Raw genomic sequence first — 57,671 nt, forward strand, 5'->3', positions numbered from 1 at the left:
TTGCCAGACAACACAGTGAAGGTGCTTGTCGAAGGCGGCGCACGTGCGCAGATCGGTGAGTACACCGACCGCACGGACTATTTCGAAGCGTCGGCTACGGTGCTGCCCGAACGCGATGGCGAGAACATCGAGGTTGAAGCCCTTGCGCGCTCCGTGGTCTCGGAATTCGAGAACTACGTGAAGCTGAACAAGAAGGTTTCGCCGGAGGTTCTGGGCGCCGTCAACCAGATCGACGATTACTCGAAACTCGCCGACACGATTGCCTCGCACCTTGCGATCAAGATTCCCGAGAAGCAGGAAATTCTCGGGGTGGTGTCGGTTGCCGAGCGTCTTGAGCGTGTTCTCGGCATGATGGAGAGCGAGATTTCCGTCCTCCAGGTCGAAAAACGGATCCGTTCGCGCGTCAAGCGCCAGATGGAGAAAACCCAGCGCGAGTACTATCTGAATGAGCAGATGAAGGCCATTCAGAAGGAACTCGGCGACAGCGAGGATGGCCGCGACGAGGTCGCCGAACTCGAAGAAAAGATCAAGAAGACCAAGCTGACCAAGGAAGCGCGCGAGCGTGCGGCTGCGGAAATCAAGAAGCTCAAGCAGATGAGCCCGATGTCTGCGGAAGCAACGGTTGTCCGCAATTATCTGGACTGGCTGATCGGCATTCCGTGGAACAAGAAATCCAAGGTCAAGCACGATCTTGCGCTTGCCGAGAAGGTTCTGGACACCGATCACTACGGTCTGGACAAGGTCAAGGAGCGGATCGTCGAGTATCTCGCGGTTCAAAGCCGGGCCAACAAGCTTCGTGGGCCGATTCTCTGCCTTGTCGGACCTCCCGGCGTCGGTAAAACCTCGCTTGGAAAGTCCATCGCGAAGGCGACCGGCCGCGAGTTCGTGCGCATGTCTCTTGGCGGCGTGCGTGACGAAGCGGAGATCCGGGGACACCGCCGCACCTATATCGGGTCGATGCCCGGCAAGGTCATCCAGTCGATGAAAAAGGCGAAGAAATCCAACCCGCTGTTCCTGCTCGACGAGATCGACAAGATGGGCATGGATTTCCGCGGTGATCCGTCTTCGGCGCTGCTGGAGGTTCTCGATCCGGAACAGAACTCGTCCTTCATGGACCATTACCTGGAGGTCGAGTACGACCTGTCCGACGTGATGTTCGTGACGACGGCGAACACGCTCAACATTCCAGGGCCTCTGATGGACCGGATGGAGATCATCCGGATCGCGGGGTACACCGAGGAAGAGAAAGTCGAAATCTGCCGCCGTCACCTCATTCCGAAGGCCGAAAAGGATCATGGCCTGCGGGACGGCGAATTCGCGATTGAAGACGACGCGCTGCAGTTTGTCGTGCGCCGCTACACCCGCGAAGCCGGTGTTCGTAACCTTGAGCGCGAGATGGCGACCCTGGCCCGTAAGGCGGTCAAGGACATCCTGATGAGCGACAAGGACAGCATCACGGTAACGACGGAGGTGGTCGAGGACTACCTTGGTGTTCCGCGGTACCGCTATGGTGAAGCGGAGCTGGAAGACCAGGTCGGTGTCGTCACCGGTCTTGCCTGGACCGAAGTCGGCGGTGAACTCCTGACGATTGAAGGGGTGATGATGCCCGGCAAGGGCAAGATGACCGTCACCGGGAACCTGAAAGACGTCATGAAGGAGTCCATCTCCGCGGCAGCGTCCTATGTCCGCTCGCGTGCTGTCGACTTCGGCATCGAACCGCCGAATTTCGACAAGAAGGACATCCACGTGCACGTTCCGGAAGGAGCGACGCCGAAGGACGGGCCGTCTGCGGGCATCGCCATGGCTACGGCTGTCATTTCGACCATGACCGGGATTCCCGTGCGCCGCGATGTGGCCATGACCGGTGAGATCACGCTTCGCGGCAGGGTGCTGCCGATCGGCGGGCTGAAGGAGAAACTCCTGGCTGCGCTGCGCGGCGGGATCAAGCTCGTGATGATCCCGGAAGACAATGCGAAAGACCTCGCGGACATTCCGGACTCGGTCAAGAACTCGCTCGAAATCATCCCGGTCTCCGGCATGGAAGAGGTTCTGAAGAACGCGCTCGTGCGTCTTCCGGAGCCTATCGAGTGGGATGAAAGTGCCGCCGAAGCCGCCGCCAAGGCGAGTGAATCGGACAAGGACAAGTCGGGCGTTTTGGCGCACTAAAAGCCGATTTGCACCGCACAAAACGAGGAGCCCCGGAGATTCCGGGGCTTTTCTTTTGAATAATCGGTAGAAATGGCGGTTTTCTGCGAAAAAACCACTTGCGTTTCGTCTCAATTCGCCCGAATTTCGCGCAACGGCGCTGACAGGAATCGTCGGCACTCTGCCGTTTCTTAGAAAGGTATCTGCTATGAATAAGAACGATCTGGTCGCAGCTGTTGCAGAAAAGACCGGCCTCACCAAGGCGCAGGCGGGCGAAGCAGTTGACGCAACTTTTGAAGCTGTCACGGAAACGCTGAAAAGCGGCGACGAAGTACGCATCATCGGTTTCGGCAACTTCACCGTATCCGCACGGGCTGCAACGGAAGGCCGCAATCCGCGGACTGGCGAAACGATCCAGATCCCGGCTTCCAAGACGCCGAAGTTCAAGGCCGGCAAGGGCCTGAAAGACGCCGTGAACGCATAAGTTCATACGCGCAAGACTGTCTTGAAAGCCCCGTTCCCGGTTTTCGGGGGCGGGGCTTTTGCTTTTCCGCGATGCCGTGAGCGTTGTTCCGTGTCGGCTGGCCCGTTTTCGGTGTAGTCTTGAGGACGAAGACCTCACGAGTGAGCGGTGATTCCCATGAGCTTGCAGGCGTTGATCGGGCGGCGGCAAAAAGCATTGTTCGATGCCTGGGTGCGTAACCCGCTGGTGCAGGTGCAGGCCGAGCATCCCGATAGCCTAGGGCGCCTGGTGTTTCTGAATGAGTTCGATGACGCGGTTGCGACGGAACGGGCCGGGCGGCGCAGTCTGAGGAATGTTGCGATCGTCAGCAAACCGGGAAACCCGGACGAGAACACCAGTGTCTGGGTGAGGGCGGGCTATGCGTCCTATCAGAAGGCCTGGCTGGGCTTCGTGGCCCAGGTTTACGGCATCAAGGCAACCAGCAGCGATCTGGCCGGCTACAACATCGATCATCTCCTGAACAAGGCCCGCAGCCCCGACAAGGCAGGGTTCATTCGCATCGAGGCCATCAATGACGCCGTGAACCAGGCTTGGGGCGGATTGTTCGAGCGTGCGGCCAGCAATCCGGAGTTTGCCGCCAACAGGAACCGGTATCGCCGGACCATGTCCTGGATTATCGCGGCCAAGCTCATGGGACAGCCACCGCCGAGAGGTCCGAATGATCGCCTTGGTATTGCAAGGCTGGCTCAGTTTTTCTCCCAGAACGGTCTCGCGCAGGACAATCCGCAGCAGGGTCTGACCGAAATGCTGGAATTCGCCTACCGGTTTCGCTAGGGCACGATCCCGCTCCCCGGTCTGCGAGCGGACGCCTTCGGCACCGTGCCGCCAGTTGACCCGGCCCTACGGCTTATTCACATCCATGATATCGAAGGGTTTTCAGGGTTGGTCCTGGTCCTTGTAGCGTCGCTATCCCGTTGCTCGCAAGTCATCCACAGGCGGAAAAACGACGGAAAAATTCTTTGAATTTGTACTTGCCAAGAGAGGAGGGACCACCTAAAAGGCGTCTCACCTCGTTGAGGGCGATTAGCTCAGTTGGTAGAGCGCTTCGTTTACACCGAAGATGTCGGGAGTTCGAGTCTCTCATCGCCCACCATTCTCTCCCTACATATTCCGCTGCCTGAGCTGCCTGGATTGTGGCACACGAACCTGGTGGCGGTTCAGTTGCGTCAGGATTGCGCAAGATCCACTCTTGCCACACAACTGCGATGCTCACCTCCGGTCCGGAGCGGCCGTTGATCTGCCGTGCCTTCTGTACGCGGACGTCGTCTTCGCGGTGCGCGATAAATCCTGGCGGTGCGCGGGAGCGCGCATGAGCAGGAAATTGTTTTTTCTCAAGGGGTTCCAAGATTCATGCCGAGCGCGGGAATTTGCGTTCGGCCTATCCGAAACAGCGGGTTATCCACACCTCAGCCGAGCGCTGTGGCACTTGCCGGTCACGGTTTTGGTCGGCTTTCGCAAAAACGACATGTTTCGTGCAAGTGGGCGCTTGACTTCGCCCCTCAGCCGCCGTACATCAGCGCCACTTCACGGCAACACGCTGTTGCCGCACGAAGCGGGTGTAGCTCAGTTGGTTAGAGTGCCGGCCTGTCACGCCGGAGGTCGCGGGTTCGAGCCCCGTCACTCGCGCCACTCTCCTCAGGATACAAGGTATCGGTTGGGAGACGTGGCGAGATACCGTGAATGTGCGGGTGTAGCTCAGTTGGTTAGAGTGCCGGCCTGTCACGCCGGAGGTCGCGGGTTCGAGCCCCGTCACTCGCGCCACTCACGGTTCCCTTCCAGTGTCATAAGTTCCCACCGAATTTCGCCGTTGAAAGACGTAAGGCGATCCTCTGCCGCGCACAGGTCGCTCACGTGTTGTTCAGCTGACCCGGTTTTGATCAGAAAACCGCGGGCGGACTGGTAATGCACGCCGTTTTGGGCTTGAATCCGATTCTTGTTTTGGCTGGGATATCAAGGCAGGTGCGGCATAATTGCGCTCCTCCCGAGCAAAGTTTTACCGCCGGGACAAATTGGCTAAACTGCAGGTGAGGACAGGGGTCGTCGGGAATTTGGTTCGAGTATGGCAAGACTTTGACCACACGGGGGTCTTGCGCTGCAACAAGTCGTAAGATAAGCGTGCGCTCGCATGTTGGTTTTATCGACTGGCGGGTCCGTTCCGGTCTGACGGCATTTCAGGCAGAGGGTGGGCCCTGGCTCCGGATCAAGTCCCGATCCACTCCAGATGCAAGGACGCGAAAGATATGGAAGAACTCTTGCGGGAATATGTCCCGATCGTCGTGTTCATCGGCATTGCGCTCGTTATCGGGCTCGCCCTGCTGATCTCTCCCTTCCTTCTGGCTTACAAGAACCCGGATCCTGAAAAACTCTCCGCATATGAGTGCGGTTTCAACGCATTTGATGACGCGCGCATGAAATTCGACGTGCGCTTCTATCTCGTCGCGATCCTGTTCATCATTTTCGATCTCGAGGTGGCCTTCCTGTTTCCGTGGTCAACGGTCTTCGGTGAACTCGGCTGGTACGGTTTCTGGTCGATGATGGTGTTTCTCGGGGTTCTGACCGTCGGCTTCATCTACGAGTGGAAAAAGGGAGCCTTGGAATGGGACTGACCACGACCGAGCCGCTTATCGCGCCGCAGTCGAAGGGCATTATCGATCCCAACACCGGCAAACCGGTCGGTGAAGACGATGCGTTCTTCCTGGAAGTGAACAACGAACTTGCGGACAAGGGCTTTCTTGTCACGTCGACGGACAATCTCATCCAATGGGCGCGCACGGGCTCCCTGATGTGGATGACATTCGGGCTGGCCTGTTGCGCCGTCGAGATGATGCAGATGTCGATGCCGCGTTACGACGCGGAACGGTTCGGTTTTGCACCGCGCGCATCTCCGCGCCAGTCCGACGTGATGATCGTCGCCGGAACGCTGACGAACAAGATGGCGCCGGCTCTGCGCAAGGTCTACGACCAGATGCCCGAACCGCGCTACGTGATTTCGATGGGCTCCTGCGCGAATGGCGGTGGCTACTACCACTATTCCTATTCCGTGGTACGCGGCTGCGACCGCGTGGTGCCGGTCGACATCTATGTCCCCGGATGTCCTCCGACGGCCGAGGCGCTTCTTTACGGCGTCCTGCTGCTGCAGAAGAAGATCCGGCGAACCGGAACGATCGAACGCTAGTGAATTCAGCCGCCGTTCGCGGCTGATTTGTGGTGGGCGGGTGTTGAACGCTCCAGCGGAAAACACCCGATGAATGAGGTTGAACACGATGGACGAGACGCTAACGGAACTCGCTGAGCATATCGAACTCGGCCTGGGCGAGTCGCTGGTGTCCTGGCAGCTGCAATATGGTGAGCTGACACTGACCGTGAATGCCACGGACATACTCGACGTCGTGCGGTTCCTTCGCGACAACAGTTCATGCAAGTTCGTGAACCTGACCGACATTTGCGGCGTCGATTATCCCGCGCGCGAAAAGCGGTTCGATGTCGTCTATCACTTCCTCTCGCCCGTGCAGAACCAGCGTATCCGCGTCAAGCTGGAGACGGATGAAAACTCCCAGGTGGCGTCGCTGACGCCGCTTTTTCCCGGGGCCGAGTGGTTCGAACGCGAAGCCTACGACATGTACGGCATTCTCTTCACGGGGCATCCCGATCTTCGCCGGATTCTGACCGACTACGGGTTTGACGGCCATCCGCTGCGCAAGGACTTTCCGGTCACGGGTTTTGTCGAAGTCCGGTACGACGACGAGAAGAAGCGCGTCGTCTACGAGCCGGTCCGCCTCAACCAGGAAATGCGCACATTCGACTTTCTTTCTCCCTGGGAGGGCACCGAATACGTGCTTCCGGGTGATGAAAAAGCAACGACGAACTAAGGCTGGTCCAGATGGCTGAGGCTCAGGTCAGAAATTTCAATATCAACTTCGGTCCGCAGCATCCGGCCGCGCACGGCGTTCTTCGCCTTGTTCTGGAGCTTGACGGCGAAGTGGTGACCCGCGTCGATCCGCATATCGGACTTCTGCATCGCGGCACCGAAAAGCTGATCGAACAGAAGACCTATCTTCAGGCGGTGCCCTATTTCGACCGGCTGGACTATGTTGCGCCTATGAACCAGGAGCACGCCTTCGCGATGGCGGTGGAGCGTCTTCTGGATATCGAGGTTCCCAAACGCGGCCAGCTTGTGCGCGTTCTCTATTCCGAAATCGGGCGCATCCTGTCGCATCTTCTCAACGTCACGACCCAGGCCATGGATGTCGGCGCGCTCACGCCGCCGCTTTGGGGCTTCGAGCCGCGCGAAGAACTGATGGTGTTTTACGAGCGTGCCTGCGGCGCGCGCATGCATGCGGCCTATGTGCGTCCGGGCGGGGTGCACCAAGACCTGCCGCGTGATCTTCTGGACGATATCTGGGATTTCTGCGATCCGTTTCTGCAGACACTTGATGATATCGAAGGGCTTCTGACCGACAACCGGATCTTCAAGCAGCGCAACGTCGATATTGGCGTCGTCGATCTGGATGACGCCTGGGCCTGGGGCTTTTCCGGCGTCATGGTTCGCGGTTCCGGTGCCGCCTGGGACCTGCGCAAGTCGCAGCCCTATGAGTGTTATTCGGACCTGGAGTTCGATATCCCGATCGGCAAGAACGGCGACTGCTATGACCGCTACCTGATCCGCATGGAAGAAATGCGCCAGTCGATCCGGATCATGAAGCAGTGCCTGGAAAAACTGACGGTCGAGACAGGTCCTGTCTCCTCGGTCGACGGCAAGATCGTGCCACCGAAGCGCGGTGAAATGAAACGCTCCATGGAAGCGCTGATTCACCACTTCAAGCTCTATACCGAAGGCTATCACGTGCCTGCCGGAGAGGTTTATGCCGCCGTGGAAGCGCCGAAGGGCGAGTTCGGCGTCTATCTCGTTTCCGACGGCACCAACAAGCCTTACCGGTGCAAGATCAAGGCACCGGGATATGCGCACCTTCAGGCCATGGATTTCCTGTGCCGCGGCCACATGCTGGCCGATGTTTCGGCCGTTCTGGGTTCCATGGACATCGTTTTTGGCGAGGTGGACCGCTGATGCGGCCAATTTGCCGGCAGATTGTGACAACGGCGGCCGTTTCAACGGCTGCGGTCAGTTTTTAGAACGGGGATGACACCATGGCAGTTCGCCGACTTGCCGCGGAACAACCAGACAGCTTCGAGTTCACGGAAAAGAACCTTTCGTGGGCAAAGAAGCTGATCGACCGCTATCCGGCCGGCCGTCAGGCGTCGGCGGTCATTCCGCTTTTGTGGCGCGCCCAGGAACAGAATGACGGCTGGGTGAGTGAGCCCGCAATCCGCTACGTTGCCGAGCTGCTCGACATGCCCAACATCCGGGTTCTGGAAGTTGCCACCTTCTACACGATGTTCCAGCTGCAGCCGGTCGGAAAGAAGGCGCATATCCAGGTCTGCGGCACCACGCCCTGCCAGCTTCGCGGATCGGAGGACCTGATCAAGGTCTGCAAGTCCCGCATTGCCAAGCACATGCACGAAATCTCGGAAGACGGCCTGTTTTCCTGGGAGGAGGTGGAGTGCCTGGGCGCGTGCGTGAACGCACCGATGGTGCAGATCTTCAAGGACACCTACGAAGACCTGACGCCGGAAAGCTTCGAGAACCTGATCGACGATATTGCCGCCGGCAAAGAAGTCACGCCCGGACCGCAGAACGGTAGGCGCTTCGCGATGGCCGAGGGTGGCCTGACCAGTCTGACCGAGCTTGAGGACACCACCGAAGGCACTCTCCCGATTGCGCATGTCGTCGACGGTGCGGAAAAAGCATCTCATTTGTTCGCCGGTGCCGCGATCAATTCAGGCGGCAACGATTATGACGGCGTTCCGACACCTGCCGAGGATGCGGTCGAAAAGGTAAGAGCGGCCTTCGCGGCGAAATCAGAGACAAAAGCTGAGCCCGCGCCTTCCAAGAAGGCCGAGCCGAAGCCGAAGGCTGCTCAAAAGAAAGAACCAGAAGCGCCGAAAGCTGCGGACAGCAAGCCTGCCACCAAGAAAGCAAAGGCTTCTGCGTCTGGCGCCGAGACCGGAGCCGTTGAAGAAAAAGCGCCGGAAACGCTCACTGCGGCACGAGACGGCAAGCCGGATGATCTCAAGAAATTGAAGGGTGTAGGGCCGAAACTTGAAGCAACACTTCATGAGCTGGGTTTCTATCACTTTGACCAGGTCGCCAACTGGGGGCCGGCGGAAGTCGCGTGGGTCGACAGCCGTCTGAAGTTCAAGGGCCGCATCGAACGCGACGGCTGGATCGAGCAAGCCAAGATCCTGGCCGCCGGTGAAGACACAGAATTTTCCAAGCGTGTGGAAGCCGGTGACGTGGCTTCCTCGAAAAGCGAAGACTAGGGGGAAGAGATGCTGAAAGATCAGGATCGGATCTTCACCAATATTTACGGTCTGCATGACTGGGGTCTGGAAGGCGCGAAGCAGCGCGGCCAGTGGGACAACACCAAGGCACTGCTCGACAAGGGACGCGACTGGATTATCCAGGAAATGAAGGATTCGGGTCTGCGCGGCCGCGGTGGCGCGGGTTTCCCGACCGGCCTGAAATGGTCCTTCATGCCCAAGGAATCCGACGGACGGCCGGCTTATCTCGTCGTCAATGCGGACGAGTCCGAGCCCGGGACCTGCAAGGACCGGGAAATCCTGCGCCATGACCCGCACACGCTGGTGGAAGGGTGTCTTGTCGCCGGTTTCGCAATGAATGCCGTTGCTGCCTACATCTACGTCCGCGGCGAATTCATCCGCGAGCGCGAGCGTCTGCAGTCGGCGATCGATCAGGCCTACGACGCGGGCCTCATCGGCAAGAACAACAAGAACGGCTACGATTTCGACATTTACGTGCACCACGGTGCCGGGGCCTACATTTGCGGCGAAGAAACAGCGCTTCTGGAAAGCCTCGAAGGCAAGAAGGGGCAGCCCCGCCTCAAACCACCGTTTCCGGCCAATGTCGGCCTCTATGGCTGCCCGACCACGGTGAACAACGTGGAATCGATCGCGGTCGCGCCGACGATCCTGCGCAGAGGGGCCGCGTGGTTTTCCGCTCTTGGGCGTCCGAACAACACCGGAACCAAACTTTTCTGCGTATCCGGACACGTCAATCAGCCGGCAACCTTCGAAGAGGAACTGGGCGTTCCGTTCTCCGAGATGATCGACAAGCACTGCGGTGGCATTCGCGGCGGCTGGGACAATCTTCTCGCGGTGATCCCGGGCGGGTCGTCCGTGCCGTGCTGCACGGCGGACGAGATCAAGGACGCGCCGATGGATTTCGACACGCTGCGCGGCATGGGCTCCGGCCTTGGAACCGCTGCGGTGATCGTGATGGACAAGTCGACGGACATCATCAAGGCGATCGCGCGGCTGTCCTATTTCTACAAGCACGAAAGCTGCGGCCAGTGCACGCCGTGCCGCGAGGGCACGGGCTGGATGTGGCGTGTCATGGAACGCATGGTGAAGGGCGAATCTTCCTACGAAGAGATCGACATGCTCTTCAAGGTGACCAAGCAGGTCGAAGGCCATACAATTTGTGCGCTTGGCGACGCGGCTGCGTGGCCGATCCAGGGTTTGATCAAGAATTTCCGGCCGGTCATCGAGCAGCGCATCGATGACTATGTCGCCAAGTCGAAGTCGTCTTCGACCATGGTGGCGGCTGAGTAAGCGGAACGGGATTTGGAGAGCAACGGATGACGAAGCTCATCATTGATGGCAAGGAAGTGGAAGTTCCGGCGGACTACACGCTGCTGCAGGCCTGCGAAGAGGCGGGCGCTGAAGTTCCGCGTTTCTGCTATCACGACAGGCTGTCGATTGCCGGCAACTGCCGCATGTGCCTTGTCGAGGTCAAGGGCGGCCCGCCGAAACCGACGGCTTCCTGCGCCATGGGCGTCAAGGATCTGCGCCCGGGCCCGAACGGCGAGCCCCCCGTTGTCGAAACCAAGTCCGAGATGGTCAAGCAGGCACGCGAAGGCGTGATGGAATTCCTGCTCATCAACCATCCTCTGGATTGTCCGATTTGCGACCAGGGCGGCGAGTGCGATCTGCAGGACCAGGCCATGGCCTATGGAGTTGACGGGTCCCGCTTCCACGAGAACAAGCGTGCGGTCGAGAACAAGGAAATCGGCCCGCTGATCAAGACGATCATGACGCGCTGCATTCACTGCACGCGCTGCGTCCGGTTCACCACCGAAGTGTGCGGCGTTACCGACATGGGTCTTGTCGGGCGCGGTGAGAACGCCGAGATCACGACGTATCTGGAAGCGGCGCTTTCCTCCGAAATGCAGGGCAATGTGGCCGATCTCTGCCCGGTCGGTGCGCTGACCCACAAGCCTTACGAATTTCATGCGCGTCCCTGGGAACTGACAAAGACCGAAAGCGTCGACGTCATGGATGCGGTCGGCTCCGCGATCCGGGTCGATTCCCGCGGCAAGGAAGTCATGCGGGTGATGCCGCGGCTGAACGAGGACGTCAACGAGGAGTGGATCTCCGACAAGTCGCGTTACATCTGGGACGGTCTGAAGACCCAGCGCCTCGATCGTCCGTATGCCCGCAAGGACGGCAAGCTGCAGGCGGTTTCCTGGTCCGAGGCCTTCCAGCTCATTTCGGAAAAGGTCAAGGGAACGACCGCGGACAAGATCGGTGCGCTCGCCGGGCAGTTGGCCGGTGTCGAAGACATGTTCGCGCTCAAGAGCCTGATGGGCAAACTCGGTGTCGAAAACATCGACAGCCGCTTCCCCGGGTCGCCGCTTCATCCCAAGAACGGCCGGTCGAGCTACATCTTCAACTCGTCGATCCAGGGGATCGAAGAGGCCGATGCGATCATGCTGATCGGTACGAACCCCCGTCAGGAAGCGCCGGTTCTGAATGCCCGGATCCGCAAGCGGTGGACGCAGGGCGATATCCAGATCGGCCTCATCGGGGAGAATGCCGACCTGACCTATCCGGTCACCTATCTCGGCGCCGGTCCGGACAGTCTGAAGCAGTTCGTCGACCATGCTCCTGCCAAGGCCGAGCGGCCCATGTTCATCGTCGGGCAGGGTGCTCTGAACCGTCCGGATGGCGCGGCGGTTCTGGCGAATATACTGGCGGCCGCGAAATCTCTCGGGGTCATCAAGGACGGCTGGAACGGGTTCAACGTCCTGCACACCGAAGCGTCCCAGGTCGGCGCGCTTGATATCGGTTTCGTGCCGGGTGACGGCGGCAAGGACACCGGTGCAATGCTGGAAACCGGCGCGCTCGATGTCCTGTTTCTTCTCGGCGTCGACGAAGTCGAGGTTCCGGACGGCGCGTTCGTCGTCTACCAGGGAACGCATGGCGACCGCGGCGCGCATCGTGCGGACGTAATCCTGCCGGGCGCGGCCTATACCGAGAAATCCGCCATCTACGTGAACACGGAAGGCCGGGTTCAGTTGGCCGACCGCGCTGCGTTTCCTCCTGGCGATGCGCGAGAGGACTGGGCGATCCTGCGGGCGCTCTCCGCAAATCTCGGCCAAACGCTCGATTTCGATTCACTTGCCGAATTGCGCGCAAAACTGTTCGAGGCGCATCCTCTCATGACGGGGATCGATGCAATCGAGGCAGGCGACGCTGCGGATCTGGACAAATTGGCGGATGCGTCCGCAACGATGGACAGCGCCGGCTTCGCCAACGTGATCCGTGACTTTTACTTGACCAACCCGATTGCTCGCGCCTCGAAGACGATGGCCGAGTGCTCGGCGCTCGCGCAATCGCGGGCCGCAGAAGCAGCTGAATAGGGGCAGGGGACCGATATGGCTGATTTCATGACGACCTATGGATGGCCGTTCCTTTGGATCGCCTTCCAAAGCATTTTGCTGATGGTCGTGCTTCTTGTGATCGTCGCCTACATTCTGTACGCGGATCGCAAAATCTGGGCAGCCGTTCAGATCCGCCGCGGTCCGAACGTGGTCGGTCCCTGGGGCTTGCTGCAGAGTTTTGCCGATCTCCTGAAATTTGTTCTGAAGGAACCGGTGATCCCGGACGGCTCCAACAAGATCCTGTTCCTGCTGGCGCCGTTAATCTCGGTTCTGCTGGCGCTGTCGGCCTGGGCGGTCATTCCCGTTGCCGACGGATGGGTCATTGCCAACATCAATGTCGGCGTTCTATTCGTTTTCGCGGTCTCGTCGCTTGAAGTCTACGGCGTGATCATCGGTGGCTGGGCGTCCAACTCGAAATATCCGTTCCTGTCAGCGCTCAGGTCCGCGGCCCAGATGGTTTCCTACGAAGTCTCAATCGGGTTCGTGATCGTCACGGTTCTGCTATGTGCCGGCACACTGAACCTGACCGGTATCGTCGAGGCACAGCAGACGGGTCTGGCGACCATGCTCGGCGTGCCGTGGCTGTCCTTCCTGAACTGGTACTGGCTGCCGCTCTTCCCGATGTTCGTGGTGTTTTTCGTGTCTGCCCTTGCAGAGACGAACCGGCCGCCCTTCGACCTTGCGGAAGCGGAGTCGGAACTCGTTGCCGGTTTCATGGTGGAATATGGCTCCACGCCGTACATGATGTTCATGCTCGGGGAATATGTCGCCATCTGCCTGATGTGCGCGCTGATGACGATTTTCTTCATGGGCGGATGGCTGCCGCCGTTTGATTTCGCTCCGTTCACCTGGGTTCCGGGTGTCGTCTGGTTCATCTTGAAGTGCCTTCTCGGGTTCTTCATGTTCGCGATGGTCAAGGCAATGGTGCCGCGCTACCGCTATGACCAGCTGATGCGCCTGGGCTGGAAAGTGTTCCTGCCGCTGTCGCTGGCGATGGTCGTTGTGGTTGCCGCCGTCCTGATGGCAACCGGCTGGGCACCGGGCGCGGCGTGAGCGTGTCGATTGCCGGTGTGATCGGTGCCGTGGTCGGGCTTTATGTCGGCTGGATCGATTACAGGATCCTGAAGGGAATTCTTCAGGCCTCGGAGATGAAGAACAGACAGGCTGGCGGTGACGGTGGTGCCGCTGCCAGGTACAAGGCGCCCCTCGGCGCACTGATTTTTGGAGTTCCGATAATCGGCTTCCCGGTTATCGGTTATTGGGCCGCCAGCCAGCTGGCTGGTTGATCAAGGAGAGGCAAAAGCGATGGGACTGAACCAGGCCGCCAAATCGCTGTTTCTGCAGGAGTTCGTGTCGGCGTTCTTTTTGGCGATGCGTTACTTTTTCAAACCGAAGCCGACCGTGAACTACCCGTTCGAAAAGGGGCCGGTCAGCCCGCGTTTCCGGGGTGAGCATGCGCTGCGCCGCTACCCGAACGGCGAAGAGCGCTGTATCGCGTGCAAGCTGTGCGAGGCGATCTGCCCCGCGCAGGCGATCACGATCGAGGCAGGTCCGCGCCGTAACGACGGAACGCGGCGGACGACCCGCTACGATATCGATATGGTCAAGTGCATCTATTGCGGCTTCTGCCAGGAAGCCTGCCCGGTGGATGCGATTGTCGAGGGGCCGAATTTCGAGTTCGCCACGGAAACCCGCGAAGAGCTTTACTACGACAAGGAAAAGCTGCTCGCCAACGGGGACCGCTGGGAACGCGAAATCGCGCGCAACATTGAAATGGATGCTCCTTACCGTTAGGAGCTAACCGACGACTTCGGCGCTGGCCCGGCAATCCGGTCGGACCGCGCATCTTCGGCCGGTTCGGCCACACGACAGGCAGGTTCTTGATATGATCCTTAAAGCCCTCTTTTTCTACCTCTTTGCCGGTGTCACGCTGGCGTCTGGGTTAATGGTGATCGCTGCCCGGAACCCGGTGACCTCGGTCCTCTTCCTGATCCTGGCCTTCGTGAATTCTGCCGGACTGTTCGTTTTGCTGGGCGCGGAATACCTCGCGATGCTGCTCGTGGTGGTCTATGTCGGCGCGGTCGCCGTGCTGTTCCTGTTCGTCGTCATGATGCTTGACGTCGACTTTGTCGAATTGCGGCAGGGCTTCCTGCAGTATCTGCCGATCGGCAGTCTGGTCGGCCTGATCCTCATGGTCGAACTGCTGATGGCGCTGGGGGCCTGGTTCATTGCGCCGGGCGTGCTCGGCCAAGGCGCGGAACCAACGCCGGACCTTGCGCAGACAAGCAATATCGAAGCGATCGGCTCGGTGCTCTACACGAAATACATCTACTTCTTCCAGGTGGCGGGCCTGGTGCTGCTGGTGGCGATGATCGGCGCGATCGTGCTGACGCTGCGCCACAAACCGAATGTGAAACGTCAAAGCATTCCGGAACAGGTGGGGCGTACGCGTGAAGCCGCCATCGAGGTCCGCAAGGTGGAGACGGGCAAGGGAATCTGACGCGGGGCTTCCGCGTCACTTGAGAATAGTCCGGAAACCGGCACGCTCCTCCGTGCGGTTCCCGGTTGGGGTAATTGAGGGGAGCACGGCGAGGCGCCCATGGAAATCGGTCTGTCGCATTATCTTTCGGTCGCGGCGATCCTGTTCACAATCGGGATTTTCGGGATCTTTCTGAACAGAAAGAACGTGATTGTCATTCTGATGTCGATCGAATTGCTGCTGCTTTCGGTCAACATCAATTTCGTCGCCTTTTCCTCGTTCCTCGGCGACCTCATGGGACAGATCTTCACGATGCTGGTTCTGACCGTCGCTGCCGCCGAAGCGGCGATCGGGCTGGCGATCCTGGTGGTGTTCCACCGAAACCGCGGCTCCATCGCCGTGGAAGACGTCAACGTGATGAAGGGGTAGGACCTGATGTATTCCGCAATCCTGTTCCTCCCGCTTATCGGCTTCCTGATCGCCGGCCTGTTCGGCCGTGTCATCGGGGACAAAGCCTGCGAATACATCACGAGCGGCCTTGTCATTCTCGCCGCAATCCTCTCCTGGATCACGTTCTTCGGGTTCTGGCTCGGCGGTTCCGAGTTGCAGATTGTCGAACTGTTCCGCTGGATTGATGCCGGCGACCTGAAAGTGGCCTGGTCCATCCGGGTGGACACGCTGACGGCCGTCATGCTGGTCGTTGTCAACACGGTGTCCGCGCTCGTGCATGTCTATTCGATCGGCTATATGCATCACGATCCGCACCGCCCGCGTTTCTTTGCCTACCTGTCGCTGTTCACCTTTGCGATGCTGTCGCTCGTGACGGCCGACAACCTGCTGCAGATGTTCTTCGGCTGGGAAGGCGTGGGGCTGGCGTCCTACCTGCTGATCGGCTTCTGGTACAAGAAGCCGTCCGCGAATGCCGCAGCGATCAAGGCATTCGTCGTCAACCGCGTGGGCGACTTCGGCTTCGCGCTTGGCATCTTCGGGGTCTTCTATCTTTTCCAGACCATCGAGTTCACGACCATCTTCAACGATGCTCCGTCCTTCATCGAGGGCCAGGAGCCGGTCATGAACTTCCTCGGTTACCAGCTCGATCCGCAAGGGGCGATGACCATCGTCTGCCTGCTCCTGTTCATGGGGGCGATGGGTAAGTCGGCGCAATTCCTGCTTCACACCTGGCTGCCTGATGCCATGGAAGGGCCGACACCTGTTTCCGCGCTCATCCATGCCGCGACGATGGTGACCGCAGGCGTGTTCATGGTGGCGCGTCTGTCTCCGCTGATGGAGTTGTCGCAAACGGCGCTGACCGTGATCGTCTTCTTCGGCGCGACAACGGCGTTCTTCGCGGCGACCGTTGGCCTGGTTCAAAACGACATCAAGCGCGTGATTGCCTATTCGACCTGTTCCCAGCTCGGTTACATGTTCGTGGCGCTCGGCGTCGGTGCCTATTCGATCGGCATCTTCCACCTGTTCACGCACGCCTTCTTCAAGGCGCTCTTGTTCCTGTGTGCCGGATCGGTGATCCACGCGGTGTCCGACGAACAGGACATGCGCAAGATGGGTGGGCTCAGGAAGCACATTCCGATCACCTACTGGACGATGATGATCGGCACGCTGGCGCTGACCGGCGTCGGCATTCCGTTCACGCATATCGGCTTCGCCGGGTTCGTGTCGAAAGACGGGATCATCGAGGCGGCCTTTGCGGGCGCTGGCGGCGAGCACGCCAACCCGATGGCACTTTACGGCTTCTGGCTGACCGTCATTGCTGCCGCTCTTACCTCTTTCTACTCCTGGCGACTGACCTTCATGACCTTCCACGGCAAACCGCGCGCACCGGTTGACGTGATGAAGCATGTCCATGAATCGCCATTGGTGATGACCGTGCCGCTGTTCGTTCTGTCGATCGGGGCGGTGCTTGCGGGCATGGTCTTCTACAATTCCTTCTTCTATTCCGAAGACGCCTACACGGCGTTCTGGAACGGGTCTCTGCCTGCGTTCGGCGACCTGCACGTTCTTCACGCCATGCATGATGTTCCGGCGTGGGTGCGCGTCTCGCCCTTCGTCATGATGGTGCTCGGCTTCCTGGTGGCGTACCAGTTCTACATTCGCTCGCCCGAGATGCCCAAGCAGCTCGCAGAGCGGCACCAGGGGCTCTACAAGTTCCTGCTCAACAAGTGGTATTTCGACGAATTGTACGATTTTCTCTTCGTCCGCCCGTCCATGTGGATCGGCCGCGCGCTCTGGAAGAAGGGTGACGGGACCGTGATCGACGGCTTCGGACCGGACGGCATTTCCGCGCGGGTCCAGAACGTCACGTCCTGGGTCGTCCGGCTTCAGACCGGATATCTCTATCACTACGCATTTGCGATGCTGATCGGTGTGGCTGCGCTCATCACCTGGTCGATGTTCACCGGTACTGGCACCGGCGGGGGTGCACACTAATGATCGACTGGCCAATTCTGTCACTCACGACCTTCCTGCCGCTGCTCGGCGTCCTGTTCATCCTCCTGGTGCCGGGCGACGACGAGGGCAGCAAACGAAACATCCGGATGGTGGCCCTGGTCACGACCGGCGTAACGTTCCTGCTGTCGCTGTTCATCTGGGGCAATTTCGACTATGCCAACCCTGGTTTCCAGTTCGTGGAAAACCGCGACTGGCTCGGCGGCGACATCAGCTACAAGATGGGCGTCGACGGCATTTCGGTGCTGTTCGTGATCCTGACGACGTTCCTGATGCCGTTCTGCATTCTCGCGTCCTGGGAGAGCATCCAGAACCGGGTCAAGGAATACATGATCGCGTTCCTGGTGCTGGAAACGCTGATGATCGGTGTCTTCTGCGCGCTCGACCTGTTCGTCTTCTACATCTTCTTCGAGGCCGGCCTCATTCCGATGTTCCTGATCATCGGCGTGTGGGGCGGGAAGCGCCGCGTCTATGCGTCCTACAAGTTCTTCCTGTATACGCTGCTCGGCTCCGTCCTGATGCTGATCGCGATCATGGCGATGTACTGGAATGCGGGCACGACCGACATCGAGAAGCTGCTCGCACACTCGTTCCCGAGCGGCATGCAGACATGGCTCTGGCTGGCCTTCTTTGCCTCCTTTGCCGTGAAAATGCCGATGTGGCCGGTGCACACCTGGCTTCCCGACGCGCATGTGGAAGCACCAACGGCCGGGTCCGTCATCCTGGCGGGTATCCTCCTGAAGCTCGGCGGTTATGGATTTCTGCGGTTCTCGCTGCCGATGTTCCCGATCGCGTCCGACATGTTCGCACCCTTCGTGTTTACTCTGTCGGTGGTGGCGATCATCTACACGTCTCTGGTCGCCCTTGCCCAGGAAGACATCAAGAAGCTGATCGCCTATTCGTCGGTCGCCCACATGGGCTATGTCACCATGGGCATCTTCACGATGACGGAGCAGGGCGTGCAGGGCGGTATCTTCCAGATGCTGTCCCACGGTATCGTCTCCGGCGCGCTGTTCCTGTGTGTCGGCGTGATCTACGACCGGATGCACACGCGCGAGATCTCCGCCTATGGCGGTCTTGTCAACCGGATGCCGAAATACGCGGTGGCCTTCCTGATCTTCACGATGGCCAATGTCGGGCTGCCGGGAACCTCGGGTTTCGTCGGTGAGATCCTGACGCTCATGGGTGCTTTCCAGGTCAATACCTGGGTTGCCTTCCTTGCCACGACGGGCGTCATTCTGTCGGCCGCCTATGCGCTCTATCTCTACCGCCGTGTCGTGTTCGGCGCGCTGGAGAAGGAAAGCCTGAAGTCGATGCTGGACCTGAACCTCAGGGAAAAGGTCATCCTGTTTCCCATGATCATCCTGACCATCTTCTTCGGCTTCTATCCGATGGCGATCCTCGATGTGACGCAAGGGTCGGTGGACAATCTCATCAATCAGTACACTGCAGCGCTCGAAGCGGCCGGGGTAACCCAGCACGCCGCCGCCGCTGCGGCGGCACAATAGGTTTCGAGGACGAGACAGAGCTATGTCAGATGTGAGCCAATTGCCAGATCTCATGCCGGTCTTGCCGGAGATCATCCTCGCCGTCGGAGCCATGGTGCTGCTGATGATCGGAGCATTCGGCGGAAAGGGTGTCAGCTATGTCGTCTTCGGCGGGGCCATGGGCCTGCTCGGAACCGGCTTCCTGGTGCTCATGCTCGTGCCGAGCTTCGGCGAAACCTTCGGCGGATCCTTTGTGCTCGATGATTTCGCCTATCTCCTGAAACTTCTGGTCCTGGCGGGATCGTTCTTTGCCATCGCCATGTCGTGGGCCTATGCCAAGAGCCAGTCCTTCGATCATTTCGAATATCCGATCCTCATCGTTCTCGCCACGCTCGGCATGATGCTGATGCTGTCGGCAAACGACATGATCGCTCTCTACATGGGACTGGAGCTTCAGAGCCTGGCGCTTTACGTCGTTGCGGCGATCAACAGGGACAGTGTGCGGTCCACGGAAGCCGGCCTCAAGTATTTCGTTCTGGGTGCGCTCTCCTCGGGGATGCTGCTTTACGGGATGTCGCTGGTCTACGGTTTCACCGGCCAAATTTCCTTCGCGGCGATCGCCAAGGTGCTGGCGCATGACGGCGCTTCGATTGGTCTCGTGATCGGTCTCACCTTCATCCTGGCGGGCCTTGCCTTCAAAATCTCCGCAGTGCCGTTTCACATGTGGACACCGGATGTCTACGAGGGCGCGCCGACACCGGTCACCGCCTTCCTGGCCGCTGCGCCCAAGGTCGCGGCAATGGGCATGATGGTGCGCATCGTGATCGAGGCGTTTCAGCCGGTTACCAGCGACTGGCAGCAGATCGTTGTCTTCGTCTCGATTGCCTCCATGGCGCTCGGTGCATTTGCCGCGATCGGGCAACGGAACCTGAAACGGCTGATGGCCTATTCGTCCATCGGTCACATGGGGTACGCGCTGGTCGGGCTTTCCGCCGGCACGCAAACCGGTGTCGAAGGCGTCATATTCTACATGATCGCCTATCTCGGCATGACACTCGGGGTATTCGCCTGCATCCTGTCCATGCGGCGCAAGGACGGCATGGTCGAAGAGATTGACGACCTGTCCGGACTGTCGCAGACGAACCTGCCGATGGCCATTCTCCTGGCACTTCTTATGTTCTCTCTGGCAGGTATTCCGCCGCTGGTGGGCTTCTTCGGCAAGTGGTATGTCTTCGTCGCCGCCGTCGAGGCCGGTCTTTACCCGCTCGCCATCATCGGCGTTCTGATGTCCGTGGTCGGGGCCTACTATTATCTCAGGATCGTCAAGGTCATGTTCTTCGACGAACCTGTCGAAGGCTTTGAGGCCATGCCGATGGAGCTGCGCGTCGTGCTGGGTCTGTCGAGCGTGTTCGTCGTTCTGTTCTGGCTGGCTCCGGGACAGGTGGTCAATGCGGCAAGCGCCGCTGCGCAGTCGCTGTTCTGACCGCATTGATGACACGGGACCATCTTGAACGTCCGGCGCCGGGTGCGCCGGACTTTCTGTTTGAAGACCTGGACAGCGTCGGTTCGACCAATGCGCTCTGTTTTGAACGTGCGCGCGCAGGTCATGGAGGCAATCTCTGGATCCGTGCCGCAGAACAGACGGAAGGGCGTGGACGCAGAGGGCGCGACTGGTCGTCTCCGGTCGGCAATCTGTTTGCCAGCCTCCTGCTGATCGATCCGAAACCGGCCGAGCGGATCGGCGAATTGCCGCTCGTGGCAGCGGTGGCTCTTGCCGATGCAGTTGACAAAGCGGCCGGAACACTCCATCTGGTGCAGCTGAAATGGCCGAATGACCTGCTGGTCGATGGAGCGAAGCTCTCAGGCATCCTGCTTGAGGCGGAGATTCTCGCCGACGGCCGTCAGGCGGTCGTTATCGGTTTCGGGGTCAACTGTATCTCCCACCCGCCACTTGCAATGTACCAGGCGACTGATCTGAGGAGCCTGGGGTTCCAGGTGTCTGCCGAGCGCATGTTCGAGGCTCTGGCGTCGTCCTTTTCGGTGCATCTTGGCACTTGGCGGGAACCTGGGGGATTTCAACAGACCCGGAAGAACTGGCTCGATCGGGCGGCCCATCTGGGCAAAGAGATTTCCGTAAAAACAGCCAGAGAAGAAATTTCCGGCATTTTTGCCGATCTGGATGCGCACGGCCATCTGGTCCTCAAGCAGGATGACGGCGGCGTACGCACCCTCTATGCAGGCGATGTTTTCTTTCCCGGCGACTGACGTCCGGCGAACCGCCTGCTCCAAGGTTTGAAGGAGCAATCCATGGCTTCGGCCAACAAGAACAAAAACGAAATCGTGTTCCTGCCGCTTGGCGGCGTCGGTGAAATCGGTATGAATCTCGGTCTCTACGGCTATGGCCCGGAACATGACCGGACATGGCTTATCGTCGATTGCGGGGTGAGTTTTGCAGGACCGGACCTGCCCGGGATCGACGTGATCCTCCCCGACATCAAGTTTCTCGAAGACGAGGTCGACAATATTGCCGGCATGGTCATCACCCATGCGCACGAAGACCACTACGGCGGCATTCTGCACCTATGGCCATTCCTGAAGGTTCCGGTTTACGCAACTGCGTTCACTGCCGGGCTCCTGGCCGCAAAGGCCGAGAGCGAGCCAGGCGCGGAGGAGGTGCCGGTCACGATTGTCAAACAGGGCGAACGGCACGAGATCGGTCCGTTCGATGTCGAATTCGTTGCGATGGCGCATTCGATCCCCGAACCCTGCGCCCTGGCGATCCGGACACCGGCCGGCCTGGTTCTGCACACCGGCGACTGGAAAATCGATCCGACACCGGGCGTCGGTCTGCCCATCGATCTGGACCGATTGGCGGAGATCGGCCGGGAAGGCGTGATGGCGCTGGTCTGCGACAGCACCAACGCGGTGCGTGACGGTATCAGTCCCAGCGAACGGGATGTCGCCGCCGAACTGAAAAAGGTGATTGCCGGGGCCAAGCAACGTGTCGCCGTGACGACCTTCGCGTCCAACGTCGCGCGGATCCGCGCCGTTGCCGAAGCGGCGGCGGCCAATGGACGCGACGTCGTAATCGTCGGGCGGTCGATGCATCGGGTGATCGCGGTGGCAAGCGAACTCGGCTACATGGACGGGCTGCCGCAGTTTCACGACGAAGAGGCATTCGGCTATCTGCCCAGGAACAAGACGGTGCTCCTGTGCACCGGGTCGCAAGGCGAAAGCCGGGCCGCGCTTGCCCGTATCGCGGCAGGGGACCATCGCAACGTGGCGCTATCCCGGGACGACACCGTCATATTTTCCTCGCGCACCATTCCTGGAAACGAGAAGGCGGTTGCCGAGGTGCTCAACAATCTCGCCGACAACGACATCAACATCGTCACGGACAGGGATGCGCTCGTGCATGTCTCCGGCCATCCGCGCCGGGGCGAGCTGGAACAGTTATACAAAGTGCTCAACCCGAAAGTCGTGCTTCCCGTTCACGGCGAGCCGTTGCATCTTGCCGCGCATGCCGCGTTTGCGAAGGAACAGGGAGTTCCGGAAGTGGTCCGCGGCAAGAACGGGGACATCATACGCCTGAACGCAGGAAGGGCAGCTGTGATCGACGAGGCGCCGTCGGGCATTCTGGTCAAGGACGGAAGCGTTCTCGACGACCCGGAGGTCACCGGCGTGAAAGAGAGGCGCAAGCTTTCGTTTGCCGGCGCGGCCATCGTGGCGCTCGTGGTCAATCGGGCCGGAGACCTGTTGAGCGATCCGGATGTTGCGCTGATGGGTTTGCCGGACACGGACGACGATGGCGAACCGATGGAAGACATTGTCATCAAGGCCGTGATCGGTGCGGTGACAAGCATTCCGAAGGCGCGGCGCAAGGACAAGGACCTTGTCGGTGAAGCGGCCCGGCGGGCAGCGCGTTCCGAGATACTCGACGTGTGGGGCAAAAAGACGCTCTGCAAGGTTATGGTGACCCAACTATAATCCAGTGCGTGGCCTCCGGGCTGCGTCTGCGTGAAGGAGCTGAAATGATCGGACGATTGAACCATGTTGCCATTGCGGTCTCGGATATCGAGGCGGCGACGGCTGTCTATCGCGATACGCTCGGTGCGGTGGTTTCGGGAAAGGAAGAGCAGCCCGACCACGGCGTCAGCACCGTTTTCATCAATCTGCCGAACACCAAGATCGAATTGCTGGAGCCGCTCGGCGACAATTCACCGATTGCCAAGTTCCTGGAAAAGAACCCGTCAGGCGGCATTCACCACGTGTGTTACGAGGTGGATGATATCCTCGCAGCCCGGGACAAGCTTGTCGCTGACGGTGCACGGGTGCTTGGCGACGGCGAACCGAAGATCGGTGCGCATGGCAAACCCGTCCTGTTCCTGCATCCGAAGGACTTCCTCGGTACGCTGACCGAGCTGGAAGAGGCTTGATTGATGTCGGTCGCGTTTGGCATGGCCATCTTTTTCATGATTTGGTGGATCATCCTGTTTGCTATCCTGCCTTTCGGTCTTCACAGGACGCAGGAAGAGGCCGGGGACATTGTCCCCGGGAGTGAGCCGAGCGCACCGCACAAGCCGCAATTCCTGAAGGTCATTGTTCTGACGACTGTGATTGCAGCCGTGGTGTTCGGTGCCTATCTGGCCTTGCGGCAATCCGGATACGGTCTCGACGACATTCCGTTCTTCAAGCCGCCAAGCACCAGAGCGGGTTAGCCGCTGTTTCGACCTGTTTCCATTCACAGGTGAATATAAAAACGGCCCTCGATGAGGGCCGTTTGCTTTAGATCAGGTGTTTTGTAAAAAAGGATCCGGTTTACTGGCCTCGTCTTCTGCGCATTCCCATGAAGCCCAAAAGACCCAGACCTCCGGCAAGAAGAGGCAATGCCGCCGGAACCGGGACGGGTGTCGCACCGTACAGAATGTCGATCGAGGTGGACGCCAGCATATTGCCGTTCTGCGAAGCAGACAGGTTGATAGTGTAAAGGCCTTCGGCTTGCGGATCGACGATTCCCGGGAAAAGCGTACTGAACCCGAGGTTCCAGGAATTCTGCGCGACGTTGAAAGTTCCGACGATTGCAGAATAGAGCAAAGCGTTCGAGACACCTGCACCGTTTGCCGTCGAATTGTTGCCCAGTGCGTGGTCCGCAAAAGGTTGGTTGATGGGATCGAAGGACTGGAAGTTTGTTCCCGCACTCGGGTCCATGTCTACCTGCAACAGGTAGGTCAGGTCGGTCAGATTGCGCGATCCCGTGCCCGACACATCCGAGTTAATCGAAAATTCGAAGTTGAACGCAGAGCGATTTGCAGGCGCATTGCTGGATGCAGGCGAGAAAGTATACGTGTGGTCGCCATCATAATTGAACGTGTTTTCAGGCAGGCCGGCGCTGTTGTAACGCACCTTGCCACGCAGACCCAATTCGACATTGTTGGTGTTCACGCCGGTGAAAGATCCATTTGCGTTGCCACTGCCGAAAATGACGTCAGGCGTCACCAGGCCTGTTCCATTGACAGGGCCCGCAAGGGCAGGTGCACTCATGAGCGTGACTGCCGTCAGCAATGCAGCCGGTCTTAAAAGATTGCGAATCATCAAATCCCCCACTTTGTCAAAATTATCGATCCAATCTAGGTAGGATCTATAGATAATTTATGACATGCGTCAACTCTCGGTTAACCATGTTGGCGCTCTTGCACGAATAAAGCGAAGACGCATTTTCTTTGGCGGGGTTGTGGGATCCGGTGAAGCGGAGCCGAATTTTGGTGGGCGGGGAATCGAACGGATCTCACTGAAAAAGAAAAAGGCAGAGCGAGCTCTGCCTTTGATGAGTTCCGCGTCTAAACTGACCCCCGTTCCCTGGCCGGTTGTTTGACAACCTGGCTGGGCGGCTGCGGATCTTGCGATGCGCCAGAAGGTCCTTCCTCCCAAGACTCAGACCGCGATGTCCTTGAGCATCCTAGCATTTCTGCTGAAGCATCTTTTTGTTATTGAAATGGAACCTAGCGGAACAATTCGCGCTTGTCACCTGTTTGTCGTAAAGAGCCTATTTTTTTTGCTTGCCTAATTGATCCGCATGGTAATTGGTTCACCAGTTGCCCGAAAAGGCCGGTCAATTAAGACGGCAAACGAACGGAACTGCCACGCTTTTGTCCATTCGATAAAGCAAGGATTGCAAAACCAGGTGTGGTTCAGCCAAGGGACTTGTTTTTAGGCGCAGCATGCGGTTTGACTGCGCATAATTCGAGCTATTCGCCAATCCGAGAGAACATAATGCGTCTGTCCAGATACTTTCTGCCGATCCTGAAAGAGACACCCAAAGAGGCCGAGATCGTCTCACACCGCCTGATGCTGCGCGCAGGCATGATCCGGCAGCAGTCTGCCGGCATCTATTCCTGGCTGCCGCTCGGTTTCAAGGTTCTGCGCAAGATCGAAAGCATCGTCGAGGAAGAGCAGGCGCGGGCAGGTGCCATTCAGCTTCTGATGCCGACGATACAATCTGCCGATCTGTGGCGCGAGAGCGGCCGTTATGACGCCTATGGCAAGGAAATGCTGCGCATAACCGACAGGCACGAGCGTGACATGCTGTTCGGACCGACGAACGAGGAGATGATCACCGATATCTTCCGGGGTTATGTCCGCTCCTACAAGGATCTGCCGCTCAACCTCTACCACATCCAGTGGAAATTCCGGGACGAAGTGCGTCCGCGGTTCGGGATCATGCGCGGACGCGAGTTCCTGATGAAGGACGCCTATTCCTTCGATCTCGACAAGGAAGCGGCGCGGCACGCCTATAACCGCATGTTCGTGGCCTACCTGCGAACCTTCGATCGCATGGGTCTGAAGGCGATCCCGATGAAGGCGGAAACCGGACCGATCGGCGGAGACATGAGCCACGAGTTCATCATTCTGGCCGACACCGGGGAAAGCGAAGTCTTCTGCGACAAGTCTCTGCTGGAGTTGCCGATACCGGAGGAAGGGACCGACTTCTTTTCCGATCTCACGCCGATCGTGACACGCTGGACGACGCCCTACGCTGCGACTGACGAGATGCATGATGCGGCCGCATTCGAACAGCTTGCCGAAGCAGACCGGGTGTCCGCACGCGGCATCGAGGTCGGCCATATCTTTTATTTCGGAACCAAGTATTCCGACGCCATGGGGGCGAAGGTCGCGACAGCCGAAGGCACCGAGGTGCCGGTACACATGGGGTCCTACGGCGTGGGTGTTTCCCGCCTTCTTGGCGCCCTGATTGAAGCGAATCATGACGACAACGGAATCATCTGGCCGAAGTCCGTTGCACCGTTCCATGTTGGGCTGGTCAATCTGAAACCGGGTGACGCGTTGACCGACGGCGTTTCGGAAGACCTCTACGCCAAACTCGAGACCGCGGGTGTGGAAGTCCTCTATGACGACACCGACACACGCGCCGGCGCGAAATTTGCCACGATGGATCTGATCGGACTGCCGTACCAGGTGGTTGCCGGTCCGAGAGGACTGAAGGACGGTCTTCTGGAAGTGAAGGAGCGTTCAACTGGGGAAAAGAAAATGATGACCCCGGAAGCCGCTCTCAACAAGCTGACGTCGGCATTGACGGAATAAGCCGGTGCGGTGATCCTTTGAACGGGGATTCGGTTGCACCATTCGCGGCCGGCTGGGCATTGCTGAAGTGGAAGTGTGATGACGACAGCAGACATGGCGGATGTTGGCGACGGCCAGACGACGGCAACACCGACACGGCCTTTTTCCACCTTCGAATGGATGATCGCGGGGCGCTATCTGCGGTCGAGACGGCGGGAAACCTTCATCTCCGTGATCGCCGGTTTCTCGTTTGCCGGGATCATGCTCGGCGTCGCCACGCTTATCATCGTCATGGCGGTGATGAACGGGTTCCGCTCGGAGCTGCTGGACAAGATCCTCGGCATCAACGGGCACATGCTCGTTCAGCCCATCGACATGCCGCTCAACGACTATGACGCCATTTCGGAGCGTCTCGAAGGTGTTCCGGACGTCGTTGCCGCGTTTCCGTTTATCGAGGGACAGGCCCTCGTGTCCGGTCCTGCAGGCAATCTCGGGGCGCTCGTGCGCGGTGTCTACGAAAGCGATCTTCGCCGGATGCCGCTTGTGGCCGACAATATCAGTCCCGGCAGCATTGACGGGTTCGATGCGGGCGAGGGTGTGGTCATCGGCACACGCATGGCGCAACAGCTCGGCCTGACGGTCGGCGACAACATCACGATCATTTCACCCAGAGGCAGTGTCACGCCGATGGGGGTCACACCGCGCGTCAAGGCGTATCCGGTGTCGGCCATTTTCGAGATCGGCATGAGTGAATACGACGCCACGTTCCTGTTCATGCCTCTGGAAGAGGCCCAAGCCTACTTCAACATGGGGGATCGAGCGACCGGCGTCGAGATCTATGTGGTCGATCCGGACAGCGTCAACGTGATGCGCAACGCCATCGAGGAGGGGGCGGCACGGCCGACGCTGGTCACCGACTGGACACAGCGCAACGCGACGTTCTTCTCGGCGCTTGAAGTCGAGCGCAACGTGATGTTCATCATCCTGACGCTGATTGTCCTTGTTGCGGCCCTGAACATCATCTCCGGACTGATCATGCTCGTGAAGGACAAGGGCAGGGACATCGCCATCCTGCGGACGATGGGGGCGACCCGGGGCGCCATCATGAGGATCTTCCTGATCACGGGAGCGAGCATCGGCTGTGTCGGCACCCTTGCCGGTTTTTTCCTCGGGCTGATCGTGTGTCTCAATATCGAGAGCATCCGGCAATTCGTTTCCTGGCTGACATCGACCCAGCTTTTTGATCCGACGCTCTATTTCCTGTCGAAACTTCCTGCCGAAATAGACAGCGGCGAAACGATCACGGTGTTGCTGATGGCGCTCGCCCTTTCGCTTCTGGCAACCTTGTACCCGGCGTGGCGTGCGGCCCGCCTCGATCCGGTCGAGGCGCTCAGGTATGAGTGAGGAACGGGAGGTGGACATGGCCGTGGACACGGACGCCGGACCCGGCACTCAGCATGCCGCCGTGGAACTATCCGGCATCGTCAGAAGCTTCGACGAGGGTGACAGGAAGCTGCATATCCTAAGGGGCGCGGATCTCAGGATCGAGGCCGGGGAGATGGTCGCCCTGGTCGCCCCGTCAGGAACCGGCAAATCCACGTTGCTGCATATCGCCGGATTGCTGGAACGACCCGATGAGGGCGACGTGTTTCTGGGGCCGGTCAACTGCTCCGATCTGTCCGACGACGAACGGACGGCGATCCGGCGCAACGACATCGGCTTCGTGTACCAGTTCCATCATCTTCTGCCAGAGTTCACGGCGCAGGAAAACGTCATGATGCCGCAAATGATCCGGGGCCTGGCCAGGAAAGTTGCAGCCGAACGTGCCGATGAGCTGCTCGCCTACCTGCGGCTTGGGGACAGGGGGAGCCACAGACCCTCGGAGCTTTCCGGCGGTGAACAGCAGCGCGTCGCCGTCGCAAGGGCCGTCGCGAATGCGCCCCGCATTCTGTTGCTCGACGAGCCGACGGGCAATCTTGATCCCAACACGGCAAACTACGTGTTCGAAGCGCTTTCGGCACTCGTTCGCGCCTCGGGCGTGGCGACACTTTTTGCAACGCATAACCTGGAACTCGCAGGACGGATGGACCGGGCGATCACGCTGGAAGACGGGCTAGTGAAAGACCTCGAGACGATTGGCTGAGGTTCGCAGGCGCGGGGTTCTGCCGTTTTCACGGCATTGAGAACAAATCAAATACACGCTGTTTAAAATTGTGGCACACCTGTGGCGGGTGGCGTGAACAAAAAGTGCTTGCAAAAGGAACAAAAATGGAACATTGTGTTGATATTCAAGAGCAAGACGTTGGAGGACGACATGATCCATATCGCTCGTGATTTTGCAGCATTTGCTTCCCTGGTCTGTTTCTGCACGACACTCGCCGTTTGGGGTGATGTCCTTTTCGCGGCTGCCTGATCTGGCTGTCAGGCAAGTTCGCGTGGCCGGTGCCGGCAAATGGACCGGTGGACGATCTTTCCAAAATCAATGACCGCGGTGTGCCGGCGAAGAAGAACGGGCACAACTCTGACTGCGTCTCGACAGCAGCAGAAAGACGAGATTGACTAGGCTCTGATTCCAGTAACAGAAAAGAGCCTCGGCATGTCCGTGACATCAGGTGGATCCGTACAGTCTGAAAGCACGCCGGTGGCCGGTGGACCCGGTTCGGGTGGCCCGGATTTCGTGCACTTGAGAGTGCACTCCGCGCTGTCGCTCCTCGAAGGAGCGTTGCCGATCAAGAAACTTCTTGAACTGGCGAAAGACGACGGCCAGCCGGCGCTCGCCGTCGCAGATACCAACAATCTTTTCGGTGCCCAGGAGTTTTCCTCAAAAGCCTGGGGGGCCGGTATTCAGCCGATCACCGCGTGTCAGCTGTCCGTCTTCTTCGATGATGGTCTGGAAAGCGCGCGCCGGGGTGAAATCGCGCTCGCCGACGTCGTGCTGATCGCGATGACCGAACACGGTTACGGCAATCTGATGGAACTGACCTCCCGGGCGTTCCTCGACACCGAGACCGGCTTGAAACCGCATGTCTCGGCGGAGTATCTGTTTTCCAAGTCGGAAGACCTGATCGTTCTGACCGGCGGGCATTTGGGCCCGGTGGGAGCAGCGCTGTTAGCCGGGCAGAAGGCGATCGCCCGGACCCGTCTCCAGAAATTGTCGACGGCGTTTTCCGGCCGCTGCTACGTCGAGATCCAGCGGCACGGGATGGAAGATCAGCGCAAGACGGAAGACGCGTTTCTGGAGCTTGCCTACGAGCACGGCCTGCCGGTGGCCGCGACCAACGAGCCTTTTTTTGCGAAGCGCGAAGACTATGAGGCGCATGATGCCTTGATCTGCATCTCCGAGGGTCGTGTTCTCATCGAAGAAGACCGCAGACGCCTCACGCCGGAACACTATTTCAAGAGCCGCGCTGAAATGTGCGCTCTTTTTTCAGATTTGCCCGAAGCGCTCTCCGCAACGGTCGAGATCGCGCAAAGGTGCAGTTTCCGGCCGGAGCGCCGGGCACCGATCCTTCCGCGTTTCACCGATGCGGATGCGGACCCGGAAGCGGCCGAGCAGGCCGAGGCGGACGAACTCAAGCGCCAGGCCCGAGAAGGGCTGCGCGCACGGCTCGATGAACATGGTCTGGCTCCTGGACTTGAGGAAAAGGACTATTGGGAGCGGCTCGACTACGAAACCGGCATTATCGAGCGCATGAAGTTTCCGGGATACTTCCTGATCGTTGCCGACTTCATCAAGTGGGCCAAGGCGAAGGATATCCCGGTCGGTCCGGGCCGCGGGTCTGGTGCCGGGTCACTTGTCGCGTGGTCGCTGACGATCACCGATCTCGACCCGATGCGGTTCTCGCTGCTTTTCGAGCGCTTTCTCAATCCCGAGCGTGTCTCGATGCCGGATTTCGACATCGACTTCTGCCAGAGCCGGCGTGAAGAAGTCATCCGCTACGTTCAGGAGAAATACGGCCGCCAGCAGGTCGCGCAGATCATTACCTTCGGTTCGCTTCAGGCGCGCGCCGTGCTCCGGGATGTCGGCCGCGTGCTTCAGATGCCCTATGGCCAGGTCGACCGGCTTTGCAAGCTGGTTCCGGCTAACCCGGCCAATCCGGTGACGCTTGCCCAGGCAATCGCGGACGAACCGCGGCTGAGCGAGGCGGCACGGGAAGAGGAAATCGTCGAAAGACTGCTCTCCATGGCCCAGAAGCTGGAGGGCCTCTACAGGCATGCGTCGACGCATGCTGCCGGCGTCGTGATCGGCGATCGCCCGCTGGAACAGCTTGTGCCGCTCTATCGCGACCCGCGTTCGGACATGCCGGTCGCGCAGTTCAACATGAAGATGGTCGAAGATGCGGGCCTGGTGAAGTTCGACTTTCTCGGCCTGAAGACACTGACGGTGATCGACACGGCCGTGGCCCTGATCGAGCGGCGCGGTGTCACGGTGGATGTCGCCGGTCTGCCGATCGACGATACCGGGACCTACGAGTTGCTCGCGCGCGGTGAAACCTTCGGCGTGTTCCAGCTGGAAAGCCAGGGAATGCGTCGGGCAATCGCGGGCATGAAGCCGGACAGGTTCGAGGACATCATCGCGCTCGTGGCGCTGTATCGTCCCGGACCGATGGAGAACATTCCCGTCTACAACGCAGTCAAGCACGGTGAACAGGAGCCGGACTGCCTGCATCCGCTCCTCGAACCGATCCTGATGGAGACGAACGGGATCATCGTCTACCAGGAACAGGTCATGCAGATCGCGCAGGTGCTGTCCGGCTATTCGCTCGGAGAGGCCGACCTTCTGCGCCGCGCCATGGGCAAGAAGATCGCGGCGGAAATGGAAGTCCAGAGAGCGCGTTTCGTCGACGGTGCGGTCGAGCGCGGCATCAACAAGAGCCAGGCCGGAACGATTTTCGATCTCGTCGCGAAATTCGCGAATTACGGCTTCAACAAATCACACGCGGCCGCCTATGCGCTTGTCTCCTATCATACCGCCTGGCTGAAGGCGAACCACCCGGTCGAGTTCATGGCAGCTTCAATGACGCTGGATCTCGGTAACACTGACAAGCTTGGTGATTTCCGCCAGGAGGCCCGGCGGATGAAGATCGAGATCGTGCCACCGTCGATCAACCGCAGCGGTGTGGTCTTCGATGTTTCGGACGGGAAGATCCTTTACGCAATGGGCGCGATCAAGGGCGTTGGTGAACAGGCGGTCGAGCATATCGTCGACATGCGCGGGGATACGCCGTTCAAGAGCCTTGGCGACTTTGCCCGCCGGATCTCGCCGAAGTTCCTCAACAAGCGAACTCTTGAGAACCTTGTCGCCGCCGGTGCGTTCGATGAACTCGAGCCGGATCGGGCCCGCGTGTTCGAGGGGATCGACCGGATCATGGGATTGGCCCAACGGACCGAGGAGAACAGGACGCTCGGTCAGGACGAACTGTTCGGCGGAAGCGACAGCGAAGAGCCCCTGCAGCTTGACGAGGTGCTCAGCTGGACCAATGACGAGAAACTCCAGCGCGAGCACGCGGCGATCGGCTTCTATCTGTCGGCGCACCCGATCGATGAATATGCGAAGGTGCTGGAAAAGATGCGCGCGCAGCCCTGGACCCAGTTTGCCGACGCGGTCAAGCAGGGGGCGTCGCATGGACGGCTCGCTGGAACGGTCATTTCGCTTCAGGAACGCAAGACGCGCACCGGGACAAGAATGGGAATCGCGCGGCTTTCGGATGCCAGCGGCCAATACGAGGCACTGCTGTTCCGGGAAAAACTTGAGCAGTTCCGGGACGTCCTGCAGCCGGGACGATCGGTCGTTGTCCTTGTCGGCGCCGACATGAGAGACGAGGAGCCGTCCTTGCGCGTCGAGCAGGTCGACCCGATCGACAAGGTCGCGGCGCGACTGCAAAAGAGCATGCGTGTGTTTGTGCGCGATGAACGCCCGATACAGAGCCTTGCACGGCAGCTTACGGTGCGAGGCGAGGGCGATGTCACGGTGATCGTGCTGCTTGAGAACGGCTCGCGAGAGGTCGAAGTGAAGTTGCCGGGCCGATTCCGGTTGTCTCCGGAAATCGCCGGTGCCCTAAAGGCAGTGCCGGGCGTGACGGATGTGCAAATGGCGTGAACCTGCGGACCTGGTAGGTCCAGCAGGTCGTTGTTGCGGGGGCTGCGCGGCGATACCAGCCGCAGTGTGCCGGATGTCATGCGCCGATTGCCGCTATCTCCGTTCTATTGAGAAATTAAGAAAACCTGAAATGGAAACAAAACAATTTCATGAAATTTTATCTTGCGATTTCTTAATGCTTTGAACGTGACAAAGAATTTTGGCATCTTGTTAATAGTACTGCGTGTTTTCCTTCCGGGTTGCTTATGATTTGGGGCTTTTGCATGTATTCTTGGCTCGAAAAATAATGATGTGTGCTGGGAATAGGCAAATTGTGGACAAAACTCGCTAGGATATTTGTACTTCTTGTATCCCTTGGCGCAGGTTATCAGGCGTTTCATTTTGTCAGGGATACGGAAGTGGCGGTCGCGGCTCCGCCTCCGCCGGCACCCGTGGAGCATACCAAGGTTCTTGTTGCGGCAAAGGACATCCCGCAGGGCGGGAAGATTACAGACAGGGACTTTGCCTGGGTTGAATGGCCGAAGGACGCTGTCCCCCGTGGTGTCATGACCAAGGCAAAGGCAGCGAAAGTGAGCCAGGACGTGGTCGGCAGCATCGCCAGAACTGCGATTTTTTCCGGTGAACCGATCCGTGGCGAGCGCCTGATCCAGACCGACAAGGGATACATGGCCACCATGTTGCCGAAGGGAAAGCGTGCTATAGCGGTTCTCGTCGGGCAGGAAACCTCCGCGGGCGGATTTATCCTTCCGGGCGACAAGGTCGATCTCATCCTGACGCGTGAGCTGGAAGGTGTCGGGGTCACGAGTGAAACAATTCTGGAAAACATTCGCGTTCTTGCAATCGACAGCACCACGGCCGGAGAGCAGGACGGCAAGAACCTTTCCCCCAAGCGCACGGCTACGCTCGAGCTGACGCTGTTCCAGTCGGAAGTGGTGGTTCAGGCGCAACAAGTGGGATCGCTGGCACTTGCGCTGCGCAGCGTGGAGGATTCGGCGGAAAACGCCGATGTGACAGAACGCCAGCGGGCCCAGATCTTCGTGCGCGTCAACCCGGATCACTGGTCGGTCGGTTCGGCGCAAGGCGGCCGACTTGATTAACAAGAGCCGGCGCAGCTGACCCCCGCCGTGATGTCCCGATTGTCATAGGGGGCAAAGGGTTCGAGCTCTTCTGACGCCAGCCGGCCTGTCATTTCATTTGTGTGTGTCCGAACAGCCAGAACCTCCTTGTTTCAGGGGGCGCCGGTGATCGCCCGAAGTTGGAAAGAAAAGCGGGTTTTGGTCTTGAAATAAATTTCGCTGCCAACTATAAGGCGCGCATTCCACACGCAAGGGGCGGAACCTGAGCTTATCGGGGTCCATCCGGTGGCCGATTGGAGAGATCCTCCGGCCCTAACTCCTCTTGCGGAGGTTAAACCGGAAAACTCAGGAGATTAAGGGCCATGGCTTTGCCCGATTTCACCATGCGTCAGCTGCTCGAAGCCGGCGTTCACTTTGGTCACCAGAAACACCGTTGGAACCCGCGCATGGGTCAGTACATCTTTGGTGTACGCAACGATGTTCACATCATGGATCTGTCGCAGACGGTGCCGCTCTTGCACCAGGCGCTGAAGGCTGTTTCCGACACGGTCGCCGGCGGCGGCCGCGTTCTGATCGTCGGCACCAAGCGTCAGGCTCAGGAAGCTGTCGCTTCTTCCGCCCGCAATTCCGCGCAGTATTTCGTCAATGCCCGCTGGCTCGGCGGCATGCTGACCAACTGGAAGACCATTTCCCAGTCCATTCAGCGTCTGCGCAAGCTGGAAGAAACGCTGTCTTCGGATGCGGCGAACGCCCTGACGAAGAAAGAGCGTCTGTTCATGGACCGCGAGCGCGAGAAGCTCGAGCGGAATCTGGGCGGCATCAAGGACATGGGCGGTATTCCCGACCTCATCTTCGTGGTCGACACGAACCGCGAGGCGATCGCCATTCAGGAAGCACGCCGTCTCGGCATTCCTGTCGCCGCGATCCTCGATTCCAATTCCAATCCGGACGGCATCACCTATCCGGTGCCGGGCAATGACGATGCCGGCCGTGCCATTTCGCTTTACTGCGATCTCATTGCGCGCGCTGCCATCGACGGTATTTCCCGCGCACAGGGTGCTGCCGGTGTCGACCTCGGCGAATCGGAAGAAGCGCCTGTTGAAGAGGTTCTGGTCGAGGCAGTGGAAGAAGCTGCACCTGCCGAAGAAGCCGCACCTGCTGAAGAGGCGCCGGCTGCAGAAGCAGCTCCGGTCGCCGACGAAGCTCCGGCTGAAGGCGAGACGGCTAAGGCGGAAGCCTGATCCGGTGCTGCCGCGCGATGTCGCGGCAGATCACATGTTGAATTCGCAAGGCGGGCTGCACTTTGTTGCAGTCCCGTCATAAAGATGCGGGCAGCGATCAGCTAAACCGTGTCATATCTGAAACCCCCATCCACGAGGCAATCGATGAGCATTACCGCTGCGATGGTAAAAGAGCTCCGTGAGAAATCCGGCGCTGGCATGATGGACTGCAAGACCGCTTTGAATGAATCTGGCGGTGACATGGAGGCGGCTGTCGACTGGCTGCGCACCAAAGGCCTCGCAAAGGCCGCGAAGAAAGCCGGACGCGTCGCTGCGGAAGGCCTTATTGGTGTTGCAACCGACGGCACCAAGGCTGCCGTGATCGAGCTGAACTCCGAGACCGACTTTGTTGCGCGCAACGAGGGCTTCCAGGAACTGGTCGCCAAGGTTGCCAAGGTTGCAACATCGACCGACGGTTCGGTGGAAGCACTGGCTGCGGCCGATCTCGACGGCAAATCCGTTGCCGACGCGATCACCGACGCGATCGCGACCATCGGCGAAAACATGACGCTGCGCCGTTCCGCACTGCTTGCGGTCAACGAAGGCGTGGTATCGACCTATGTCCACGGCAAGGTCGCCGAGGGACTTGGCAAGATCGGCGTGCTCGTCGCGCTGGAATCGTCTGCAGACGCTGCAAAGCTCGACGGCCTCGGCCGTCAGATCGCGATGCACGTAGCGGCGACAAGCCCGCTCGCCCTGAACACGGAAGAGCTGGATCCGGCCGTCGTCGAACGCGAAAAGACCGTTTTCTCCGAGCAGGCACGCGAGTCCGGCAAACCTGACAACATCATCGAAAAGATGGTGGAAGGACGTTTGCGCAAATTCTACGAGGAAGTTACCCTCGTGAAACAGGCCTTTGTCATCAACCCGGATCAGACGGTTGAACAGGCTGTAGAGGCGCTTGCGAAAGAACTCGGGACCGAAGTCAAGCTTACCGGTTTTGTCCGCCTTGCCCTGGGCGAGGGGATCGAGAAGGAAGAGCAGGACTTCGCCGCGGAGGTGGCGGCAGCCACCGGGCAGTAAGCTCACGAAAGCGCCGGCAAGTCCGGCGCTTTTTTTTTAGAAAGACAATTCTAATCCAGGTGAACACATGACGAATTCTTTGCGTTGGAAACGGATCCTTCTGAAACTCTCCGGTGAAGCCCTGATGGGATCGCAGGCTTTTGGAATTGACCCGGCCATTGTGCAAAGGATCGCGAAGGAAATTGCCGACGCCGTGGCTCTCGGAGCCCAGGTCGGTGTTGTCGTCGGTGGCGGTAACATCTTCCGCGGCGTTGCCGTTGCAGCAAAAGGCGGCAACCGGGTCACGGGCGACCACATGGGGATGCTTGCGACCATCATGAACAGCCTGACCCTGGCCGATGCCTTGCGGCGCCTGAAAGTGAATGCCCGCGTCCTGTCGGCCGTCGCGGTGCCGTCGATCTGCGAGACGTTTTCACAGCGTGTTGCCGACCGCTACATGGAAGACGGCGACGTGATCATCTTCGCCGGCGGAACGGGGAACCCGTTTTTCACCACGGACAGCGGAGCAGCCCTGCGCGCAGCGGAGATGAAGTGCGACGCCTTCCTGAAAGGGACCCAGGTCGACGGGGTCTATTCCGACGACCCCAAGGAAAATCCCGACGCCGAACGGTATGCGACCCTCGGCTATGAAGAAGTCATCACGCGCAATCTGAAGGTCATGGATACGACGGCCATTGCACTGGCGCGCGACAACTCCATTCCTGTCATCGTATTTTCAATCCATACTCCAGGTGCGCTGGTGAGCGTGCTTCAAGAAACAGGCACTTATACAGTCGTGGGCGACTGACACTTTTCAGCCTGATCTTTTCTTCAAGCCCTTGTGTTTCAGCGCGTTTGTGCCATGTTGGCGCGCGCTGAGACTCCATTTAGCCACGCATAAAACAACAGTGAGGACAAAATGTCGGTAGAAGGTGTCGATCTGGACGATTTGAAGCGCCGCATGCAAGGGGCGCTCTCAGTGCTGAAAACCGATTTTGCAGGCCTTCGTACCGGTCGTGCATCCGCGTCCATGCTGGACCCGGTCTCCGTCGACGCCTACGGCCAGGCCATGCCGATCAACCAGGTCGCTACCGTTTCCGTTCCCGAACCGCGCATGGTCGCGGTGCAGGTCTGGGACAAGAGCATGGTTGCCGCCGTGGAGAAGGCGATCCGGGAATCAAACCTTGGCCTGAACCCGGTGGTTGACGGGCAGTTGCTGCGCCTGCCGATTCCCGAACTCAACCAGGAGCGGCGCCAGGAACTCATCAAGGTTGCGCACAAGTATGCCGAACAGGCGAAGGTCGCCATCAGACATGTGCGCCGCGACGGCATGGATGACGCCAAGAAAGCCGAGAAAGACGGTGAAATCTCCCAGGATGACAGCAGGGCCGCGTCCGACGAAGTGCAGAAGCTGACCGATCAGATGATTGGCGAAGTCGACAGCATGCTGGAGCGAAAAGAACAGGAAATTTCACAGGTCTAGGCTGTGACCGGACCTGTGATCAGGGGGAGCCTATGAGCGTCAGCCCGAACCCGCAAGCACCGGCGGAAAGCGGATCGATCGGCAATCTGCCCAAACACGTTGCCTTCATCATGGATGGCAACGGACGTTGGGCGACGGCACGCGGCCTGCCGCGGACCGAGGGGCATCGCCAGGGCCTGGAAGCGCTCAGAAAGACAATCCGGCATGCCGGAAAAGTCGGTATCAGGATCGTGACGATCTACAGTTTCTCCTCCGAGAACTGGAACCGGCCGGCAACCGAGGTTTCGTTCCTGATGGGATTGCTGAAGCGCTTCGTTCAGCGCGACCTCAGTGAATTGCACGAGGCGAATGTCCGTATTCGCGTGATCGGCGGACGCAGTGATCTGGAACCGGGCATCCTGGCCTTGCTGGAGGAGGCCGAGGACCTGACGCGCAAGAACACCGGACTGGATCTGGTGGTCGCTTTCAACTACGGCGCGCGCGATGAAATCGTCAGGGCCACGCAACATCTTGCGCAGCGCGTCAAGGACGGCGACTTGCGCGTGGAAGACATTTCCGAGGACTTGGTGACACACGCGCTGGATACCGGCGGCTTGCCGGATCCGGATCTCATCATCCGGACCAGCGGTGAAATCCGTCTTTCCAATTTTCTTCTCTGGCAGGCCGCCTATTCCGAATTCTACTTCTGTGACCTGAACTGGCCGGATTTTGACGAAGCCGCGCTCGACGAGGCCCTCAGCTGTTTCTGCAATCGCGAGAGACGCTATGGCGGGGTCGATGCCAAAGCGCTCTGACATGCGGCGTCCATAATGGAAGAGCCCGGACCGAAACAAACCAAAATGTCCGACTTGCGGTTGCGGCTAGTTTCGGCCGTGATCCTGGGACCGCTGGTGCTGCTGATCACCTTCTGGGGCGGGCTGGCTTTTGCGATCCTTGTGCTTGTCGCCGCCTTGCTTTTCCTGTGGGAATGGATGTCGATCACCGGGACACGTGATGCCTTGCTGCCGGCCGCGTTGAGTTTTCTGACGCTCCCCGCACTGGCCGTTCTGCAGGTCATCGGCCTGCCGGAAATTGCGCTCATTGTCCTGGTTGCGGGATCTGTCTCCGTGTTTCTGTGTGCAGGCGGCGGCCAGACCGGCCGCTGGGGAGCAGAGGGTGTGCTGTTCAGCGGTCTCGCCCTGTTTTCGCTCCTCGCAATTCGATCGGGGAGTGACGGACTGCTGTTTGCTTTCTTCCTCATGTCCGTCGTCTGGGCGACTGACATCTTCGCCTATTTCACCGGACGGGCGCTGGGGGGACCGAAACTCTGGGCGCGCATCTCTCCGAAAAAAACATGGTCGGGTGCGCTTGGCGGATTGTTCTTCGCAACCGTTTTCGGTACCGCGGTGGCTGCGCTTGCAAATGCGCAGGGGCTGTTGGGCTGGGCTGGCGTGGCGATGGTTCTGTCCGTGATCTCGCAGGCGGGAGATCTGTTCGAGTCGGCAATTAAGCGCCGCTTCGACGTGAAGGATTCCGGTCAGCTGATCCCAGGTCACGGCGGTATCATGGATCGGATCGACGGCCTCGTTGCCGCCGCGATCTTTGCCGTTCTCATCGGGGTTCTGCTCGGCGGTCCGCTTTCAGATCCTGTCGCGGGCCTTGGACTTGGATAAGCTTGGGGGAAGATCGATGCCGGCTGACGCCGCAAGCGATATCGGGGAGGGCCCGGTCAGGGTCACCGTTCTGGGGGCAACGGGCTCGATCGGCCAAAGTCTCGCCGATCTGCTTGAAAGGAATCCCGATCGGTTCGACGTCGTTGCCCTTGTGGCCAATCGGAATGCAGACGGGCTCGCCGAGATGGCCATCAAGCTCAACGCGTCGATTGCAGTCCTGGCGGAAACCGAAAACTACCAATTGCTTGCTGATCGACTGAGCGGAACCGGCATCCGGGCTGCATGCGGGCAGGCAGCGATCGCGGAAGCGGTGGACCTGGAGGCGGAGCTGGTTGTCGGCGCGATCGTGGGAGCCGCGGGGCTGGCACCGACATTCAGGGCCATCAAGCCGGGGCGCCGCATCGCGCTCGCCAACAAGGAATGCCTTGTGTGTGCCGGCGATCTGTTCGTGGATCGGGTTCGTGAGGCCGAAGCGGAACTGCTGCCGGTCGACAGTGAGCACAATGCGATTTTTCAGGTTTTCGAGAAAGACCAGGCTGATCAGATCGAAAAGGTCATCCTCACGGCGTCAGGCGGTCCGTTCAGAACCTGGCCGATCGAGAAGATGCAATCCGTCACCCCGGCGCAGGCGCTCAGGCACCCCAACTGGGATATGGGTTCCCGGATTACGATCGACAGTGCAACCATGATGAACAAAGGGTTCGAAGTCATTGAGGCTTCGCACCTTTTCCCTGTTGCAAATGACCAGCTCGATGTGCTTGTTCACCCGCAGTCGACGGTTCACGGACTTGTGCAGTACAAAGACGGCTCGCTGCTTGCGCAACTGGGAAGCCCGGACATGCGGACACCGATCGCACACTGCCTGTCCTTCCCGAAGCGAATGCCCGTTCCGGTCAAGCGACTAAACCTTGCGGAACTTGGAACGCTGACCTTCGAAGCGCCTGACCCTGTCCGATTTCCGTGCCTGGGTCTTGCTCTGCAGGCCCTGGATGCGGGCGGCGGTGCGCCGGCGGCGCTCAATGCGGCGGACGAGGTCGCGGTTCAGGCCTTTCTCAACGGCCGTATCGGGTTCCTGGATATTCCGGCGGCAATCGAAGCCGTTCTCGACCGTTTGTCCGCTTCCGACCTGCTCAAGCCTTCAAAATGTGTTGAAGACGTGCTCGACCTGGATTCCGAAGCGCGGCAAAAGACCCTAGAATGGGTCGAGAGCCGGACGTCATGGCATTGATGCTGCAGCAAAAAAAGTGTCTTACCATTAACGCGCCGTAATTCTCTTATTAATAATGTGATGCAATAAATGCGTCGTCGCGTTTGGATCGGACCCGTTCATGGATCTCTTAGTATCTGCTTATTCCCTCGTTGTCGGAACGATCATCCCCTTTCTGTTTGTCCTGACAATCGTGGTATTTTTTCATGAACTTGGCCACTTCGCCGTTGCCCGCTGGTGCAACGTGAAGGTGGATGCGTTCGCCGTCGGGTTCGGCCGTGAGATCTTCGGCTGGAACGACCGAAAGGGAACGCGCTGGAAGTTGTGCATGATCCCGCTCGGCGGCTACGTGAAATTCGCCGGTGATGAAAACGCGGCGAGTGTTCCCAGCCGTGAAATCATCGCGAACATGAGCGACGAAGAGCGCAAGACCGCTTTCATCGCCAAGCCCGTCTGGCAGCGCGCGGCGATTGTCGCCGCCGGCCCGCTGGCGAATTTTCTTCTCGCCATCGTCATCTTTGCAGCTCTGTTCGTGTCCGCCGGCAAGCAGGGTTTGGTCCCGGTCGTGGAAGAGGTCTTCCCCGACGGCGCGGCGGCGCGGGGTGGTATTGTCGCCGGCGATGTCGTGAAGCAGATCGACGGGCGTGACATTCACACCTTCGGCGAGCTTCGTCAGATTGTCCTGATGAATGCCAACAATCCGCTGGTCTTTCAGGTTGAGCGCGGGGGAGACCTTGTTGCCCTGACGGTCACGCCGGATGCCAAGGAAAAGGAAGTGTTCCTCGGCGAACGCCAGATGGCTGGTGACATCGGTCTTCGCGGCAGTGCCGATCCGGAGAATGTCATCCGCATCCAGTACGGCCCGATCGGAGCCATAGCGGAAGGGGCTCGGGAAACCTACAGGATCATGGACGGCACCGTCAGCTACATCTGGGGTGTGATCACCCAGCGTCAGTCCGCAGACCAGCTCGGTGGCCCGATCCGCGTTGCCGAGATTTCGGGAAAAGTCGCGGAACATGGCCTGATCCCGCTGATTTCGCTCGCCGCCGTTCTGTCGGTGAGCATCGGTCTGATCAATCTTGCACCTGTCCCGATTCTGGATGGCGGCCATCTTGTTTTCTTCGCCGCGGAAGCCTTGCGGGGCAAGCCTTTGAGCGAGCGTGTGCAGGATGTCGGCTTCCGCATCGGTTTGGGCTTGGTATTAATGCTAATGGTCTTCGTGACCTGGAGGGATATTTTGCGTCTCGTATCAAACGATTCCTAGCAGCCGTGACATTGACGCAACGTCTTCAGACTAAATCGCTTTCAGCCTCGAAGTGCGGTTGCGTTATCGGTAAAAACCTATACAACGTTCGTCGGTTCCGAGAATCCGCAGGGGTGAGTGCAGGTTCCCGGATGGGGTACTACAAAAAAGGCATAGCGCAATAATGCAGCGATTGCAGAAACTTATACGGGCCGTGTGTTTGGCGGCAGCCGTATTTTCGGTAGGGTCGGTCGTGCCGCAGGTGGCAGGATCAATTTCCTTCGTTTCGGTTGCCGAAGCAGCCGTGGCCCGAAGCATTCAGGTGCAGGGGAACACCCGCGTCGAGGATGAAACCGTCATAAGCTACATGACGATCGTTCCCGGCCGCTCCTACAGCGCCTTTGATGTGGATGAATCCCTGAAAGCGCTTTATGCGACCGGCCTGTTCGCCACTGTCGACATCACCCCCCGCGGCAGCACGGTCATCGTAACGGTTTCGGAAAACCCGATCATCAATCGCGTTTCTTTCGAAGGTAACCGGAAGATCAAGGACGACGCTCTGGAAACTGCGGTCCGTTCGCAGCCCAGGACAACGCTGTCCCGCGCCCGCGTTCAGGCGGACGTTCAGAACATTCTCGAGTCCTATCGTCGCTCCGGCCGCTTTGGTGCGTCCGTCGAGCCGAAGATCATCGACCGGGGACAAAACCGGGTCGACCTGGTCTTTGAAATCAACGAAGGCGCGAAGACAGGTGTCGAACGCATCAGTTTCATCGGCAACAAGGCGTTCAGCGATGGCCGTCTGCGCGACGTCATCCGGACGCGCGAAACCGGTCTTCTGAGCTTCCTGCGCAGCACCGACACCTATGATCCCGATCGCCTGGCGGCCGACGAGGAACTGCTTCGCCGGTACTACAATCAGAAGGGCTATGCCGATTTCCGGATTGTTTCGGTAAGCGCGGACCTCGATCGCGAGCAGAACATCTTCTACGTCACCTTCACCGTTGATGAAGGTGAGAGATACAAGATCCGCGATGTCGAACTGGTGTCGACCATCGCCGAAGTCGACCCTGAAGACCTGCGCAAGCTCGTGCGTACACGCAGCGGCCAGACCTTCAACTCCTTGCGCGTCGAGCAGTCCGTCGAAGAAATCACCCTGCGTGTTTCCGAGGAAGGATATGCGTTTGCGCGCGTTCGCCCCAGAGGGTCGCGCAACTACGACGACAACACGATTTCGCTGATCTACTACATCGAGGAAGGCCCGCGAGCCTATATCGAGCGGATCAATATCATCGGGAACGACAGGACCCGTGAATACGTCATTCGCCGCGAATTCGATATCGTGGAAGGCGACGCCTTCAACCGGGCGCTTGTGGACAAGGCCGAACGGCGTTTGCGCAACCTTGATTTCTTCGAGAACGTTTCGATCACCACGCAACAGGGCAGTGCCCCGGACCGCGTGGTCGTCAATGTTCGCGTGGAAGAAAAGCCGACGGGCGAAATCTCGTTCGGTGTCGGTTACTCAACCGTCGACGGTATCGTCGGTGATGTGTCGCTCACGGAAAAGAACTTCCTCGGCAGAGGCCAGTTCGTGAAACTCTCGATCGGTGGCGGCACCGATACCCAGTCCTATGAGTTCCGTTTCGTGGAACCGTTCTTCATGGGGCGCCGGGTGGCGTTCGACGTCGATGTCTATCGCAGGGTAGATGATGCCAACGACTACCGTTCCTTCGACCAGGAGAGAACGGGTGGCGGCTTCGGCTTCACGCTGCCGCTGCGCGAAGAAGAACTGACGCTTCGGCTGTTCTACAACATTTTCCAGGAAGACAACTCCGATCCCGACAACCAGTCGACCAACATCAACAATTGTAACACCAACAATCTGTCGCTTGCAGTTTGTGACTCGCTCGGAACCTACCTGACATCGCTGGTCGGTTACGACCTTCGCTACAACACGCTCGACCGGAACCTTGACCCGACGGACGGCATCTATGCGTCTTTCGGTCAGCAGTTTGCAGGTCTCGGCGGCGACAGCTTCTACATCAAGACCGAAGCACAGGCCCGCGCCTACAAGGAAATCCTGGCTGACTACGGCGTCGTCGGCAGCCTGCAGTTCCGCGGTGGTAACATCATGGCACTCGGTGACGAGCGCCTGCGGGTGTCCGAGCAGTTCATGCTTGGCGGCAACCTCGTGCGCGGCTTCGAAAACCAGGGTATCGGTCCTCGCGATGCAACGACGGATGATGCTATCGGCGGCCGGTTCTTCTTCGCGGCGACCGCTGAAGGCACATTCCCGTTCCCGATCATTCCGAAGGAACTCGGCCTGAGCGGTGCGGTGTTCGCCGATGCCGGATCTCTGTGGGATGCGGACACCGATCTGGTCAATCTGGTTGAGAACAATGGCGGCAGGATCGATTCCAACGATCTGGCGATCCGCGCGTCGGTCGGTGCAGGTGTGCGGTGGAGATCGCCATTCGGCCCGATCCGTGCCGACTTTGCCTATCCGCTCGTAAAGGAAGACTCCGACAAGACCCAGCTGTTCAGACTGAGCGGTGGTACCCGCTTCTAAATGGCGGTCAATCGGGTTAGAAAACGGCCGCCGGTCTTTACGGCGGCCTTTTTTGTTGGCTTGCAACAAGGATGACAATATGTCCGAGCCCAGGTTCTTCGAATTCCCGAATTCCATTGTGCTCAAGATGGTTGCCGAATGGGCAGGGGCGGAAATCTACCGAGGTGACGAGACACTCGAAATTTCGGATGTCGCGCCACTGGAAGATGCAGGGTCCGGCGCGCTCGTATTCTTTGACAACACCGCTTACCTGAAGCAACTGGAAACCACCGGGGCGGCGGCCTGTCTCGTCGGCAGGAAACACAAGGACAAGGTTCCGGAGAACGTGGCGGTTCTGGTTTGCGACGATGCCTACCGGTCTTGGGCAAAGGTGTTGGCGAACCTCTTCCCGGACGCCATGTCGCCGCGTGAACCGTCCAGTTCAGGTGTGTCGCAAAGGGCGGTTGTCGATCCGACGGCCACGCTTGAGGAAAATGTCACGATCGAGGCCGGAGCGGTTGTCGGGGCGGATGCCGAGATCGGCTCGGGCAGCGTCATTCGTGCGAACGCTGTCATCGGTTTCGGAGTGAAGATCGGCCGTGATTGCGTTGTCGGACCCAATTGCACTGTTCAGCATTCCGTCCTCGGAAACAGGGTCACGTTTCATCCGGGCGTGTGTTGCGGACAGGACGGTTTCGGCTATGCGATGGGGCCACAGGGACATCTCAAGGTTCCGCAGGTCGGCCGCGTCATCATCCAGGACGATGTCGAGATCGGCGCCAATACGACGATTGATCGCGGTGCAAACCGGGACACCATCATCGGAGAGGGCACCAAGATCGACAATCAGGTCCAGATTGGCCACAACGTGGTTGTCGGACGGCACTGTGTTCTGGTGTCGCAGGTCGGCCTGTCCGGCAGCTGTACCCTGGAAGACTTCGTGGCGATCGGCGGCCAGACAGGTGTCCGCGGTCACGTGACGATCGGCATGGGCGCACAGATTGCGGCCGTGAGCGTGGTAAGCGAAGACCTGGCTCCCGGCGGACGCTACGGCGGCACGCCCGCGAAGCCAGTGAAACAGTGGTTCAGGGAAGTCGCCGCGGTCAGAAAGCTTGCAGAACGCGGCAACGAGCCGTAAACCGCGTTAAATTGAATGTTTCGGAGTTAATCCGCCGAGGGGCACTCATGGAAGACGAAGAAAAAAAGACACTTGCCAGCGCAGATATCATGAAGATCATGAAACTTCTGCCGCACAGGTATCCTTTCCTGCTTATCGACAAGATCATCGAGATGGATGGCGATAACAGTTGTATCGGAATCAAGAACGTCACGATCAACGAACCCCATTTTACCGGGCACTTTCCCGAGAGACCGGTCTTTCCCGGTGTTCTTCTCATTGAAGCCATGGCGCAAACGGCCGGCGCTCTGTGTGTGCATGCACGCGGCGATGACGCGCCGCCGCAACTGGTCTATTTCATGACGATCGACAAAGCGAAGTTCCGCAAGCCGGTCGAGCCGGGAGATCAGGTGCATTTTCACGTCAAGAAGATCAAGCAACGCGCCAATATCTGGAAGTTCGACGCAGTCGCCCAGGTGGACGGCAAGAAGGTAGCGGAAGCGGAAGTCAGCGCCATGCTGATAGATGCGTGAGGAAAAATGACAGATATTCATCCTACGGCCATCGTTGAAGACGGGGCCGTGATCGGCGAGGGAACTCGTATCGGTCCATATTCGATCGTCGGACCGAACGTTGAACTTGCCGACGGTGTGATACTCGAGGCGCATGCGGTCGTCGCAGGCCATACCAGCGTCGGGTCCGGTACGCACATTTTTCCTTTCGCCAGCATTGGTCACAAACCTCAGGATCTGAAGTTTGCCGGCGAGGTGACGCGGCTCGAAATCGGCTCGAACAACCAGATTCGCGAACACGTCACCATGAGCCCCGGGACCGAGGGCGGCGGTGGCGTGACCAAGGTCGGCAACAACGGCCTTTTCATGATGGGCTCCCATGTCGGGCATGATTGCGTGGTCGGGAACAACGTCATACTTGCCAACAATGCGACACTGGCCGGCCATGTCGAACTCGCCGATTTCGTTATTCTGGGCGGCCTGAGCGCGATCCGGCAATGGTCGCGTATCGGCACCGGAGCAATTGTCGGCGGCATGACCGGTGTCGAATTCGACGTCATTCCGTATGGATCCGTGATCGGTGACCGGGCCCGCCTTGCCGGCCTCAATCTCATTGGCCTGAAACGTAAGGGTTTGCCGCGCGAGCAGATCCACGCACTCCGGGCGGCCTACCGTGCCCTGTTCGAGAGTGAAGAAGGAACCTTGCGCAGCCGGGCTGAAGCGCTCGCCGCCGAGGCGCAGGATCAACCGCTGGTGAAAACGGTCACCGACTTCATTCTCGAGAAAGAAGATCGGCGGTTCTGTACGCCGCGCAACGAAGACTGACGAGATGCCGCAACTGGCAGATGCAGGCTCTGCACGCCTGGCTCTGATTGCAGGAAACGGAATGATCCCCCGGCAGATCGCGGATGTCCTCGTGACATCCGGACGCGATTTTCAGATCGTCGCGATCAAGGGCGAGGCCGACGAGGAAACCAGGCGGAAGGCGCATGCAGAACTCGGTTGGAGTGAGATAGGCCGCCTTCACGCCTTTCTCAAACGAACGCAATGCAAGGAAGTTCTCTTCATTGGCGGCGTGACGAAGAGACCGGATCTCTTGCCATTCCTGACCGATTTCAGCACGTTGAAGCGACTGCCCGCGATTATCCGTGCACTCTCGTCCGGTGGCGATGACAGCCTGCTGACCAAGGTAATCCGGCTTTTTGAAAACGAAGGGTTTCGCGTTGTGGGGATAAAAGATGTGGCACCTCAGCTTCTGGCGTCGAGTGGCGTTCTGGGGCGTGCCAAGCCCTCCAAGGCAGACTGGCATGACCTGGAGCTTGCCCTGCGCGCAACCGAGAAGCTTGGCGAACTCGACATCGGACAGGCGGCAGTTGCCGTCGGTGGGCGCGTGATCGCGCTGGAAGGGGCGGAAGGCACCGACGCCATGCTGCAGCGCTGCGCCGAGCTCAAGTCCAGCGGGCGTGTCTCCGCGCGTGGACGGAAGGGTGTTCTGGTGAAAACGGCCAAGCCCAACCAGGACTTGCGCGTTGATCTTCCGACTGTCGGTCCGAAAACGATCGAGCTTGCCCTGGCCGCGGGCCTGTCCGGTATAGCCGTGGAAGCCGAGGGCGCCTTGATTGCGGACAAGGCCGGTACGCTGCAGAAAGCAGATGCAGCCGGTCTTTTCGTTGTCGGGGTCGACCGCGCACGCATGTCTGACGGGCCGGCGGATGAGTGAAGCCGGGCCGACGATTTGTCTCGTTGCCGGCGAAGAGTCAGGCGATCAGCTGGGCTCTGAACTGATGAAAGCGCTGAACGGACGACTTGGTTCTAACCTGCGCTATTGCGGTGTCGGTGGCGAACGGATGACAGCGCTCGGTCTGACAAGCTTTTTTGACATGACCGACGTTTCCGTCATGGGGCTGAGTGCTGTTCTGGCACGGTTGCCGTTGATCGTCCGGCGTGTCTACCAGACGGTTGATGCCGTGGTTGCGCAAGATCCCTCGGTGCTCGTCATCATTGACAGTCCGGACTTCACGCACAGTGTCGCAAAGCGGGTGCGGAAGCGGGCACCTCATATCCCGATCATTGGATATGTTTCGCCCTCCGTCTGGGCCTGGCGTCCGGGGCGCGCCAAAAGGATGAGCGCCTATGTGGATGAGCTGCTGGCCCTTCTGCCTTTCGAGCCGGCCGTGCACAAGCGTCTTGGCGGGCCGCGTACCCATTATGTCGGCCACCCCTTGAGCGAAAATCTTGAACAGCTTCGCCCGTCGTCCGGTGAAAGAAACGCACTCGGCGCGGACAACAGGGTGCTGCTGGTGCTGCCCGGCAGCCGCGGCAGCGAAATCAAGCGCCTCCTGTCCGATTTCGGCGACACGGTCGGTCTCGTGAAGGACAAGATGCCGGATGTCGAGGTGCTGTTGCCCGCGGTGCCGCATCTGGAGGACAGGATCCGCGAAGGTGTCTCCGGCTGGCGTTTCCAGCCGGAAATCGTAACCGGGCTTCAGGCCAAAAACGCCGCGTTTCGCCGCGCCCATGCCGCATTGGCGGCTTCCGGAACCGTTTCGCTGGAACTTGCGCTTTCCGGCGTTCCGATGGTGGTCGCCTACAGGGTGGACTGGTTCTTCCGGCGGCTGAAGGAACTGAACCGTGTTCTCAAACTGGCGAACATCGAGACCTTCGTCCTTCCCAACATCATCCTGGGAAAGAAGACGATCCCCGAATTTCTGGACGAGGAAGTCGAGGCGAGGGTGCTGGCAGACCAGCTTTTGCCGCTCCTTGATGACAGCCCCGAGCGAAATGCACAATTGTCGGAACTGGAGCGTCTCGACGATCTGATGCGATTGCCGGACGGTCACAGTCAGCGAGACGCCGCTGCCGACGTCGTCATAGCGGCAATGCGCAAGTAGCGATCCGGAACGCTTTACACGTTTCCAAAGGATTGAAACCGAAGAGAGTTCTTAACCGGCCGATCCTGCGAGCCGGTCTTGTCCACTCAAACGGAAATACCCCCGGGGTGGCCGGGGGTATCTGGATTTACGTTGCTGTTCTGGCCTTAGCGGCGCTGATCGATCGGTGTGTAGTCCCGCTTGGTTGCGCCGGTGTAGAGCTGGCGCGGACGGCCAATTCTCTGGGACGGATCCTCGACCATTTCCTTCCACTGCGCGATCCAGCCAACGGTCCTGGCCAGCGCGAAGAGCACGGTGAACATCGTTGTCGGGAATCCGAGAGCCCGCAGCGTGATGCCGGAATAGAAGTCGATGTTGGGATAAAGCTTCTTGTCGATAAAGTACTCGTCGTTGAGCGCGATCTTCTCCAGCTCGATCGCGACATCGAGAAGCGGATCGTCCTTGATGCCGAGTTCGCCCAGCACCTCGTGGGTCGTTTTCTGCATGATGCGCGCGCGCGGGTCGTAGTTCTTGTAGACGCGGTGCCCGAAGCCCATCAGACGGAACGGATCATCCTTGTCCTTGGCGCGTTCGACATATTCGGGAATGTTGTCGACCGATCCGATTTCGGACAGCATGTTCAGCGCCGCTTCGTTGGCGCCGCCATGTGCCGGGCCCCAGAGGCATGCAATGCCGGCCGCGATGCAGGCGAACGGGTTGGCGCCGGAAGACCCGGCGAGACGCACCGTGGATGTGGACGCGTTCTGCTCGTGGTCCGCGTGCAGGATGAAGATTCGGTCCATGGCACGGGCGAGAACCGGGTTTACCTTGTACTCCTCGCACGGCACCGCAAAACACATGTGCAGGAAGTTGGCGGCGTATCCCAGATCGTTGCGCGGGTAAACGAAGGGCTGGCCGATGTGATACTTGTAGGCCATGGCCGCGATCGTCGGCATCTTCGCGATCATGCGCAGCGATGCGACCATGCGCTGATGCGGATCGGTGATGTCCGTCGAGTCATGATAGAAGGCCGACAGGGCGCCAACCGTCCCGACCATGATCGCCATCGGGTGGGCGTCGCGGCGGAAGCCGGAAAAGAACCGGTTCATCTGCTCGTGGATCATCGTGTGATAGGTCACGCGATTGACAAAGTCGTCTTTCTGAACCTTTGTCGGCAACTCGCCATAGAGCAGCAGATAGCAGGACTCCAGGAAATCGCCGTGATCGGCAAGCTGTTCGATCGGGTAACCACGGTAGAGAAGGGTGCCTTCGTCGCCGTCAATATAGGTGATTTTGGATTCGCAGGAGGCGGTTGACGTGAAACCGGGGTCATAGGTGAACATGCCCGTGTCCTTGTAGAGGGACGAGATGTTCACCACTGACGGCCCGATGGATCCGTCAAGAACGTTGAAATCGTGGTCGCCACCACCAACGTTTAGCTTGGCGTTGTTTTCGGCCATACAGAAACCCCTTCGTGTTATCCTGATGTGCCGATCTGCACAGGTATCTCTCAACCGCGAGAAGCCTGCGCCGGACGGCACTTGAGAAATTTTCGCGTCTTGCGTAGCCCATTTACCGCAGTGCCGCAAGCAGCCCGGTATAACGCTTTGGTCAAAGACGCTCGCGCAAGCTGCGCATCCCGTTCCCGCTGCCGGAAGACACCTTCGGTAGATGTACCGACAGGGTAAGTCAGTGAAGACCGATCAGTTTGCCTGTTCCTTGATGCGGGCAAGCGATTCCTCTCTGCCCAAGGCCACCAGAACGTCGTAGATGCCCGGCGAGACACCGCGCCCGGTCAGGGCTGCGCGGATGGGCTGGGCGACTTTTCCCAGCTTCAGGTCCTTATCTTCGGCAAACGATTTCACCGCCGTCTCGAGCGCTTCCGCGTCCCATCCCGGTAAGGGTTCAAGGACGGAAGACAGGGCCCCAAGAATGGATTTGGCATCGTCGTTGAGTATTTTTTGGGCCTTCTCATCCAGGTCCAGAGGCCTCCGGCGCCAGAGATATGATGCGCTTTCCGTGAGTTCGACCAGTGTCTTGGCCCGTTCCTTCAAACCGGGCAGGGCAGCGAGTGCGGTCTGTTCGTTCTCACCCGCCGCAAGCCAGGCAAGGACTGCATCGCCCTGGTCGGCATGCTGCAGATAGGTTTTCCAATGAGCCAGGAGTTCCGCGTCATCGGTTGACCGCATGTAGTGTCCGTTCAGGTTTTCCAGCTTCTTGAAGTCGAAGCGGGCAGCCGACTGTCCGACCGCGTCCAGCCCGAACCATTTGATCATGTCGTCGAGCGACATGATTTCCTCGTCACCGTGGCTCCACCCGAGCCGGGCAAGATAGTTCCGCATTGCCTGCGGCAGGTAGCCAAGCGCGCGATAGGCTTCAGCACCCGTCGCACCGTGTCTCTTGGAGAGTTTGGCGCCGTCCGGCCCGTGAATGAGCGGAATGTGCGCCATCACAGGCGTTTCCCAGCCGAGCGCCTGGAAGATCAATGTCTGCCGAGCCGCATTGGTGAGGTGATCGACGCCGCGAATGATGTGCGTCACGCCCATATCGTGGTCATCGACCACGACTGCAAGCATGTAGGTCGGGGTGCCGTCCGAGCGCAGCAGGATCAGATCGTCGAGATCCTTGTTCGGGATGACAACTCGTCCCTGGACCTGATCCTCGATGACAGTTTCACCGTCTCGCGGTGCTCTGAGCCGCACGACGGGATCAACGCCCTCGGGTGCCTCTGACGGATCCCGGTCCCGCCAGGTTCCGTCATATCTGGGCGGGCGGCCTTCAGCGCGCGCCTTTTCGCGCATGGCCTCGATCTCTTCAGGCGTGCTGTAGCATTTGTACGCGTTGCCGGACTGAAGCATCTGCGCGACGGCTTCCTTGTGCCGGTCGACACGCGAGAACTGGGAGATCGGGTCGCCTTCCCAGTCCAGCCCCAGCCAGGTGAGGCCGTCGATCAGAGCGTCAACCGCCTCCTCGGTCGATCGCGCCCTGTCGGTGTCCTCGATCCGCAGCAGCATCTTGCCGTTGTTATGTTTGGCGAAGAGCCAGTTGAACAATGCCGTCCGGGCACCGCCAATGTGGAGAAATCCGGTCGGGGATGGAGCGAAACGCGTAACGATCTCTTGTGCCATGGTGTATTTTTGAAGGTCTCTATCGGGTGAGCAGCGCGGAGTGCGCCATCAATCTGGCGCGGTCTTAGCACAGGAAAACGGGGCAAGACAGTGCTCGAACCGTTTCTTCCGTTTGTCCGGCGACAATGGTCCGTCCATGCCGGGCATTGACGGGGAAAGTCATGCCGAAATACGCAACGACGCGTTGAAGAACGCGACACGCTCTGCTGAGACGCCCGAAATAGCCACACGCAAAAACAACGGTCCACACCCGGCAAACCGGTCCATCCAAAGGTTGTTTGCGCGTGCCGGGGACAAGGGCGGCGGCGCAGCGACGCGCAGCGTCCTAGAAGACCAGGGGTTGCTATGGATCAGTTTCTCCTTCGCCGCCGGCATCGCCGTCTACACGATCCTTCCGGCCGAACCCTCATGGCAGGTGTTGTCGGTTGTCTTGTCGGTCCTGACGGCACTTGCAGTTCTGGAGAACCGGAGAAAGGGCCTGGCGCCGCTTGTCGTGCTGGCGCTGGCATTTTGGGCCGGCGGCACGGTTTCGGCAATCCGCACGGCCTCCGTCGCGGCACCACGCCTTGCCCACGACATGACCGTGAACCTGAGCGGGATCGTCCTTGACCGGATCGAACGCACGAACGGGCTGCGGCTGGTTGTCGGTGTTGACGCCGTCAACGACCGGTCCTTTTCTGACGTCCTCTTTCCGAAACGCATTCGGGTGCGTGTTCCCGCCGGGACGGCGGCCATCATCGGTGACACTGTGACCATGCGCGTGCGCCTGTTTCCCCCCGCCGGTCCGGTAATGCCCGGAGGATACGATTTTTCTTTCAGGGCGTATTACGCGCAAATCGGAGCGACGGGTTTCAGCTTTGGCGCACCTGTCGTCGTGGAGAAGGACGCGGCCTCCCTTGCGATGCGTTTTCCGGCTCTCGTGCAATCTCTCAGAGACCTGCTGGCGGCGCGCATCACGGCCGACCTCGGCAATGCTCCGGAGGCCGCGCTTGCGGTTGCGCTGCTCGTGGGGGAGCGATCAGCGATCAGTGATCGAGATCAGGAAAACCTCCGTGCCGCCGGACTTGCACATGTCCTTGCGATTTCGGGCCTCCACATGGCTCTTTTTGCCGGTGGTACCTACGCGGCTGCCTCGTTCCTTCTGTCTCTCTTTCCGGTTCTGAGCCTGCGGCTGCCGACCGACAGAATTGCTGCGGCCTGCGCGTTGCTCGCCGCAATCTTCTATCTGCTTGTTTCGGGTGGTTCGATTGCGACCCAGAGGTCATTTCTCATGATAGCCCTGGTTTTTCTGGGCGTCCTGACGGGCCGCAGGGGCCTGACGGTGCGCAGTGTTGCACTCGCGGCCCTTTTTCTCCTCGCCCTGGCACCCGAACGCCTCTTTCATCCCGGATTTCAGATGTCGTTCGCGGCGGTCATCTGCCTGGTCGCCGTTTATGAAACCTGGCGCGAACAGGCGGGACGGTCGCGCTTTGCAAAGACGTCGCCAGGCAGTTTGAATGCAAGGTTGCTGAGGTCGGTGGGCAGGTGGATGCTGGGCCTTTTCGTCACTGCGCTGGTGGCCGGCACGGCGACCGGGATCATCGCAGCGCATCACTTCGGCCGCGTTGCACCCTACGGTCTCCTCGGAAACATGCTCGGAATGCCTGTCTTCTCGCTCCTGATCATGCCGATGGGGGTACTCGCATTCGTCCTGATGCCCTTCGGGCTGGCCGCGCTGCCTCTGGCGGTCATGGCCTTCGGATTGAACCTGCTTCTCAAGATCGCGGCTTTCGTAGCCGCCATGGACGGGGGCAGCGGCGCGACCGCGCAGGTCACGGCAACGGAGATGCTTGCCTTTTCAGCCGCCCTGTTCGCCTTCCTTCTGATGCGGGGATGGTTGCGGGCCTGCGCGTTGTTGCCGCTTGCACTCGGGCTGTGCCTGGTTCGGCTTTCACCTTCTGCCGACGTGCAAATTGCTGCGTCCGGTTATCGCATCGCAGCAAGGGACGGTGAAGGTGTCCTGAGGTGGTCCGGCCGAAATGAAACTTTCCTGATCGAAACATGGTACCAGTCCGAAGGCGTTGCCGGAGAGGCGATAAAATCGCAAAAGACAAGATCGCCGCAAATCCGATGCGATACCCTTGGATGCGTTGTGGACGCGTATGCCCCGTCCGGCAACGACAGGGATTTGGCCGATCCGATCACGCCGCTGAAAATCGCCTTGCCCCGAACGCCGGAGGCGCTTCGTCATGATTGCCGATACGCCGACCTGATCGTGAGCGACATGATCGTCCCCGGCACCTGTCGGGGCCCGCTCGTGTTCGACAGGACCCTGCGGCAGAGCAGGGGGGCAATATCCCTGTGGTTGTCGGCACACCCGCAAGAAAGTCACGTCACCGGATCCGGGGCAAACACAATAGCCGGCAGTGACGCAGAAGACCTCGCCACCAGGATCATCAGAATTGAATTTGCGTTCGCCGAGACACCGCGTCCCTGGCACCGGCCGGGCGAGGTCACACGTGCGTCTTTGCGGCGTACACCTTAGCTGCGCGCATTCGCATCTCTGGGAAAACGGCTCCTGCCGCGTCTCCTGCGCTCAGTATTGTCTGAACAGAGCCACCAGCCGTCCTTGAACACGAACTCTTCCGGGTCCGAATATCCGTGTTTCATAAGCCGGGTTCGCCGCCTCAAGCGCGATTGATGCACCCTTCTTGCGCAAACGTTTCAAAGTCGCTTCTTCCTCGTCGACAAGGGCAACGACAATGTCGCCACTGTCCGCACTCTCGGTTCTGCGGATCAGGACGGTGTCACCATCCAGAATGCCCGCCTCGATCATGGAGTCGCCGCGCACCTCAAGCGCGTAATGCTCGCCTTTTCCAAGAAGTTCCTGTGGGACGCTGATTGAATGACTGTGGGTCTGGATCGCCTCGATCGGCACGCCGGCCGCAATACGGCCCATGACCGGAATTTCCGTACCCGTCTCCGGTTGTACCGGTACGGAGCGCTCCGGTTCCTGTTTTCCCAGGGACCCCTCGATGATTTCCGGAGAAAAACTCCCTCTCGGGCGCGGCGTTCCAAGACCGGGCGCGATCGAGTCCGGAAGACGCACCACTTCCATGGCGCGCGCCCGATTCGGCAGCCTCCGGATAAAGCCGCGTTCCTCAAGGGCGGTGATCAGGCGGTGGATGCCCGATTTCGACCGCAGGTCCAGCGCATCCTTCATTTCATCAAATGACGGCGGAACGCCGGTTTCCTTGAGACGTTCGTGAATGAACATGAGCAGTTCATACTGCTTGCGCGTGAGCATCTTTGGCTCTCCCTGACCACAAAGAGGGGCTGGTACAAATCAAGAACACAGTACCTGTTCCTATTGTGTTCTGCAAGGGTAAATGTTCTCTTACTGTTCTTCAGTGGAGGGCGGAAGGGGCCGGTCTGGAGCCTCGGTGCAGCGCCGAATATGCGCGGCAGGGCGGTCAATGACGCCGTGTTCAGAGCGTGCGTCGTGACACGTCGATAGCGTTTCGTCGAAATTCAGGGTCTGCTTCCGGTCCGCGCCCGGTGACATTGTGCGCTCTGCACATGTGACTTCGAATCGGGAAGTTCAGCCGGCGCATTATTCGTCGCCAGGGATACCTTGCGGCACCATCGAGCAACCAGAAACGCGGGAAACGCGGTGTGGAGTGTCGCGTTTTTCATTTGGCACAGCGAAACAAGTCATGCAATTATGGGTTGCGTTGATGGCGTGTCTGGTTCCAGTGAACCTGAGCGGTTGGGACTGCGGTGGAACAAAACGCTAATTTCTGTTCTTCGAACCGGCGCACTCGCGCTCTGAACTTCGGTCAAACCGATCAACTGGCTGTCCGCTTTGACCGCCAAAAAAAATGCAACCCGGAAGGCTGCCATGACAGATGCAACGGTAGAGAACGCGGGTTACTTGTCCGGGCTCTACAGCTCCGTCAACGGCGTGCAAAACCCTTCGGAATTATATGCAAAGCTGCGCCGCATTACGGAAGATCTGCAGTTCGGGCACTATGTCGTCCTGTTTCTGCCCCAGGTGACGGATGAAAACATCCGGCCAAGCATCGTCGCTTCGAACTGGAGTGGCGCCTTGTTGGCCGCTTATGACAGGTTGAAGCTGCTCGAAAACAGTCCGATCATTGCCGGGTTGCGGCAGACGGACGAGCCCGTCGAATATGACCTTGAAACAAAGGGGATCGACCGACCCGAAGAGGAGCAAAGCGCTGCAATCAACCTGTTCCTTGAGCATGAAATGCCACGAGGCGTCTATTTCGGATGCCATGACAAGACCGGGCGCCGGGGGGCCATCGGATTCGCAGGCGAACGGCCGCTGCCTTCACCTGCGGAGACGGCGATCCTGCATCTGATCAGCCAGCACATCTTCTCCCGCCTTTATGCGCTCATGGGGGATCTTGGCGAGAAGCTCGTGCTCAGTTCGCGGGAGATCGAGTGTCTTGTCTGGTCAGCCCGCGGCAAGACATCTTCCGAATGCGCAACGATACTCGGCGTCGCGGAATCGACTGTTGCCGGCTACATCGCATCGCTCAATCGCAAACTGCATGCCCAGAACAAGACACAGATGATTGCGATCGCCTACGAACTCGGCCTGATTTCGAATGCAAATGTCGGTCTGCGCTGACAAGTGGGGAGGTTTCTGCGTGCAGGATGCGCCGCTTCCCGGGAAAGCCGCACAGCGCAGGTTGTGTGTCTCGCAGCGTGGAAACCGGTTCCGATCATGTGCGGTCTGCTGAACGGAGCCAGGGCTCTGACGCCCTGCTGAGCCGCCAGCCTGCGGAGTGCTTTCAGTTTATCTGTCGGACCTTGTCGAAGAAGCTGCTTATTTCCGACGAAATCGTCTCCACGCTCTGTTGCATTTCCGTCGCGGCAGACAGAAACGTCGTGCTTGTCGTGTCCGCGGAATCGATTGCCTGCTGAACGCCCGAGATATTGCCTGAAAGGACGCTGGTGCCATCGGCAACCGTCTGAACGCTTGCCGATATCTCGCCTGTGGCGGCGCCTTGCTGCTCGACCGCTGCCGCGATGGATGCAGTCATTTCATCAAGCTGTCGAACGACTTCCGCGATGGATCCGATCGAATCGACGGCATGTGTCGTTGCCCCCTGAATCTCGGTGACCTGGTGGCTGATTTCCTCTGTGGCCCTGGACGTCTGCGTTGCCAGTTCCTTGACTTCGGCGGCAACGACGGCAAATCCTTTGCCCGCGTCTCCCGCACGGGCGGCTTCGATGGTTGCGTTCAACGCCAGGAGATTGGTCTGTTCGGCGATCGCCTGGATAAGGCCGATCACGTCGCCGATTTTCTGAGCTGCTCCGGAGAGACTCTCAACGCCGTCGCTTGTGCTTTCGGCATTCGCGCGCGCCCGGTTCGCGATTTGTGATGCGCCGGTCACCTGTTTGGATATCTCGAGGATGGACGCTGACAGTTCTTCTGTCGCCGAGGCGACCGTCTGAACATTGAGGCCGGTTTCCTGCGAAATTGTATTCGCGGAGTCCGTTTCCGTTTTCGCCGAACCGCAGACTTTCTGCAGGTCAGCTGCATCGCCCGAAACGGTGCCGGCCCTTGTCCCGATATGTTGAAGCGGTTCATGGACCGAGGACTGGAACACGTCTATTGCAGCGGCGAGCTGGCGCGTTTTCTGTTCCTGGGCCTCCATGAGAAGTGCCTGGTATGTCGAAATTGCCATGTCCAGATCCAGCATCACCGCACTTGTCACGTGCGTCAGCGAGCGGGAGAGCCGGGAAGGTGAAAACCTGAATTTTCTGATGAGAAGATCCTGCAGCCGGACGAGCACGAACTTGTATCCCGCAATGTACCATCTCGGTTCCAGTCCGATGCGGCTGTGGACACGGCCGATGCGGTCAATACTTTCAACATAGTCCTGGTCGAAACCCTGGTTGAAGAGCTTTTCCCAGTGTTTCTTTTGAGCACCTTCGAGACGACCCTGCTGATCCCCGACGAGCTCTGC

At 59.3% G+C, this 57,671-nt stretch carries 48 protein-coding genes and 3 tRNA genes (2 of these 51 running past the window's edge); 46 read left to right on the forward strand and 5 right to left on the reverse strand.

Translation table 11 applies throughout. The features are described from left to right. The 25 genes from lon to ACO08A_RS24265 form a co-directional block, all read left to right on the forward strand. Nucleotides 1–2,166: the 3' portion of an endopeptidase La gene (lon, locus tag ACO08A_RS24145; protein WP_421983207.1), read on the forward strand. The gene continues 264 nt to the left of window position 1, outside the view; the window shows 2,166 of its 2,430 coding nt (coding positions 265–2,430); its start codon lies beyond the left edge, outside the window; its stop codon occupies nt 2,164–2,166. Between the two features lie 187 nt (nt 2,167–2,353). Continuing rightward, the gene (locus ACO08A_RS24150) at nt 2,354–2,629 is read left to right on the forward strand and encodes an HU family DNA-binding protein (RefSeq protein WP_306143749.1); all 276 of its coding nucleotides are present in this window, start codon (nt 2,354–2,356) and stop codon (nt 2,627–2,629) included. A gap of 156 nt (nt 2,630–2,785) precedes the next feature. Then, on the forward strand, nt 2,786–3,442 hold the full coding sequence (locus ACO08A_RS24155) for a hypothetical protein (protein WP_422038435.1): 657 nt from the start codon (nt 2,786–2,788) through the stop codon (nt 3,440–3,442). 243 nt (nt 3,443–3,685) lie between these two features. Next, nucleotides 3,686–3,761, forward strand: a tRNA-Val gene (locus ACO08A_RS24160). A gap of 459 nt (nt 3,762–4,220) precedes the next feature. Then, a tRNA-Asp gene (locus ACO08A_RS24165) sits at nt 4,221–4,297 on the forward strand. A gap of 55 nt (nt 4,298–4,352) precedes the next feature. Further along, nucleotides 4,353–4,429, forward strand: a tRNA-Asp gene (locus tag ACO08A_RS24170). A gap of 479 nt (nt 4,430–4,908) precedes the next feature. Beyond that, nucleotides 4,909–5,274, forward strand: coding sequence for an NADH-quinone oxidoreductase subunit A (locus tag ACO08A_RS24175; RefSeq protein WP_306143746.1), 366 nt, complete (start codon nt 4,909–4,911; stop codon nt 5,272–5,274). Then, nucleotides 5,265–5,843, forward strand: a complete 579-nt coding sequence (locus ACO08A_RS24180) for a NuoB/complex I 20 kDa subunit family protein (RefSeq protein WP_422038436.1) — start codon at nt 5,265–5,267, stop codon at nt 5,841–5,843. Before ACO08A_RS24175 ends, ACO08A_RS24180 begins: the two co-directional genes overlap by 10 nt. 88 nt (nt 5,844–5,931) lie before the next feature. After that, nucleotides 5,932–6,537 carry an NADH-quinone oxidoreductase subunit C gene (locus ACO08A_RS24185; RefSeq protein WP_422041801.1) on the forward strand — a complete coding sequence of 202 codons (606 nt, stop codon included), beginning with the start codon at nt 5,932–5,934 and terminating at the stop codon, nt 6,535–6,537. Between the two features lie 11 nt (nt 6,538–6,548). Then, nucleotides 6,549–7,733, forward strand: a complete 1,185-nt coding sequence (locus tag ACO08A_RS24190; protein ID WP_306143743.1) for an NADH-quinone oxidoreductase subunit D — start codon at nt 6,549–6,551, stop codon at nt 7,731–7,733. 80 nt (nt 7,734–7,813) lie between these two features. Next, the gene (locus ACO08A_RS24195) at nt 7,814–9,046 is read left to right on the forward strand and encodes an NADH-quinone oxidoreductase subunit E (RefSeq protein WP_422038437.1); all 1,233 of its coding nucleotides are present in this window, start codon (nt 7,814–7,816) and stop codon (nt 9,044–9,046) included. A gap of 9 nt (nt 9,047–9,055) precedes the next feature. Further along, on the forward strand, nt 9,056–10,357 hold the full coding sequence (nuoF, locus tag ACO08A_RS24200) for an NADH-quinone oxidoreductase subunit NuoF (protein WP_319382330.1): 1,302 nt from the start codon (nt 9,056–9,058) through the stop codon (nt 10,355–10,357). A gap of 26 nt (nt 10,358–10,383) precedes the next feature. Continuing rightward, nucleotides 10,384–12,447, forward strand: a complete 2,064-nt coding sequence (nuoG, locus tag ACO08A_RS24205; protein ID WP_422038438.1) for an NADH-quinone oxidoreductase subunit NuoG — start codon at nt 10,384–10,386, stop codon at nt 12,445–12,447. Between the two features lie 15 nt (nt 12,448–12,462). Then, nucleotides 12,463–13,521, forward strand: a complete 1,059-nt coding sequence (nuoH, locus tag ACO08A_RS24210) for an NADH-quinone oxidoreductase subunit NuoH (protein WP_319382328.1) — start codon at nt 12,463–12,465, stop codon at nt 13,519–13,521. Next, nucleotides 13,518–13,754 carry a hypothetical protein gene (locus ACO08A_RS24215; RefSeq protein ID WP_421983203.1) on the forward strand — a complete coding sequence of 79 codons (237 nt, stop codon included), beginning with the start codon at nt 13,518–13,520 and terminating at the stop codon, nt 13,752–13,754. The genes nuoH and ACO08A_RS24215 overlap by 4 nt, the downstream gene beginning before the upstream one ends. Nucleotides 13,755–13,773: 19 nt before the next feature. Continuing rightward, the gene (nuoI, locus tag ACO08A_RS24220; protein ID WP_306143737.1) at nt 13,774–14,262 is read left to right on the forward strand and encodes an NADH-quinone oxidoreductase subunit NuoI; all 489 of its coding nucleotides are present in this window, start codon (nt 13,774–13,776) and stop codon (nt 14,260–14,262) included. A gap of 91 nt (nt 14,263–14,353) precedes the next feature. Next, nucleotides 14,354–14,968: an NADH-quinone oxidoreductase subunit J gene (locus ACO08A_RS24225; protein ID WP_319382326.1), complete on the forward strand. Its 615-nt coding sequence runs from the start codon at nt 14,354–14,356 to the stop codon at nt 14,966–14,968. 99 nt (nt 14,969–15,067) lie between these two features. Further along, nucleotides 15,068–15,376, forward strand: coding sequence for an NADH-quinone oxidoreductase subunit NuoK (nuoK, locus tag ACO08A_RS24230; protein ID WP_029063407.1), 309 nt, complete (start codon nt 15,068–15,070; stop codon nt 15,374–15,376). A gap of 6 nt (nt 15,377–15,382) precedes the next feature. After that, the gene (nuoL, locus tag ACO08A_RS24235) at nt 15,383–17,392 is read left to right on the forward strand and encodes an NADH-quinone oxidoreductase subunit L (protein ID WP_422038439.1); all 2,010 of its coding nucleotides are present in this window, start codon (nt 15,383–15,385) and stop codon (nt 17,390–17,392) included. Beyond that, entirely contained in the window at nt 17,392–18,918 is a 1,527-nt protein-coding gene (locus ACO08A_RS24240; RefSeq protein WP_421983200.1) for an NADH-quinone oxidoreductase subunit M, read from the forward strand. Before nuoL ends, ACO08A_RS24240 begins: the two co-directional genes overlap by 1 nt. Nucleotides 18,919–18,940: 22 nt before the next feature. After that, complete coding sequence (gene nuoN, locus ACO08A_RS24245; RefSeq protein WP_422038440.1) at nt 18,941–20,380, forward strand: NADH-quinone oxidoreductase subunit NuoN; 1,440 nt, start codon at nt 18,941–18,943, stop codon at nt 20,378–20,380. Between the two features lie 8 nt (nt 20,381–20,388). Beyond that, nucleotides 20,389–21,162 (forward strand): biotin--[acetyl-CoA-carboxylase] ligase, encoded by a 774-nt coding sequence (locus ACO08A_RS24250; RefSeq protein ID WP_422038442.1) that lies wholly within the window; start codon nt 20,389–20,391, stop codon nt 21,160–21,162. 42 nt (nt 21,163–21,204) lie between these two features. Then, nucleotides 21,205–22,884: a ribonuclease J gene (locus tag ACO08A_RS24255; RefSeq protein WP_422038443.1), complete on the forward strand. Its 1,680-nt coding sequence runs from the start codon at nt 21,205–21,207 to the stop codon at nt 22,882–22,884. A gap of 44 nt (nt 22,885–22,928) precedes the next feature. Then, nucleotides 22,929–23,333: a methylmalonyl-CoA epimerase gene (gene mce / locus ACO08A_RS24260; RefSeq protein ID WP_421983196.1), complete on the forward strand. Its 405-nt coding sequence runs from the start codon at nt 22,929–22,931 to the stop codon at nt 23,331–23,333. 3 nt (nt 23,334–23,336) lie between these two features. Then, a complete protein-coding gene (locus ACO08A_RS24265; RefSeq protein WP_422038444.1) occupies nt 23,337–23,615 on the forward strand; it encodes a DUF1467 family protein in 279 nt (92 codons plus the stop codon). Between the two features lie 100 nt (nt 23,616–23,715). Here the strand turns inward: ACO08A_RS24265 and ACO08A_RS24270 are convergent, their stop codons facing one another. Next, the gene (locus ACO08A_RS24270) at nt 23,716–24,438 is read right to left on the reverse strand and encodes a hypothetical protein (protein WP_422038445.1); all 723 of its coding nucleotides are present in this window, start codon (nt 24,436–24,438) and stop codon (nt 23,716–23,718) included. 729 nt (nt 24,439–25,167) lie between these two features. Between ACO08A_RS24270 and proS the strand changes: the two genes are divergently transcribed. The 19 genes from proS (at nt 25,168) to lpxB (ending at nt 48,583) form a co-directional block, all read left to right on the forward strand. Further along, nucleotides 25,168–26,496: a proline--tRNA ligase gene (gene proS, locus ACO08A_RS24275; protein ID WP_422038446.1), complete on the forward strand. Its 1,329-nt coding sequence runs from the start codon at nt 25,168–25,170 to the stop codon at nt 26,494–26,496. 78 nt (nt 26,497–26,574) lie between these two features. Beyond that, nucleotides 26,575–27,879 (forward strand): lipoprotein-releasing ABC transporter permease subunit, encoded by a 1,305-nt coding sequence (locus ACO08A_RS24280; RefSeq protein WP_422038447.1) that lies wholly within the window; start codon nt 26,575–26,577, stop codon nt 27,877–27,879. A gap of 16 nt (nt 27,880–27,895) precedes the next feature. Continuing rightward, on the forward strand, nt 27,896–28,618 hold the full coding sequence (locus ACO08A_RS24285; RefSeq protein WP_422041802.1) for an ABC transporter ATP-binding protein: 723 nt from the start codon (nt 27,896–27,898) through the stop codon (nt 28,616–28,618). Between the two features lie 453 nt (nt 28,619–29,071). After that, a complete protein-coding gene (dnaE, locus tag ACO08A_RS24290; RefSeq protein WP_422038448.1) occupies nt 29,072–32,575 on the forward strand; it encodes a DNA polymerase III subunit alpha in 3,504 nt (1,167 codons plus the stop codon). A gap of 293 nt (nt 32,576–32,868) precedes the next feature. Next, nucleotides 32,869–33,672 (forward strand): Flp pilus assembly protein CpaB, encoded by an 804-nt coding sequence (gene cpaB / locus ACO08A_RS24295; RefSeq protein WP_422038449.1) that lies wholly within the window; start codon nt 32,869–32,871, stop codon nt 33,670–33,672. Nucleotides 33,673–34,013: 341 nt separating this feature from the next. Further along, a complete protein-coding gene (rpsB, locus tag ACO08A_RS24300; RefSeq protein WP_421983190.1) occupies nt 34,014–34,892 on the forward strand; it encodes a 30S ribosomal protein S2 in 879 nt (292 codons plus the stop codon). 144 nt (nt 34,893–35,036) lie between these two features. Continuing rightward, nucleotides 35,037–35,954 (forward strand): translation elongation factor Ts, encoded by a 918-nt coding sequence (gene tsf, locus ACO08A_RS24305; RefSeq protein WP_422038450.1) that lies wholly within the window; start codon nt 35,037–35,039, stop codon nt 35,952–35,954. 67 nt (nt 35,955–36,021) lie between these two features. Next, a complete protein-coding gene (gene pyrH / locus ACO08A_RS24310; protein WP_319382312.1) occupies nt 36,022–36,741 on the forward strand; it encodes a UMP kinase in 720 nt (239 codons plus the stop codon). Between the two features lie 111 nt (nt 36,742–36,852). Next, nucleotides 36,853–37,416 carry a ribosome recycling factor gene (gene frr / locus ACO08A_RS24315; protein WP_421983188.1) on the forward strand — a complete coding sequence of 188 codons (564 nt, stop codon included), beginning with the start codon at nt 36,853–36,855 and terminating at the stop codon, nt 37,414–37,416. A gap of 32 nt (nt 37,417–37,448) precedes the next feature. Then, nucleotides 37,449–38,210 carry an isoprenyl transferase gene (locus ACO08A_RS24320; protein WP_422038451.1) on the forward strand — a complete coding sequence of 254 codons (762 nt, stop codon included), beginning with the start codon at nt 37,449–37,451 and terminating at the stop codon, nt 38,208–38,210. Nucleotides 38,211–38,255: 45 nt separating this feature from the next. After that, nucleotides 38,256–39,068, forward strand: a complete 813-nt coding sequence (locus ACO08A_RS24325) for a phosphatidate cytidylyltransferase (RefSeq protein WP_422038452.1) — start codon at nt 38,256–38,258, stop codon at nt 39,066–39,068. Between the two features lie 16 nt (nt 39,069–39,084). Next, on the forward strand, nt 39,085–40,296 hold the full coding sequence (locus ACO08A_RS24330; RefSeq protein ID WP_422038453.1) for a 1-deoxy-D-xylulose-5-phosphate reductoisomerase: 1,212 nt from the start codon (nt 39,085–39,087) through the stop codon (nt 40,294–40,296). A 100-nt stretch (nt 40,297–40,396) separates the two neighbouring features. After that, nucleotides 40,397–41,539, forward strand: coding sequence for an RIP metalloprotease RseP (gene rseP / locus ACO08A_RS24335; RefSeq protein WP_422038454.1), 1,143 nt, complete (start codon nt 40,397–40,399; stop codon nt 41,537–41,539). 241 nt (nt 41,540–41,780) lie between these two features. Next, entirely contained in the window at nt 41,781–44,084 is a 2,304-nt protein-coding gene (gene bamA / locus ACO08A_RS24340) for an outer membrane protein assembly factor BamA (protein ID WP_422038455.1), read from the forward strand. A gap of 79 nt (nt 44,085–44,163) precedes the next feature. Continuing rightward, nucleotides 44,164–45,201, forward strand: a complete 1,038-nt coding sequence (lpxD, locus tag ACO08A_RS24345; protein ID WP_422038456.1) for a UDP-3-O-(3-hydroxymyristoyl)glucosamine N-acyltransferase — start codon at nt 44,164–44,166, stop codon at nt 45,199–45,201. 47 nt (nt 45,202–45,248) lie between these two features. Next, nucleotides 45,249–45,713: a 3-hydroxyacyl-ACP dehydratase FabZ gene (gene fabZ, locus ACO08A_RS24350; RefSeq protein ID WP_306143713.1), complete on the forward strand. Its 465-nt coding sequence runs from the start codon at nt 45,249–45,251 to the stop codon at nt 45,711–45,713. 6 nt (nt 45,714–45,719) lie between these two features. Then, a complete protein-coding gene (lpxA, locus tag ACO08A_RS24355; RefSeq protein ID WP_422038457.1) occupies nt 45,720–46,517 on the forward strand; it encodes an acyl-ACP--UDP-N-acetylglucosamine O-acyltransferase in 798 nt (265 codons plus the stop codon). Nucleotides 46,518–46,521: 4 nt separating this feature from the next. After that, on the forward strand, nt 46,522–47,412 hold the full coding sequence (locus ACO08A_RS24360) for an LpxI family protein (RefSeq protein ID WP_422038458.1): 891 nt from the start codon (nt 46,522–46,524) through the stop codon (nt 47,410–47,412). Beyond that, nucleotides 47,405–48,583, forward strand: a complete 1,179-nt coding sequence (gene lpxB / locus ACO08A_RS24365) for a lipid-A-disaccharide synthase (protein ID WP_422038459.1) — start codon at nt 47,405–47,407, stop codon at nt 48,581–48,583. Before ACO08A_RS24360 ends, lpxB begins: the two co-directional genes overlap by 8 nt. 146 nt (nt 48,584–48,729) lie before the next feature. Here lpxB and gltA read toward each other — a convergent pair whose 3' ends face one another. Further along, nucleotides 48,730–50,022, reverse strand: coding sequence for a citrate synthase (gene gltA / locus ACO08A_RS24370; RefSeq protein ID WP_420332501.1), 1,293 nt, complete (start codon nt 50,020–50,022; stop codon nt 48,730–48,732). Between the two features lie 243 nt (nt 50,023–50,265). Then, nucleotides 50,266–51,690, reverse strand: a complete 1,425-nt coding sequence (gene gltX, locus ACO08A_RS24375) for a glutamate--tRNA ligase (protein ID WP_422038460.1) — start codon at nt 51,688–51,690, stop codon at nt 50,266–50,268. A gap of 40 nt (nt 51,691–51,730) precedes the next feature. Between gltX and ACO08A_RS24380 the strand changes: the two genes are divergently transcribed. Continuing rightward, a complete protein-coding gene (locus ACO08A_RS24380) occupies nt 51,731–54,214 on the forward strand; it encodes a ComEC/Rec2 family competence protein (protein ID WP_422038461.1) in 2,484 nt (827 codons plus the stop codon). Nucleotides 54,215–54,265: 51 nt separating this feature from the next. Here the strand turns inward: ACO08A_RS24380 and lexA are convergent, their stop codons facing one another. Beyond that, nucleotides 54,266–54,976, reverse strand: a complete 711-nt coding sequence (lexA, locus tag ACO08A_RS24385; protein ID WP_421983175.1) for a transcriptional repressor LexA — start codon at nt 54,974–54,976, stop codon at nt 54,266–54,268. Between the two features lie 594 nt (nt 54,977–55,570). Between lexA and ACO08A_RS24390 the strand changes: the two genes are divergently transcribed. Then, complete coding sequence (locus tag ACO08A_RS24390) at nt 55,571–56,326, forward strand: helix-turn-helix transcriptional regulator (protein ID WP_422038462.1); 756 nt, start codon at nt 55,571–55,573, stop codon at nt 56,324–56,326. Between the two features lie 163 nt (nt 56,327–56,489). Here the strand turns inward: ACO08A_RS24390 and ACO08A_RS24395 are convergent, their stop codons facing one another. Then, nucleotides 56,490–57,671, reverse strand: the 3' portion of a protein-coding gene (locus ACO08A_RS24395) for a protoglobin domain-containing protein (protein ID WP_422038463.1). The gene runs 159 nt beyond the window's last position; the window shows 1,182 of its 1,341 coding nt (coding positions 160–1,341); its start codon lies beyond the right edge, outside the window — the gene reads right to left on this strand; the stop codon is at nt 56,490–56,492.

Source organism: Roseibium sp. (assembly GCF_965232425.1).
Classification (GTDB): Bacteria; Pseudomonadota; Alphaproteobacteria; order Rhizobiales; family Stappiaceae; genus Roseibium.

Bases quoted from the DNA above. Each gene is read 5' to 3' on its own strand.
- nuoK (WP_029063407.1), top strand. From the start codon at position 15,068: ATGGAAATCGGTCTGTCGCATTATCTTTCGGTCGCGGCGATCCTGTTC.
- dnaE (WP_422038448.1), top strand. From the start codon at position 29,072: ATGTCCGTGACATCAGGTGGATCCGTACAGTCTGAAAGCACGCCGGTG.
- ACO08A_RS24285 (WP_422041802.1), top strand. From the start codon at position 27,896: ATGGCCGTGGACACGGACGCCGGACCCGGCACTCAGCATGCCGCCGTG.
- gltA (WP_420332501.1), bottom strand. From the start codon at position 50,022: ATGGCCGAAAACAACGCCAAGCTAAACGTTGGTGGTGGCGACCACGAT.
- rpsB (WP_421983190.1), top strand. From the start codon at position 34,014: ATGGCTTTGCCCGATTTCACCATGCGTCAGCTGCTCGAAGCCGGCGTT.
- ACO08A_RS24155 (WP_422038435.1), top strand. From the start codon at position 2,786: ATGAGCTTGCAGGCGTTGATCGGGCGGCGGCAAAAAGCATTGTTCGAT.
- rseP (WP_422038454.1), top strand. From the start codon at position 40,397: ATGGATCTCTTAGTATCTGCTTATTCCCTCGTTGTCGGAACGATCATC.
- lpxD (WP_422038456.1), top strand. From the start codon at position 44,164: ATGTCCGAGCCCAGGTTCTTCGAATTCCCGAATTCCATTGTGCTCAAG.
- nuoI (WP_306143737.1), top strand. From the start codon at position 13,774: ATGGGACTGAACCAGGCCGCCAAATCGCTGTTTCTGCAGGAGTTCGTG.
- tsf (WP_422038450.1), top strand. From the start codon at position 35,037: ATGAGCATTACCGCTGCGATGGTAAAAGAGCTCCGTGAGAAATCCGGC.
- frr (WP_421983188.1), top strand. From the start codon at position 36,853: ATGTCGGTAGAAGGTGTCGATCTGGACGATTTGAAGCGCCGCATGCAA.
- nuoG (WP_422038438.1), top strand. From the start codon at position 10,384: ATGACGAAGCTCATCATTGATGGCAAGGAAGTGGAAGTTCCGGCGGAC.
- ACO08A_RS24265 (WP_422038444.1), top strand. From the start codon at position 23,337: ATGTCGGTCGCGTTTGGCATGGCCATCTTTTTCATGATTTGGTGGATC.
- ACO08A_RS24320 (WP_422038451.1), top strand. From the start codon at position 37,449: ATGAGCGTCAGCCCGAACCCGCAAGCACCGGCGGAAAGCGGATCGATC.
- fabZ (WP_306143713.1), top strand. From the start codon at position 45,249: ATGGAAGACGAAGAAAAAAAGACACTTGCCAGCGCAGATATCATGAAG.
- ACO08A_RS24195 (WP_422038437.1), top strand. From the start codon at position 7,814: ATGGCAGTTCGCCGACTTGCCGCGGAACAACCAGACAGCTTCGAGTTC.
- gltX (WP_422038460.1), bottom strand. From the start codon at position 51,690: ATGGCACAAGAGATCGTTACGCGTTTCGCTCCATCCCCGACCGGATTT.
- ACO08A_RS24150 (WP_306143749.1), top strand. From the start codon at position 2,354: ATGAATAAGAACGATCTGGTCGCAGCTGTTGCAGAAAAGACCGGCCTC.
- nuoH (WP_319382328.1), top strand. From the start codon at position 12,463: ATGGCTGATTTCATGACGACCTATGGATGGCCGTTCCTTTGGATCGCC.
- ACO08A_RS24225 (WP_319382326.1), top strand. From the start codon at position 14,354: ATGATCCTTAAAGCCCTCTTTTTCTACCTCTTTGCCGGTGTCACGCTG.
- lpxA (WP_422038457.1), top strand. From the start codon at position 45,720: ATGACAGATATTCATCCTACGGCCATCGTTGAAGACGGGGCCGTGATC.
- ACO08A_RS24255 (WP_422038443.1), top strand. From the start codon at position 21,205: ATGGCTTCGGCCAACAAGAACAAAAACGAAATCGTGTTCCTGCCGCTT.
- ACO08A_RS24190 (WP_306143743.1), top strand. From the start codon at position 6,549: ATGGCTGAGGCTCAGGTCAGAAATTTCAATATCAACTTCGGTCCGCAG.
- ACO08A_RS24185 (WP_422041801.1), top strand. From the start codon at position 5,932: ATGGACGAGACGCTAACGGAACTCGCTGAGCATATCGAACTCGGCCTG.
- ACO08A_RS24330 (WP_422038453.1), top strand. From the start codon at position 39,085: ATGCCGGCTGACGCCGCAAGCGATATCGGGGAGGGCCCGGTCAGGGTC.
- ACO08A_RS24180 (WP_422038436.1), top strand. From the start codon at position 5,265: ATGGGACTGACCACGACCGAGCCGCTTATCGCGCCGCAGTCGAAGGGC.
- lexA (WP_421983175.1), bottom strand. From the start codon at position 54,976: ATGCTCACGCGCAAGCAGTATGAACTGCTCATGTTCATTCACGAACGT.
- pyrH (WP_319382312.1), top strand. From the start codon at position 36,022: ATGACGAATTCTTTGCGTTGGAAACGGATCCTTCTGAAACTCTCCGGT.
- nuoF (WP_319382330.1), top strand. From the start codon at position 9,056: ATGCTGAAAGATCAGGATCGGATCTTCACCAATATTTACGGTCTGCAT.
- mce (WP_421983196.1), top strand. From the start codon at position 22,929: ATGATCGGACGATTGAACCATGTTGCCATTGCGGTCTCGGATATCGAG.
- ACO08A_RS24325 (WP_422038452.1), top strand. From the start codon at position 38,256: ATGTCCGACTTGCGGTTGCGGCTAGTTTCGGCCGTGATCCTGGGACCG.
- ACO08A_RS24250 (WP_422038442.1), top strand. From the start codon at position 20,389: ATGACACGGGACCATCTTGAACGTCCGGCGCCGGGTGCGCCGGACTTT.
- ACO08A_RS24240 (WP_421983200.1), top strand. From the start codon at position 17,392: ATGATCGACTGGCCAATTCTGTCACTCACGACCTTCCTGCCGCTGCTC.
- nuoL (WP_422038439.1), top strand. From the start codon at position 15,383: ATGTATTCCGCAATCCTGTTCCTCCCGCTTATCGGCTTCCTGATCGCC.
- nuoN (WP_422038440.1), top strand. From the start codon at position 18,941: ATGTCAGATGTGAGCCAATTGCCAGATCTCATGCCGGTCTTGCCGGAG.
- lpxB (WP_422038459.1), top strand. From the start codon at position 47,405: ATGAGTGAAGCCGGGCCGACGATTTGTCTCGTTGCCGGCGAAGAGTCA.
- ACO08A_RS24175 (WP_306143746.1), top strand. From the start codon at position 4,909: ATGGAAGAACTCTTGCGGGAATATGTCCCGATCGTCGTGTTCATCGGC.
- ACO08A_RS24360 (WP_422038458.1), top strand. From the start codon at position 46,522: ATGCCGCAACTGGCAGATGCAGGCTCTGCACGCCTGGCTCTGATTGCA.
- ACO08A_RS24390 (WP_422038462.1), top strand. From the start codon at position 55,571: ATGACAGATGCAACGGTAGAGAACGCGGGTTACTTGTCCGGGCTCTAC.
- ACO08A_RS24270 (WP_422038445.1), bottom strand. From the start codon at position 24,438: ATGAGTGCACCTGCCCTTGCGGGCCCTGTCAATGGAACAGGCCTGGTG.
- ACO08A_RS24280 (WP_422038447.1), top strand. From the start codon at position 26,575: ATGACGACAGCAGACATGGCGGATGTTGGCGACGGCCAGACGACGGCA.
- proS (WP_422038446.1), top strand. From the start codon at position 25,168: ATGCGTCTGTCCAGATACTTTCTGCCGATCCTGAAAGAGACACCCAAA.